The organism is Thermomonas sp. LB-4, assembly GCF_036409385.1.
GTDB lineage: Bacteria > Pseudomonadota > Gammaproteobacteria > Xanthomonadales > Xanthomonadaceae > Thermomonas.
Map to the genome: position 1 here is coordinate 56,408 of NZ_JAXOFT010000007.1, position 56,135 is coordinate 112,542.

Genomic DNA, 56,135 nt, shown 5'->3' on the forward strand with positions numbered 1-56,135 from the left:
CTCGCCATCGCGGGCGGTGATGACCGGGTTGACGAACACCAGTGGCCGGCTGCGGTCGTCGGTCACGTCAATCACCATGAACCGCTTGTGCACGTCGACCTGGCTGGCCGCGAGGCCGATGCCCGGGGCGTCGTACATGGTTTCGAACATGTCGTCGATCAGCGCCTGGAAGGCCGGCGTGGCCAGATCGGCGGGCTCGACGGTCGCGGCCTGGGTGCGCAGGCGCGGATCGGGGAATTCGAGGATCGGGAGCAGGGCCATGGCGAAAATCCGGAAACCGGCAGCCGGACGGGCTGCGACAGCGGCGATTGTATCGCGCCTGACCTGCACGGCCGCTTGCCAGCAGGCGCCTGTTGTGGGCTATATTGGTCGGGCTTCAGGGGGTTTTCGCCATACGGAGCGGGGAGATAGCGATCATGCTTGAACGGGTTTCCAACCTGGTGCGCACGGGTGCGCCGCGTCCGCGCGGTCTGCGCACCATGCTCGCGGCCGCGCTGTTGACGGTGGCCACCTACGCCGCGGCGGTCGAGTTGCGGGGTGACCATCCCGACAGCTACGTGGTGAAGCGTGGCGACACCCTCTGGGACATTTCCGCGCGATTCCTGAAAAAGCCGTGGCTGTGGCCGGAAATCTGGCAGGCCAACCCGCAGATCAAGAATCCGCACCTGATCTACCCGGGCGACGTCATCAGCCTGGCCTACCTCGACCGCGTGGCGGCCAGGGTGCAGGCCGGCGAGCGCACCGCCAGCCCGGTCAATGCGGTGCCGCTCGAGGAGATCGAGCCGTTCCTGCGCGATACCCGCATGGTTTCCAGCGTCGACAATCTGCCTTACGTCGTCGGGCTGGAAGAAAACCGCCTGCGCGCGGTGCGGGGCCATGTCGCCTATGTGAAGGGCCTGGAGGGCGTCGCGCCGGGCCAGCGCTACCTGGTGGTGCGCCCGGAGAAGCGCTACCGCATCGTCGAGCGCGCGGGTCTGTGTTGCGACCTGTTCCAGAGCCAGGACCTCGATGCCCGCGGCCGCCCCGGCCCGGACGACGGCACGCTGTGGAGCAACGCGGTGTTCCCCAGCAAGAACACCGAGTTCATGGGCTACGAGCTGGTCACCCAGACCACCGGCACGGTGACGCGCGGCGAGGTCGGCGGCATCCAGGCCAGCACCCTGCTGCTGGACAACGAAGGCCGTGACGTCCGCGTCGGCGATCGGCTGGTGCCGGTCGAGGCGCAGCCCTACGACCTGCAGTTCTTCCCGCATCCGCCCAGGCAGCAGGCCAAGTACGGTCGCCTGACCGTGATGTCGGTCGCGGACCGCTACACCACCGGCGGCACCCGCGACGTGATCGCGATTTCCGGCGGCGCCCGCGAAGGCATCGACAACGGCACCGTGTTCTCGCTGTGGCGGCGCGGCGACTCGGTCAGCGACCGGGTCAAGGACGGGCTGGATCGCGACGAGGACGTGACCCTGTTCGAGAACAAGGTGCGCCTGCCCGACGAGTTCGCCGGCCATGCAATGGTGTTCCGCACCTTCGACAACGTCAGCTATGCGCTGGTGATGAGCAGCATCAAGCCGGTCCGGGTGGGCTACGAACTGAAGCATCCGGACGCGCCCTACTGAGTTTCAGGATTTCCTGACGCAAGACCGCAACGGCGCCCGAGGGCGCCGTTGCCGCTTGCGGGGGATGCTGGCGGCATGCCCGTCAGTCCCGACCATGAGCCGCTGCTGCGGCTGTTGCACAGCGGCGCGTCCGCGTCCGCGCTGCGCCGCCTGCTGGATACCCATGGCGATGCCGCCGCTGCGGTTGCCGCGGGGCGCCGTGACTGGGCCAGCCATGGCGTCGATGCCACCGCCTGCGCAGCTGTGCTGCGCCCGGAGGCGGCTGCGCTGGCCGGCAGCCTGCGGTGGCTGGAAGCGCCGGCTCACCACCTGCTCGGCTGGGCCGATGCGGCCTATCCCCCGCTCTTGCGGCGAATCGCATCGCCGCCCGCGACGCTGTTCGTGGCCGGCGATGCGGACCTGCTGTGGCGGCCCGCGGTCGCCATTGTCGGCAGCCGCGCGGCCACGGCGGGAGGGCGCGCCAACGCCGGGCAGTTCGCCGCTGCACTGGCGCGGGCGGGGCTGTGCGTCACCAGCGGGCTGGCGGCGGGAATCGACGCCGCCGCCCATCGGGCCACGCTGGACGCTGGCGGCACGACCGTGGCGGTACTGGGAACGGGTCCCGACATCGCCTACCCCGCCTGCCACCGCGCGCTGATGGCGCAGATCGCGCAGTCCGGTGCCGTGGTCAGCGAGCACCCGCCGGGCACCCAGCCCTTACGGACGCACTTCCCCAGCCGCAACCGCATCCTGGTGGGATTGAGCCTGGGTATCGTGGTGGTCGAGGCGGCCACCCGCTCCGGTGCGCTGATCACCGCCAGGCTGGCCGGCGACGCCGGACGCGAGGTGTTCGCCCTGCCCGGGTCGATCCACAATCCGATGGCGCGCGGCTGCCATCGGCTGATCCGCGAGGGCGCCGCGCTGGTGGAAACCCCCGCCGAGGTTGCCGAGGCGCTGGCGCCGCTGGTGCGGGACCTGGTGCGCTCGCTGCGCGGCGAGTTGTCGGCCTGCCCGGCGCCTGCTTCCGGAGCGGCGGGAAGCGGTTTGCCGGACCTGCCGCACATCAACCGGTTGTGGGATGCACTAGGCCATGACCCAACCGGTATGGATGAACTGCTGGAACGCAGCGGATTGACGGCGGCGGCGGTGTCGTCCATGCTGCTGGCGCTGGAGCTGGAAGGACGGGTCGCGGCCGAACATGGCCGTTACAGTCGGATCGGGGTCTGAGACCAGCGATTCGCTTCCACGGTGCCCCCGGGCACGAGCCAAGGACAGATGGACATGAAAGAGAGCATCCTGGACGTCCTGCTGTACCTCTTCGAGCACTACTTCGCCAACGATGACGCGGCGCTGTCCGATGCGGCATTCACCGCGCGCGACGGCTCACTGATGAGCGAGCTCGCGGCCGCCGGGTTCTCCCCTGCCGAAATCCACAAGGCCTTCGACTGGCTGGACGCCCTGGCGCGGCAGCGGCCGGCGCCGGGCCAGGCCCGCGCCAGCGGCCCGGTGCGGGTGCTGCACGGCACGGAACTGGACAAGCTGGACGTCGAGGCGCGCGGGTTCCTGCTGTACCTGGAGCAGCACGGCGTGCTCGATGCCGGCCAGCGCGAGCTGGTGCTGGATCGCGCGATGGCGCTGGACCAGGACGAACTGGATCTGGACGACCTGAAATGGGTGGTGCTGATGGTGCTGTTCAACCAGCCCGGTTCGGAGGCGGCCTATGCCTGGATGGAAACCCAGATGTACCTGGACGAACCGGAGCCGGTGCACTGAGGATCGATCCACCCCCGCCGCGTGGCCTGCAGCGCCCCGGCGGCGACCGCCGCCGGGTTCGCGGCCACCCGGACCGGCAGCCGCCATGCTTGACAGCGCGGGTGCGTCCGTGATTCCACTATAAATAAGGCGCCCGGGGCATTTGCTCCGGGCGTCGGCATCTACGGCGAGCCCGCCGCCGCCTCTCCTATCGGAACCCGCGCCACCATGGCCAAGAACCTGCTCATCGTCGAATCGCCCGCCAAGGCCAAGACGATCAACAAATACCTCGGCAAGGACTTCACCGTCCTGGCCAGCTATGGCCACGTGCGCGACCTGGTGCCGAAGGAGGGTGCGGTCGACCCCGAGCACGGCTTCGCCATGCGCTACGAGACCATCGAGAAGAACGAGAAGCACGTCGATGCCATCGCCAAGGCGGCCAAGGCCGCCGACCACCTCTTTCTGGCCACCGACCCGGACCGCGAGGGCGAGGCGATCAGCTGGCACATCGCCGAGATCCTGAGAGAGCGCAACCTGCTCAAGGACAAGTCCCTGCAGCGGGTGGTGTTCACCGAGATCACCCCGCGCGCGATCAAGGAGGCGATGGCGCAGCCGCGCGCGATCGCCGCCGACCTGGTCGATGCGCAGCAGGCGCGGCGCGCGCTGGACTACCTGGTCGGCTTCAACCTGTCGCCGGTGCTGTGGCGCAAGATCAAGGCCGGGCTTTCGGCCGGCCGCGTGCAGTCGCCGGCGCTGCGGATGATCGTGGAGCGCGAGGAGGAGATCGAAGCCTTCATCGCCCGCGAGTACTGGAGCATCGAGGCCGAGTGCGCGCATCCGTCGCAGGCCTTCACCGCCAAGCTGGTGAAGCTGGACGGGAGGAAGTTCGAGCAGTTCACGGTGACCGACGGCGACACCGCCGAGGCCGCGCGCCTGCGCATTCAGCAGGCCGCCAGCGGCAGGCTGCACGTCACCGACGTGGCCAGCAAGGAGCGCAAGCGCCGCCCCGCGCCGCCGTTCACCACCTCCACCCTGCAGCAGGAGGCCGCGCGCAAGCTCGGCTTCACCACCCGCAAGACCATGCAGGTGGCGCAGAAGCTGTACGAAGGCATCGCGCTGGGCGACGAAGGCACGGTCGGCCTGATCAGCTACATGCGTACCGACTCGGTGAACCTCTCGCAGGACGCGCTGGCCGAGATCCGCGACGTGATCGCGCGCGATTTCGGCACCTCCTCGCTGCCGGACCAGCCCAACACCTACCAGACCAAGTCGAAGAACGCGCAGGAAGCGCACGAAGCGGTGCGCCCGACCTCCGCGCTGCGCACCCCGGCGCACGTCGCCCGTTTCCTGACCGACGACGAGCGCAAGTTGTACGAGCTGATCTGGAAGCGCGCGGTGGCCTGCCAGATGATCCCGGCCACGCTCAACACCGTCACCGTGGACCTGTCCGCCGGCAGCGAGCATGCCTTCCGCGCCAGCGGCACCACCGTGGTGGTGCCCGGCTTCCTTGCGGTCTACGAGGAAGGCAAGGACAGCAAGGGCAAGGAGGACGAGGACGAAGGCCGCAAGCTGCCGCTGATGAAGCTGGGCGATACCGTGCCGCTGGACCGCATCCACGCCGACCAGCATTTCACCCAGCCGCCGCCGCGCTTCACCGAAGCGGCGCTGGTGAAGGCGCTGGAGGAGTACGGCATCGGCCGGCCGTCGACCTATGCCGCCATCATCCAGACCTTGCTGGGCAAGCAGTATGCGGTGCTGGACGGGCGCGCGTTCAAGCCCACCGACATCGGCCGCGCGGTCGGCAAGTTCCTGTCCAGCCATTTCTCCAAGTACGTCGACTACGACTTCACCGCCAACCTCGAGGACGAGCTGGATGCGGTGAGCCGCGGCGAGGAAGACTGGATCCCGCTGATGGAGAAGTTCTGGGGCCCGTTCAAGGCGCTGGTGGACGACAAGAAGGCGACGCTGGACAAGGCCGACGCCGGCAGCGTGCGCGTGCTGGGCGACGACCCGGCCAGCGGCCGCCCGGTCAGCGCGCGGATCGGCCGCTTCGGCCCGCTGGTGCAGATCGGCACGGTGGAAGACGAGGAGAAGCCGCGCTTCGCCTCGCTCAAGCCCGGCCAGAGCATCTACAGCATCAGCCTGGATGAAGCACTCAAGCTGTTCGAGATGCCGCGCAAGCTGGGCGTCGACGGCAATGGCGAGGAAGTGAGCGTCGGCATCGGCCGCTTCGGCCCGTTCGCCAAGCGCGGCAGCACCTACGCCTCGCTGAAGAAGGAAGACGATCCCTACGCCATCGACCTGGCGCGGGCGATCTTCCTGATCGAGGAAAAGGAAGAGATCGCGCGCAACCGCGTGATCAAGGAATGGCCGGGGCATGACGTGCAGGTGCTCAACGGCCGCTTCGGCCCGTACATCAGCGACGGCAAGCTCAACGGCAAGATCCCGAAGGACCGCGAACCGTCCTCGCTGTCGCTGGAGGAAACGTTGAAGCTGCTGGAGGAAACCGGCAAGCCGGCGCGCAAGGGTTTCGGTGCCAAGAAGGCAGCGGTGAAAAAAGCTGTCGCGAAGAAGGCCGCCGTGAAGAAGGCGCCGGCGGAAAAGCCGGCCACGAAGGCGGTCGCGAAAAAGGCCGCGCCCAAGAAGGCGGCGGCCAGGAAGGCACCGGCGAAGAAGGCCGCGCGACCGTATTCGTCCGACCTCGAGCCGGCCAAGCCGCTGCTGACCGCCGCGAAGGTGGAGCCGGGCAGGAAACGCGTGGTGAAGAAGCCGTCGCGGGACGAGGCGCCGTTCTGAGCGTCCGTCGTCATTCGGCGTAGATGGTGATGGGGGAGGAGTCACGGCATGGCCCCCACGCGAGCTTCGCTACCGTCATTGCCGGCTTCCGTCCGGGCGGCGTCATTACCCGCTCTGCCAAAAGTGAGCGACCGCGGAACCCTCGGGCGCGCACCCCAGCACCATCCGCGGCACGAGCAAGGGTGTCGTTCTGCGCTGAAACCCGCGCCTGTCCTGCGTTTGCGAGCATAAAATAAGTTTCAATCGCAACAAAAATTTCCTCCCGAAACCCTCTTGTTGCGATGCACAAACTGTGCTCTAGTCGGGGTGCGCATCGGGTTCCACAGGGAGAGTCGGAACGCGGGCGTTCCCAATCTTCTGCACGGACACGACCATGCGGCGCAGCCCGACTCGGGGTCTGTACGACCCTGCCAGCGAACACGACAGTTGCGGCTTCGGCCTGATCGCACAGGTCGAAGGCGGAGGGTCACGCGCCATCGTCGATGCCGCGCTGGAAGCCCTGGCGCGGATGGCGCATCGCGGCGGCGTGGCGGCGGACGGCCTGTCCGGCGATGGCTGCGGCATGCTGCTGCACGGCATCGACGGATTCGTGCGCACGCTGGCGAACGAAGTCGGCATCGCGCTGCATGACGGCCTGATCGCCGCCGGCAACGTGTTCCTGCCGCAGGACGACGGGCAGGATGCACAATGCCGCGAACTGCTGGCGCGGGAACTCGGCAACGCCGGCGTGCGCGTGATGGGCTGGCGCGACGTGCCGGTCGATCCTGTGGTGTGCGGCGCGCTGGCGCGCGCATCGCAGCCGCGCATCGCGCAGGTCTACGTGGAAGCCGATGGCGACGATGTCGATGCCCTCGAGCGCACGCTGTTCCTCGCCCGCAAGCGCGCCGAACAAGCGCTGTGCGACGTGCCCGACTTCTACGTCGTCAGCCTGTCCGCGCGCCTGCTGGGCTACAAGGGGATGGTGCTGCCCAAGCACCTGCGGCAGCTGTTTCCCGACCTTGCGCATCCGCAGCTTGCCGCGCGTGCAGTGGTCTTCCACCAGCGTTTCTCCACCAACACCCAGCCGCGCTGGCCGCTGGCGCATCCGTTCCGCCGGCTCGCCCACAACGGCGAGATCAACAGCATCGAGGGCAACCGCCGCTGGGCGCAGTCGCGCAGGGATGTGTGGAAGTCCCCGCTGCTGGACGTGAGCGGTTTCGACGAGGTGGTGTCGATGCACGGCTCCGATTCGCAGTCGCTCGACAACGCGCTGGAATGGCTGCTGCTGGGCGGCATGGACCTGCCCAAGGCGATGCGCATCCTGATGCCGCCGGCCACCCAGTCGCTGGAATACAAGGACGCCGACCTGTCCGCGTTCTACGAGTATTACGCGATCAATTCCGAACCGTGGGACGGCCCCGCCGGCGTGGTCACCTGCGACGGCAAGCACGCCGCCTGCACGCTGGATCGCAACGGCCTGCGCCCCGCGCGCTGGACGCTGACCCTTGATGGCGTATTCGCCATCGCCTCGGAAGCCGGCGTGCTCGACATCGAGCCCGCGCGCGTGCAGGCCAAGGGCAAGCTCGGCCCCGGCGAGATGATCGCGGTGGATCTGGCCAACGGCCGGCTGCTGGACAACGACGCCATCGACGCGCTCAACCGCGCGCGCGCGCCGTACAAGCAGTGGCTGCGGCAGGGCATGACCTACCTGCACACCGAGCTGATCGACCCGGCGCTGTGCGACGAACCCTTCGATGACGCCACCGTGCTCGGCTTCCAGAAGCTGTTCCAGCTCACCCGCGAGGAGCAGGAGCGCGTGTTGCGCCCGCTGGCGGAAACCGAGCAGGAAGCCATCGGCTCGATGGGCGATGACATCCCGATGGCGGCGATCAGCCAGCGCGTTCGCCCCTTGTACGACTGCTTCCGGCAGGCGTTCGCACAGGTGACCAACCCGCCCATCGATCCGCTGCGCGAAGCCTGCGTGATGACGCTGTCGACCCAGATCGGGCGCGAGGGCAACCTGTTCCACGATGGCCAGGACAACGTCGACCACGTCCTGCTGAATTCGCCGGTGCTGTCGCAGCGCAAGCTGCACCAGCTGCTGGCGCTGCCGCGTTTCGCCACCGCGTACCGCTACATCGATCTGTATTTCGACGACGGTAGCTCGCTGGAGCGGGCGCTGGACCGCATCTGCGCGCAGGCGGAGGAAGCGGTGCGCGCGGGTGACGAGCTGCTGATCCTGTCCGACCGTCGCCCGCGCCGAGGCGCCGCCGCCGTGCATGCATTGCTCGCTACCGGCGCGGTGCACCAGCACCTGGTACGCGCCGGCCTGCGCTGCGACGCCAACCTGATCGTGGAAACTGGCACCGCGCGCGATCCGCACCACTTCGCCTGCCTGATCGGCTTCGGCGCGACGGCGGTGTATCCGTACCTCGCGTACCAAACCCTGCACGCGCTGGGCCGGCGCGGCGTGCTCGGGGGCAAGAGCGGCAGCGAGCCGCAGCAGATCGGCCGCAGCTACCGGCGTGGGGTGAAGAAGGGCCTGCTGAAGATCCTGTCGAAGATGGGCATCGGCAGCATCGCCAGCTATCGCGGCGCCGGCCTGTTCGAGATCGTCGGCCTGGCCGATGAGGTGGTGGCGCGCTGCTTCGACGGCACGCCCTCGCGCATCGGCGGCGCGAGCTTCGCGCGGCTGGAAGCCGATGCGCGCGCTTTGGCCGCGCACGGCTGGGACGACGACGCGCTGCCCGAGATGGGCGGCTTGCTGCATTACGTGCACGGTGGCGAATACCACCAGTACAACCCGGAGGTGGTGCAGTCGCTGCAGCACGCGGTGCTGACCGGCGACCGCGGCGACTGGAAAACCTACACCCATCACGTCGATACCCGTCCGCCGGCGGCGCTGCGCGACCTGCTGCAGTTGAAGCTGGCCGCTGCGCCGCTGCCGCTGTCGGAAGTGGAGTCGGTGGAGGCCATCGTGCGCCGCTTCGACAGCGCGGCGATGAGCCTGGGCGCGCTGTCGCCGGAAGCGCACGAAGCCTTGGCGATTGCGATGAACCGCCTCGGCGGCCGCAGCAATTCCGGCGAAGGCGGTGAAGACCCGGCGCGCCACGGCACCGAGCGGCGCAGCAAGATCAAGCAGGTCGCTTCGGGCCGCTTCGGCGTCACCCCCGAATACCTCATCAATGCGGAAGTGCTGCAGATCAAGCTGGCGCAGGGCGCCAAGCCCGGCGAGGGCGGGCAGCTGCCGGGCAGCAAGGTCAATCCGCTGATCGCGCGGCTGCGCCACGCCAAACCCGGCATCGGCCTGATCTCGCCGCCGCCGCACCACGACATCTATTCCATCGAAGACCTAGCGCAGCTGATCTTCGATCTGCGGCAGGTCAATCCGCAGGCGTTGATCTCGGTGAAGCTGGTGTCGCACGCGGGCGTGGGCACCATTGCCGCCGGCGTGGCCAAGACCGGCGCCGACCTCATCACGATTGCCGGCCACGACGGCGGCACTGGAGCCAGTCCGCTCGGTTCGGTGCGCTATGCCGGCGTGCCGTGGGAGTTGGGCCTGTCGGAAGCGCGGCAGGCCTTGCAGGCGAACGACCTGCGCGGGCGCGTGCTGCTGCAGACCGATGGTGGATTGAAGACCGGCCTCGACGTCATCAAGGCCGCCCTGCTGGGCGCGGACAGCTTCGGCTTCGGCACCGCGCCGATGATCGTGCTGGGCTGCAAATACCTGCGCATTTGCCACCTCAACAACTGCGCTACCGGCATGGCAACGCAGGACGAACGCCTGCGCCGCGACCACTTCAAGGGCCTGCCGGAGCGGGTGGAATGCTTCTTCCGCAACGTGGCCGAGGACGTGCGCGAATGGCTGGCGCTGCTGGGCCTGCGCACGCTGGACGAGGCGATTGGCCGCACCGACCTGCTGGAACAGCACCTGCGGGCGACCCGCGAGGATGTCGACGTGGACCTGTCGCGGCTGCTGGCGCGCGATCCGGCGCAGGCGGCCGGCTTCTGCGGCACGCCCGCATTGCAGGCGCCGCCGGACGGCCTGGCCGCGCAGCTGGACGAGGCGCTGGGCGAGGCCATCGATCGCGGCCTGGGCGGCGCGTTTGTCGGCAGCATCCGCAACACCGACCGCAGCATCGGCGCGCGCCTGTCCGGCCGCATCGCCCGCGTCCACGGCAACACCGGGATGAGCCACGCGCCGTTCGACGTGCGCCTGGCCGGCAGCGCCGGCCAAAGCTTCGGCGCGTTCAACGCCGGCGGCCTGCACCTGCACCTGAGTGGCGAAGCCAACGATTACGTGGGCAAGGGCATGGCGGGTGGCCGCATCGTGCTGCAGCCACCGGCCGGCAGCCTGTTCGCCTCGCAGGACACGCCAATCCTCGGCAACACCTGCCTGTACGGCGCCACCGGCGGCGAGCTGTTCGCGGCCGGCCGCGCCGGCGAGCGCTTCGCGGTGCGAAATTCCGGCGCCACCGCGGTCATCGAGGGCGCGGGCGACCACTGCTGCGAATACATGACCGGCGGCGCGGTGGTGGTGCTGGGCCGCACGGGGCTGAACTTCGGCGCCGGCTTCACCGGCGGGCTGGCCTACGTGCTCGACCTCGAGCGTGATTTCGTCGACCGCTACAACCACGAGTTGATCGACATCGCCCGCATCACCCCGGAAGGGCTGGACGGCTATCGCCAGCACCTCACTGACCTGATCGACGCGCACGCGCGGCTGACCGGCAGCGCCTGGAGCGCGCGCATCCGCGAGGAGTTCCGCGACTTCGTCGGCAAGTTCTGGCTGGTCAAGCCGAAGGCGGCGAGCCTGGAAGCGTTGGCGAACGAATTGCGGAGGGCGGCGTGATGAAAGGAGCGGCGAATACCCTGCTCTTGCTCGTCATTCCCGCCTTCGCGGGAATGACGGCACAGAGTTCCAGATGACGGAACAAGGTTCCACTTACTGCACATACCGCACTTGCCGAGGCAACCCATGAGCAAGAAGCACCTGTTCCAGTTCCTCGAATCGCCGCGCGAGATGCCGGCCAAGGTGCCGCTGGCCGAGCGCGTGGCCGGCAGCTTCGACGAGCTGTACGGCCGTTTCGGGCAAGCCGAAGCCTCGCACCAGGCCGGCCGCTGCCTGGACTGCGGCAACCCGTATTGCGAGTCGAAGTGCCCCGTCCACAACTACATTCCCAACTGGCTGCAGCTGGTGCAGGAAGGGCGCATCGTCGAAGCGGCGGCGCTCTGCCACGAAACCAATCCGCTGCCGGAGATGTGCGGACGGGTGTGTCCGCAGGATCGGCTGTGCGAGGGCGCGTGCACGCTCAACGACGGCTTCGGCGCGGTCACCATCGGCGCGGTCGAGAAGTACATCGTCGATACCGCGTTCGCGCAGGGCTGGCGGCCCGACCTGTCGAAGGTGAAGCCGACCGGCAAGCGAGTGGCGGTGGTCGGCGCGGGGCCGGCCGGTCTGGCCTGTGCGGATCGGCTGGCGCGCAGCGGCATTGAGGCCACCGTGTTCGACCGCTATGAACAGATCGGCGGGCTGCTGCAGTTCGGCATCCCCAGCTTCAAACTGGACAAGGCGGTGATCGCGACGCGGCGCGCGGTGCTGGAAGGCATGGGCATCCGCTTCCGGCTCGGCGTGGAGGTGGGCCGCGATCTCGCCATCGATGCGTTGCTGCGCGAGTACGACGCGGTGTTCCTCGGCCTCGGTGCGTATCGCTATACCGACGGCGGGTTGCCGGGGCAGGACTTGCAAGGCGTGCTGCCGGCGCTGCCCTTCCTGGTGCAGAACGGTCGCATCGTCACCGGCAGCGAACCGGCAGGACGACCCATTGCCGGCTGGGAGGATCAGCTCGTGCTGCCGGATCTGCGCGGCCAGCGCGTGGTGGTGCTCGGTGGTGGCGACACCGGCATGGACTGCGTGCGCTCGGCGATCCGGCTCGGCGCCGCCAGCGTGACCTGCGCTTACCGTCGCGACGAAGCCAACATGCCGGGCTCCGCGCGCGAGGTGGCGAACGCGCGCGAGGAAGGCGTGCAGTACCTGTTCAACCGCCAGCCGCTGGAGATCGTCGGCGACGGGAAGGTCGGCGGCGTGCGCATGGTGGAGACGCGGTTGGGCGCGCCCGACGGCAATGGCCGTCGCGCCGCGGAAGCGATTGCCGGCAGCGAATCGCTGCTGGAGGCCGACGTGGTCATCATCGCCTTCGGCTTCAGCCCGCGCGCGCCGCAATGGCTGCAGGCGCTGGGCGTGCAGGCGCAGGCCAACGGCCGGCTGCTGGTCGGCGGCAACGGCCGGCTGCCGTACCAGACCGCGCATGACGCGCTGTTCGCTGGTGGCGACTGCGTGCGCGGCGCCGACCTGGTGGTGACCGCCGTGCAGGAGGGCCGCGATGCCGCGGCCAGCATCGCGCGGATGCTGCGTGGCGTAAAGGCGATCCCGGTGGCGCTGACGGCCGCCTGAAGGCGGCGCGGCGCGGGGTTTCGCTGCGCCCTCCGGCGCGCCAAGATACCGGCATGCGATCTGCCGCCGCTCTTGTCGCCTGCCTGTTGCCACTGACCATCGATGGCGCGTGGGCGCAGTCGGCACCGAAACCGCCGGCCACCGTCACCGTCTATCGCTGTACCGATGCCCGCGGCAAGGTCAGCCTGCAGGACGCGCCCTGTGCGGAAGGACAAGCGCAGCAGGCGCGCCAGATGCTGCGTCCGGCCGATGCCCCAACGCCGCGTGCCGGATCCGTGCCCGCACCCCGCGCGCCGGTCTCATTGCCACCGCCGCGCACCGTCTACCTGGCGCCGCCGCGCCCGATGTACGAATGCGTCACGCCAGAGGGCCGGCGCTATACCAGCGACGACGGCCGCGGCAATCCGCGCTGGGTGCCGCTGTGGGCCCTGGGCTATCCGGCGGTGCGGCCGCATTCGGTGCTGGGCGGCAACATCGGCCATCCCGACAGGGTGCTGCATCCGCCGCACCGCGACGTGATCTGGCCGGTCGCCACCGGCGGCGGGACGTGGGTGCGCGACGACTGCGCGATGCTGCCGCCGCGCGAGGCCTGCGCGCGCCTGCGCGACCGCCGCAGCGAGCTGCGCACGCGCTTCTTCAACGCGCAGGAAAAGGAGCGCGATGTGCTGCGCGAAGAGGAGCGCGCGCTCAACGCCCGCCTCGACAACGACTGCGGTGGCCGCTGAGGTGCGCGCCGTCCTCGTCCTGGTCCTGCTGCTCAGCGCCCCGCGCGCGCTGCCCGCGCAGGACACCGTCTTCTACAAATGCACCGATGCCCAGGGCAACGTGTCGATGCAGAATCGCGCCCCCTGCGCACCCGGCATGAAGCAGGAAATCCGCCGGATCGGAGCGGTCAAGACCATGCCCGTGCCGGCGAGGAAGCCGCGGGTGGAAGCGCCGGCACCGCCGCCGCAGTACGGCGACTTCGTACTGGTCAGCGGTCCGTCGATGCAGCGCGCCCCCGCGCCCGAGGCCGCCGGCCTGCCCGCGCCGCCCCCGCTGTACCAGTGCCGGACCTGGGAAGGCGAAACCTATTTCGGCGAGAGTGCCGAGCCGCCGCCGCGCTGCGCCCCGCTGCAGGTGACCGGCCTCGACGGCCGCGCATCCGTCGGCATGGCCAGTGCGTGCGAGATGAAGCAGGACAGCTGCACCGCGGTGCCGGAGGCGCAGCTGTGCGCCAGCTGGTACCGGCGGCTGGACGAGGCCGAGTTCAAGCTGCGCTATGCGGATGACGGCAGCCGCCGCGCCCGCCAGGCCGCGTTCGACGCGGTCGCTGCGGAGATCAAGGCCAGCCGCTGCGCGACCAGCGTGCCGGCGGTGCCCTGACGGTCTTTTATCGGGCATCCTGCACAAGGCATCGCGCCCCTGCGGTGCGCTCCTACAGAATAGGGAGTCGAATACGGGTGGGCGCGGAACGAACGGATGGATAGCGGCGGTCTGGAACTGGCACTGGTGTTCCTGCTGGCAGCGGTGCTGGCGGTGCCGCTGTTCAAGCGCTTCGGGCTGGGCGCGATCCTCGCGTACCTGGCGACCGGGGTGCTGCTGGGGCCGCACGAGCTGGCGCTGGTGCGCGACCCGGACAAGGTGCTGGCGGCCAGCGAGATCGGCGTGGTGATGCTGCTGTTCGTGATCGGGCTGGAGCTGTCGCTGCCGCGGTTGAAGGTGATGCGCAAGCCGATCTTCCTGGTCGGCGGCCTGCAGGTGCTGTTGTGCGGGCTGGCGCTGGGCGCGCTGGCGATGCTGTCCGGGCTGGGCTGGAAGGCGGCGCTGGTGGTGGGCCTGGGGCTGGCGCTGTCGTCCACCGCGGTGGGGCTGCAGCTGCTGGCCGAGCGCAAGGAGTTGGCCACCGAGCACGGCCGGCTGGCATTCGCGATCCTGCTGTTCCAGGACCTGGCGGCGATCCCGCTGCTGGCCGCGATCCCGCTGCTGGGCAAGGCCAAGAGCGTGGGCCTCGAGGGCGGCGAGGTGCTGCGCGCCGTGCTGCTGATCGCGGCGCTGGTGGTCGGCGGCCGCTACCTGCTGCGCCACCTGTTCCGCGCCATCGCCCGCACCGACCTGCCGGAGGTGTTCACCGGCGCCGCGCTGCTGGTGGTGCTGGGCAGCGCCTGGCTGATGCAGGTCGCGGGGCTGAGTGCCGGGCTGGGCGCGTTCCTGGCCGGCGTGCTGCTGGCCGAATCGGAATACCGGCACGAACTGGAAGCGCAGATCCGCCCGTTCGAGGGCCTGCTGCTGGGCCTGTTCTTCATGGCCGTGGGCATGGGCATCGACGTGCAGCGGGTGGCCACGGAACCGCTGCTGATCGGAACCGGGGTGGCGGTGCTGCTGGCGGTGAAGGCGTTGCTGCTGTTTGCCCTGGGCCTGCGCCCTGGGCGGCTGGATCCGCGCAGTGCCTGCCTGCTGGCGGCGGTGCTGGCGCTGGGCGGCGAATTCGCCTTCGTGGTGTTCAGCGAGGCGGGGCGGGCCAGACTGCTGGATGCCGCCACCCACGACCGCCTGACCGCCATCGTCGGCCTGTCGATGGCGGCCACCCCGCTGTTGCTGATGCTGGCCTCGAAGCTGCTGCCCGACAAGCTGGCATCCGAAGCGCACGAATACGATGCGATCCCGCAGGACCGCCACCCGCAGGTGCTGATCGCCGGCTTCGGCCGCTTCGGCCAGATCATCGCCCGCCTGCTGCGCGCGCAGGGCATCGCCTTCATCGCGATCGACCCGGACATCGAACAGGTCAACCTGTCGCGGCAGATCGGCACCGACCAGATCTACTACGGCGACCCCACCCGGCTGGCGCTGCTGCGCTCGGCCGGCGCGGCGCGGATCCGCATCTTCGTGGTCGCCATCAACGGCGTCGAGGCCAGCCTGCGGATGGTGCGGCTGGTGCGCAAGCACTACCCGCAGGCGCGGGTGTTCGCGCGTGCGCGCGACCGCCGCCATGCCTGGCAGCTGGTGGACCTGGGCGCGGAAGCGCTGCGCGAGACGTTCTGCAGCAGCCTGGAAATCGGCCGCGAGGTGCTGGTGGCGCTGGGTATGGACCGCGAGCAGGCCGAACACCGCGCGCGCCGGTTCCGCGAATGGGACGAGTCGCTGCTGGAGCAGCAGCGGCTGCTGCAGGACGACGAGGACGCGCTGCTGCAGGCCACCCGCGACGCGCGGCGGGAGCTGGACGGGCTGTTCGAGGCCGATGCCGGTGGCGGCCGCGGTGATGCTCCGTCCGGACCTGCATAGGCTCTGATCCGATCGTGGCGATGCCTTCGCCGGCGACGGGTGCCAGCGGGCTGCGTCCGCTGCCAGCTTGGGTGTCTGCATGCGCGGTTGGTCGCGCCGCTGGTTCTTGCGGGCGCGACGGCGGGTGGCTTGTCGCGCCAACGCCTGCCAGCGACCCGGCTACTCGCGCAGGAAGCGCGCCATCGATACGCCCGAGGGCGGCGGCGCGACGGGCGGCACCAGCTCGGCGGCGATATCGACATAACCGCGCATGAGCGCCACGTCGCGCGGGGTGCGTCCGCCCGCATCGGTCTGGGCCGGGTCGGCGCCGGCGTGCAGCAGCGCGTGCACCGTACGGCGCAGGCCGTGTAGTGCGGCCAGGTGCAGGGGGCCGTAGCCACGTGCGTCGCGGGCATCCAGCCGCACGTCCTCGTCCAGCAGGCGCTCCAGCGCCGCCAGCAACACGTCCTCGTTGCTCGGCGTGCCGGGTTCCGCGCGCGCGCCCAGCAGCAACAGCAGCGGGGTGGTGCCGTTCTTCGCCGGCAGGTGCGGGTCGGCGCCGGCCAGCAGCAGGCCGTCCAGCAGTGCCAGCAGGCGGGTGCGGTCGCGCGCGGTGAAGCCGTACAGGGCCGCGCAGTGCAAGGGGGTCTGGCCCTGGGCGTCCACCGCGTGCAGGTCGGCGCCGGCGCGCAGCAGCCGCGCCACCAGTTCCGGCAGGCCCAGCGCGGCAGCCAGCATCAGCACCGTGACGTCGCCGGGCAGGCGCTGTTCCAGGCTGCAGCCGGCTTCCAGCAGGCGCTCGACGATGCCCGGCTGGCGCATGCTGACGGCGGCGGAGAGTGCGGTGGCGCCGGTGTTGGCGGTGCGGCCGGGATCGGCGCCGCGTGCCAGCAGGTCTTCCACCAGGCCGAGGTGCCCGCCGCCGGCCGCGCGCAGCAGGGCGGTGCAGCCCTGGCTGTCGGTGGTGTCGACCGGGAAGCCGAGGTCCAGCAGGCGGCGCACCGCGTCGCGGTCGCCGGTGATGGCGGCGGCCGGCACGTCGGTGGCGCGCAGCGGGCGATGCGGTAACGGCCAGCCGCGCCAGTCCAGCCAGTCGGCGAGGTCGCGGCGACCGCTGGCCAGGGCGATCCCGAGAGGCGTCTGCCCGTCGGCGGCACGCCGATCCGGCGCGGCACCGGCGGACAGCAGCGCGGTCAGCATCCGCGGCCGCCCCAGGCTGGCGGCATGGTGCAGCGCGCTCATGCCGCGGCCATCGCAGGCATCGGGATCGCCGCCATTGGCCAGCAGCTGTTGCAGCAGCGCCTGCCAATCCAGCCGCACCGCCAGCAGCAGCGGCGGGTCGCCGGCGGCGGAGGCGGCGAAGGGATCGGCGCCGCGCGCCAGCAGTTCCAGCGCGAACGCTTCGGCGCCCGCGACATCCGGCGCATCGAGGCAGCCGGCCAGATAGTCCGCCAGCCCGCCGGCGCCGGCCGGCGAGGCGCCGGCTGCCAGCAGGCGGCGGGCGACGGCGATGCCCGCTGCGCCGCGGGTCAGGGCGCAACGCAGGGGCGTGGCCGAGCCGTCGCCGCGGTACTCGGGGTGGGCGCCCTGGCGCAGCAGCCAGTCGACGCGGGCCGGGCTGCCGGCGATCTCGGTATCGGCCAGCAGGCGATCGAGGTCGTCGCTTTCCAGCCGCGCCGCCAGCTTCTGCAGGCGTGCCGCGTCGGCGTCTTCCAGCAACGCTTCCCGCAGCAGGAGCGACGGCGGCCGCTCCGGCAGGTCGTCCTCGTCGGGCCGCAGCGCAGCCGGACTGCGGCCCGGGTCGAGCAGCGCCGCCAGCGTCCAGCGCCCTGCGGTTTCCGCAAGATCCACCGCACTGCGGCCTTGCGCGTCCGTTGCGTGCGGATCCACGCCCAGTGACAGCAGCAGCTGCACCATGGCCGGCGTAGGCGCCTCCGCCGCGCAAGCCAGGTGCAGCGCGTTGGCACCGGAGGCGTCGCAGGCACCGGCATCGGCGGCTGCGGCCAGCAGGATGTCCAGCGCCGCCAGCGCGCCGCTGCGGGCGGCCTCCAGCAGGGGCGTTCGGCCTTCGCCATCGCGCGCATCGACCTCGGCGCCTGCCTCCAGCAGGGCCTGGCAAATGGCGGCGTGGCCGGCCGCGGCGGCCTCGTGCAGGGCGCTGCGGCCGCGCGCGTCGCGGGCATTGGGTTTGGCCTTGTGGCGCAGCAGCAGCAGGACGCCGGCGGGATCGTCCTCGTCGCTGCCGGCGGCGGCCAACAGCGCGGGCTGGCCGCCAGCGGGCTCCGGGCGCGCGCCGCGTTCCAGCAGGAACCGCGCCAGCCGCCAGTTGCCGCAGGCGCAGGCGCTGCCGAGCGGCGACAGGCCGGCGGCGTTGAGCGCATCGATGGCCGCCGCGGCGTCGCGCAGCAGCGCCGCCACGCCCGGGTCGGAGCTGCGGGCGGCGTGGTGCAGCGGGGTGTTGCCGTCGGCGTCGGCCAGGCGCGGGTCGGCGCCGTTGGCCAGCAGGGTCATCACCGCTTCCGGCCGGCCGTGCCAGCTGTCGCGGGTGGCGGCCAGCAGCGGCGTCATCCCGTCGTGCATCGCATTGACGTCGACGCCGCGTTCGATCAGCGCCCGCAGCAGGCGCAGGTCCGGCAGCACCGCGGCCAGCACCGGCAGGCTGCGGCGGTCGCGCGCATCGGGTTCCGGCGGCGCGTGCGGATCGGCGCCGGCGGCCAGCAGCGCCAGCGCGCGCTCGACCCGGCCCAGCCGCGCGGCGGCGTACAGCTGCCGGCTCAGGCCGGCGAGTTCGGCGGCCGAACTGACCTCATCCTCGGCGGGCAGCGGCGCGATGGCTGGCGCGCGCCCAAAGGCTTCTTCCGCCAGTCCGGCAGCATCGGCGCCGGCGTCCATTTCCACCACCGGCAGGCCGTGCAGGGCGACCGCAGGCGCCGCCGACTGCAGCGCGAAGTGCGCCAGCGGCAGCAGCAGCGCATAGGCAATGCCGGCAATCAGGCGGCTAGCGCCCGCCAGCAGCCCCGGCCAGCCCAGCAGCAGGCCGCCCGCCAGCAGCAGGAATACCGGCACTGCGCCAAGCAGCAGGCCGCGCCAGGCGGCCGGATCCTGCGCCTGCCGGGCGGCGAAGCGCGACTGCGCGCTGCCGCCGCTGCGCTCCAGCGTGTACCAGTCCGGCCAGCGCCACCACAGCGCCACCAGCAGCGCGCCGGCCAGTCCGGCCAACGCCAGCGCGTGGCCCAGCGAAGGCGCTTCGCGCAGCCGCAGCAGTGGCCAGGCCAGCAGCGCGCCGGCCAGCAGGAAGCCGCCGCCCCAGTGCAGCGCCAGCCGGCCGGCATCGGCGGCCAGCGCGCGTTGGTTGCGGCTGCCGCGGAGCAGCGCGATCCCCAGTGCAGCCGGCACCTGCGCCAGCCAAGCCAGCGCGGCGGCGGCACCGTCGCCGGCGTACCCGCTGCCGATGGCCGCCAGCAGTGCAACCACGAGCAGCGCGGCGCCAGCCACGGGCATGCGCTCAGGCATCGGTGCCCCAGTCGTCGCTCATCGGATCGGCCACGGTCGGCGGAAACTGCAGGTGGAAGCCACGGCTGGCCAGGTTGCTGCGCACCACGTCCGGGTTCTCGCGCGCCAGCCGGCGCTCCGGCGTCAGCGCCACTTCCAGCACGAACTGCAGGCTGCCCAGCTGCGCGCGCAGCGGCTCCGGCAGGCAGCCGAAATCGTCGCGCGTGGCGAGGTAGAGATAGGTGTCGGCCTTTTTCAGGCTCTTGTAGACGAAGGCAAGCATCGCGATCCGGGGGAATCGGGTTTGCGGAATCAATCACGGATTGTGCGGTAAAGCGCGCTGCGGCGGAACCGCTGTCGGGACATCCGGCACAGGCGCGGAAAAAACCGGCTGCTACGCTGCCGGATTCGTTCCGCCTCGGATCCTTCCATGCGCCTTGTCCCGCTTGCGTTCGCACTGCTGTCCCTCCTGCCCGCCGCGCGCGCCGCCGAGCGGGTCAGCCTGACCCAGGCGATGGCCGATCCCGACTGGATCGGCAACCCGGTGGAGCGCGCGTGGTGGGGCTGGGACGGCAAGTCCGCCTACTACCTGCAGAAGCGCGACGGCGCCGCCATTCGCGATACCTGGCGGGTGGGTGTGGATGGCGCCGCCGCGAGCCGCCTGGACGATGCCGCGCGCGCCGACCTCGACGCCGATGGCGCGGTGGTGGACGCGGCCCGCAACCGCAGCGCCTTCATCCGCAATGGCGATGTGTTCGTGCGCGACCTGCGCAGCGGCGCGCTGCAGCAGCTGACCCGCGACAACCAGGCCGCCTCGCGCCTGCAGTGGGGCAGCAGCGGCGCGCTGGTGTGGCGCGCGGGCGAGGCGTGGTATCGCTGGGACGGCCGCGGCGTGGCCCAGGCCGCGGTGGCAAAGGCCGAAGAGGCGCCGGGCACGCCGCCCAAGGCCGACGACCTGCGCGACCGCCAGCTGCGCCTGATCGCCACCCTCAAGGACGACCGCGCCCGCCGCGACGCCGCGCGCGTGCAGGCCGACGACTGGCGCAAGGCCGATCCCACCCGCGCGCCGGCGCCGGTCTATCTGGGCAAGGGCGTGGAGATCGCCGACACCGCGCTGTCCCCCGATGGCCGCTGGCTGCTGGCGGTCACCCGCGAGAAGGGCGCCGACGGCGGCCGCGCCGGCAAGATGCCGATGTACGTCACCGAGTCCGGCTACGAGGAGTTCGAGGACGTCCGCACCCGCGTCGGCCGCGGCGATCCGCTGCCGCACAGGCTGTGGCTGGCCGACCTTGCCACCGGCAAGCTGGCCGAGCTGGCCTTCGACGCGCTGCCCGGCATCGCCGTCGATCCGCTGGCGGAGATGCGCAAGGCCGCCGGCAAGCCGGCGCTGCAGGGCAACCGCACGCTGCAGGTGGGCGGCATCGAGTGGAGTGCCGATGGCCGCAATGCCGCGGTGATGCTGCGCGCCATCGACAACAAGGACCGCTGGATCGCCAGCGTCGCGCTCGACGGCGCGCGCCTGCAGCCGCGCCACCGGCTCACCGATCCGGCGTGGATCAACTGGGGCTTCAACGAATTCGGCTGGCTGCCGGATGGCCGCACGCTCTGGTACCTCAGCGAGGAAAGCGGGTTCTCGCATCTCTACACGCTGGACGGCACGCGCCGCCGCCAGCTCACCCAGGGCCGTTGGGAAGCTTCGCAGGTCAGCGTGTCGCGCGATGGCGCCACGTTCCGGTTCCTGTGCAACCGCAGCGCACCCGGCGACTACGAGGTCTGCAAGGTGCCCGCCGCCGGCGGCGAGGTGCGCGAGCTGACCGCGCTGGACGGCGTGGAGGATTTCACCCTCTCGCCCGACGGAACGAAGCTGCTGGTGCGGCATTCGCTGGCCTACCTGCCGCCGCAGCTGTCGGTGGTGGATGCCGGCGGTGGCGAAGCGCAGCGCCTCACCGACACCCGCAGCGCGGACTTCAAGGCGCGCAGCTGGATCCAGCCGCAGCTCGTGCAGGTGCCCAGCAAGCACGGCGCCGGCACCGTCTGGGGCAAGTTCTACGGCCCGGAGAAGCTGGAGGAGGGCAGGAAATATCCCATCGTGATGTTCGTGCACGGCGCCGGCTACCTGCAGAACGTGTCGGCGCGCTACCCCAACTACTTCCGCGAGCAGATGTTCCACAACCTGCTGGTGGACCAGGGCTACCTCGTGCTCGACCTCGACTACCGCGCCAGCGAAGGTTACGGGCGCGACTGGCGCACCGCGATCTACCGCTGGATGGGCAAGCCCGAGCTGGAAGATTACCTCGACGGCCTCGACTGGCTGGTGGAAACCAAGCAGGGCGACCGCGACCGCGCCGGCATCTACGGCGGCAGCTATGGCGGCTTCATGGCCTTCGCCGCGCTGTTCCAGAAGCCCGGCGTGTTCAAGGCCGGCGCCGCGCTGCGCCCGGTCAGCGACTGGTCGCAGTACAACCACGAATACACCAGCAACATCCTCAACACGCCAGAACTCGATCCCGAGGCGTACAAGCGGTCTTCGCCGCTCGAGTACGCCGAGGGCCTGCAGGACCATCTGCTGATCGCCCACGGCATGATCGACGACAACGTGTTCTACAAGGACTCGGTGATGCTGGCGCAGAAGCTCATCGAGCTGCGCAAGGACAAGTGGGAGCTCGCCAGCTATCCGCTGGAGCGGCACGGCTTCACCCATCCCGACGCGTGGTACGACGAATACCGGCGGATCTGGGAGCTGTTCGAGAAGACGTTGAAGCCGTAGGACGAAGGCGCATCGAGAACAAGAGCGTGCAGGAGGACAACGAAGATCGCGTTCGCCAAGGGCATTCCGTCGCCACCGATACCGGGGATTGGGCCTTTGAAACACATCATGCTCGCGGCATTGGGTGTGTTACCGATTTGGCGATGCTTACTTCTTCAGCTTTTCGACCAGATCGCCGGCCGGCATGAACACGAATGCCTTGCCGATGCGCTCGCTGCGCATCAGTTTCAGTTTGGCCAGCGCTAGCAGGTCGGAGCGGGCGGTCTGGTAGCTGATGTCCTGGATCTGCATGTGCCGGTCGATGCGGTAGGTCTTGTCCGGATGCCGCACCGCATCCAGCAGCAATTCCCGCTGCCGGTGATTGAGCTTTCCGCCGAGGCGCGAGCCGGGGCGCAGCATGCCTTCCGCGCGCTGGCGCTCGTCCGCCTTGCGCGCCAGCCAACCGTGCAGTCCGTCGATGGCGCCGAGGATCACATCAAGATGGTGATCGACGAAGTAGCCCAGGTCGGCCTCATCCGTTTCCGTGTACAGATAGGCGCGCAGGTACTGCGCTTTCGACCGCTTGAACACGCTGGAGACCGACAGGAACTCGGTCAGCCAATAGCCTGAGCGCAGCATCGACCAGTAGAACAAGGTGCGCGCGGTGCGTCCGTTGCCATCGCAGAAGGGATGGTCATAGCCGATCTGGAAATGCAGCGCGATGGCGCGGATCACCGGATGCAGGAAGCCGGCTTCATTGGTGCCGTTGGCGAAGTCGCACAGTGCCTGCATGCGCGCGGGAAGTTCGTCCGCGTGCGGCGGTACATGCAAGGTGCGCCCGGTTTCATCCTGCACCACGATGTTGTCATCGACGGTGCGCAAGCGGCCCGCCTGTGCGGGATCCTCCAGCGTGTCGGCGGTGAGCTGCCGGTGGATCTCGAAGACCGCTTCCGGCGTCAGCGGCTGGTCGCGCCAGCGCTTGAGTTCCTGCATCGCCAGGTAATTGTTGTGGATCATGCGTTCGCCATGATCCCGGGGTGCCCGGCCGCTGCGAAGCATTTCCTTGGCGACTGCCGTGGTGGTGCCCGCGCCCTCCAGTTGCGAGGAGGTCATCGCTTCTTCGATCTGCGAGCGGATCAGGAAGCGTTCCTTCGCGCGTTCGTCGGCGATGCTGTCCAGGCCGCGCAGGGAGCCGGAGCACTCGCGCGTGATCGTGTGCAGTTTTTCCGCGATGGAGTCCGTCAGTGCAACCCGGAACGGCTGCCCATCCTTGTCCTTGAGCGGCAGGTCGCGTGCGGCGGTGGTGCGCGCCATCTTGATCGCCAGCCACCACAGTTCGCTGCTCAGCCCGTCAGGCGGAGGCAGGTGGCGCAGATGATCCCAGTGTTCGTAGCGGCCGCGGACTTCCGGCCCGATGCGCAGGCGCAGTAGCTTGCCGAACTCGCTCGCATGGAGGTCGAGCAGTTGGCCGAAGGCGAGCGGCGAGACAGGGACTTTCATGGCACCTGTCAATTTACTACTAAATGAAAACAAATTAGTAGAAAGTTGACATGATGTCGGCAAGCAACTGATTTTATTGATCTATCTTTCCAGAATCGCCACCACGCCCATGCCGCCGGCGGTGCAGATCGAGATCAGGCAGCGGCCGCCGCCGCGCTGCTTCAGCTCCTTGGCGGCGGTGGCGACGATGCGCGCGCCGGTGGCGGCGAACGGGTGGCCGGCGGCCAGCGAGGAGCCATTCGGATTGATCCTGGCCGGGTCGATGCGGCCCAACGGCGCGTCGAGGCCCAGGCGGGTCTTGCAGTAGTCCTCGCTTTCCCACGCGCGTAGCGTGCACAGCACCTGCGCGGCGAAGGCTTCGTGGATTTCGTAGAAGTCGAAGTCCTGCAGCGAAAGCTTGTTGCGCTTGAGCATCTCGGCGACGGCCACGGTCGGCGCCATCAGCAGGCCTTCGCCGTGGACGAAATCGACCGCGGCGACCTGCGCGTCGCGCAGGTGGCAGAGCACTTCGTGGCCGTGCTGCGCGGCCCACTCGTCGCTGGCCAGCAGGCAGGCGGAGGCGCCGTCGGTCAGCGGGGTGGAGTTGCCGGCGGTCAGCGTGCCCTTGCCCGAGGTCTTGTCGAAGGCCGGCTTGAGCGTCGCCAGCTTCTCGATGCTGCTGTCCGGGCGCAGGATATTGTCGCGGTTGACCCCGCGGAAGCTCACCACCAGGTCGTCGAAGAAGCCGCGCGCGTAGGCGGCGGCCAGCTTGTGATGCGAGGCGACCGCCAATTCGTCCTGCGAATCGCGGGAGATGTTCCATTCCTTCGCCATGTCCTCGCAGTGCTGGCCCATCGACTTGCCGGTGCGCGGCTCGGCCACGCCGGGGAAGTCCGGCTTCAGTTCGGCGAAGCGGAAGCCCTTGAACGCCGCCAGCTTGTCCTTGAAGGTCTTGGCTGCCGCGGCCTTCAGCAGGCGCTGGCGCAGCGCCTTGCCGTAGACGATCGGCACGTCGGAGGTGGTGTCGGAGCCGCCGCCGATGCCGGCTTCGATCTGGCCGGTGGCGATCTTGCCGGCGATGTGGACGATCGTGTCCAGCGAGGTGCCGCAGGCGCGCTGCAGGGTGACGCCCGGCGTCAGCGGCGACAGGCCGGAGGACAGCGCGGCCTCGCGGCCGAGGTTCCAGTCGGAGGAGTGCTTGATCACCGCGCCCATCGCCACTTCGCCCAGCTGCTGCCCGTGCAGGCCGAATTTCTCGACCAGCGCGCCCAGCGTGCGCACCGACATGCCGAGGTTGCCGACGTCGGCATAGGCCGTGTTCTGGCGGCAGAACGGGATGCGGACGCCACCCAGGATGGCGACGGGACGACCGTGTTGCATGGGCTCACCTCGGGTCTGGCCCGCGACGCGGGCATAATGGGTCGAGTGTAGCGTTGCGCTTCCGAGTCGGGACTCCACATGTCGTTCATCGCGCCAGACCCTGCCGTGTTCCGCGGCGTCATCGCCATCGAGCTGCGCGACGGCGGCATGCCGGAGCGCGCCGCGCTGCCCGCGGATGTCGCCGGCGAAGTGGCCGCGCTGCTGGGCCGCGACCTCGCCAAGCTGACCCCGGACGTGGCCGACTGCGAGCTGGCGCTGATGGCGGCGCATTTCGACCCGGCCGAGGCGCTGCGCCCCGGCTGGCCGCTGCACCAGCGCGTCCTCGAGCTGCTGCAGCGCGCGCCGGGGCAGGCGCAGGGCGCCCGCGTGATCGGCTTCGGCGCCGACGCGCAGGGCGACGTGCCGCAGCCACTGCAGTGCGACCCGGCGCTGGGCGGCGGCGGGCTGCGGGTGATGCCGTTCGTGCTGCGCGGGCCGGGCCTGGCAGCGGCCGCGGAGCAGCTGGAATCCAAGCTGTTCGACTGCGGCATGGCCCAGGCCGACGCCGCGCTGGCGTTGCAGGATGGGTTGGGCGCGCGGATCGAGCACATCCGCTACCTGAGCCTGCACGACCTGCTGGCGATGATGGCGATGCAGTACCAGAACGTCGGCCTGGACGCGCTGTGGTCGCTGCTTGAGCACGCGCTGCTCGGGCCGATGCTGGCGGACAAGGACGCGGAGTTCCTGCTCGACGCCCCGCCGGAACCGCTGGCGCGCCATGGCGATGGCGAGGTGCGGATCGCGATGCTGTCGCCGCAGGCCTGGCGCGCGCGCAATGCGCCGCAGGAAACCGACAGCGGCAAGCTGGAGCGCGGCTTCATCCGCTTCCAGGCCCGCCAGCGGCAGTACGCGGCGGTGCTGGAAGTGCACGGCGTGCCGGTGCAGTTCGTCCACTGCGGCGACGGCAACAGCGACTGCCTGCGCTGAGGCGGGCGCGCCTGCGGCCGAGCTCGCAGGCGCGCCGCCAGTGGGCGGCGGCGCCGGGCTGGCCGGACCTCCGATGGCCCGCCGACGAGCGCCGGCGGGCCATCGCGCATCCCGGGACCGACGCCGGGATGAAGCCCTTCCTACGGCGTGGGCTGGATGATGCCGCAGGCCACCCGCGCGCCGGCATTGCCGGCCGGTTGGCTGCTGTAGTCATCGGCGTTGGCATGGACGATGAGGGCGCGCCCGGCGATGTCGTTGGCCCCGGCACCGCCCAGGCTGACCCCCGCGAAGTGTGCGTCCACCCGCGCCACGCCCTGCGCATCGGCCACCAGGTTGTCGCCGTCGCCGGCGTGGTGCGCGCCATGCCCGGCGCGGCCGTGTGGCGTCGCCGCCGGATTGAAGTGGCCGCCGGCGCTGCTGGCATCGGCCGCGCTGCAGTCGCCCTTTTCGTGGATGTGGAACCCGTGGCTGCTGTTGGCCTGGAGCCCGCCGATCTCGCCGGTGATGTGCACGCCGTTGCCCATCGGCACCAGCGTGAGCCGACCGCTGACCAGGCTGCCCGAGGCCGAGGCGAGGTTGGCGGTGGCCTGCTTGGCGGTGCTCGCAGTGTGCGCAGGCGCGGCGGAGCCGGCGGACGCTGCGGGCGCCGCGGTGGGTGGCGACGTGCTGGCGCAGGCGGCCAGCGCTGCGGCGAGGACGGTGACGAGGGTGGCTCGGGGCAAAGATTGCATGGCGATCTCCGGTTGCGGATGGGGATACTTTGTCGCTGAACGGCTTCAGGCGGGATGAAGAAACGGCGGCTTTGGCAGCGGTCGGGTGAGGAAAGCGAGGACGGTGCCGGCGGCGGCCGGAACCGGCAGGCCGTCAGCGCCGCCTGCGCGACGGCCCCAGCTTGCGGGTGACCGTGTTGCGGGACAGCCCCAGCAGCGCGGCGGCTTCGCTGCGGTGGCCGTTGCAGCGCGCAAGCGCGGTGTCCAGCAGGATGCGGTCGAGCAGGTCGCGGGCCTGCGCGTGCAGCGCCGGCGCGCCCGCATCGAGCTGCGCGCGCGCCCAGTCGGCCAGCTGCAGGGTCCAGTCCGCAGGTGGCGCCGCGGGCGCGGCGGCGGCGGGGAGCGCCAGCGCCAGGTCGGCCGGGCCGATGGTTTCGCCCGGGGCCAGTGCGGCCAGCCGCCAGCATACGTTTTCCAGCTCGCGCACGTTGCCCGGCCAGGCGTGCGCGCGCAGCCGTTCCAGCGCAGGCGCGGACAGCTTCTTCGGCGGCAGCTGCAGCTTGCGCGCGGCATGCGCGAGGAAGCGCACGGCCAGCTGCGGGATGTCCTCGCGGCGCTGGCGCAGCGGTGGCAGCTGCAGCCGCACCACGTCGAGGCGGTGCAACAGGTCGGCGCGGAAACGGCCCTGTTCCACCAGCGCTTCCAGCGGCTGGTGGGTGGCGGCGATGACGCGCACGTCCACCCGGATCAGCTCGCGTCCGCCGACGCGGAAGAACTCGCCCTCGGCCAGCACCCGTAGCAGCCGGGTCTGCAGCGCGGCCGGCATGTCGCCGATCTCGTCGAGGAACAACGTGCCGCCGTCGGCCTGCTCGAAGCGCCCGATGTGGCGCTTGTGCGCGCCGGTGAACGCGCCGGCTTCGTGGCCGAACAGCTCCGATTCCAGCAGCTCGGCGGGAATGGCGGCGGTGTTCAGCGCCACGAACGGACGCGCCACGCGCGGCGATTCGCGGTGGAGCGCGCGCGCCACCAGTTCCTTGCCGGTGCCGGTCTCGCCGGTGACCAGCACCGACAGCGGCACCTGCGCCAGCCGGCCGATGGCGCGGAACAGCGCGCGCATGGCGGGTGCCTGGCCGACCAGCGCCTGCGCCGGCTCGGGCACCGTCGCTGCCGGCAGCGCGGCGCGTTCGACTGTCTGCTCGGGCAGCGCGCGGCGCACCAGCGCCACCGCCTCGTCCATGTCGAAGGGCTTGGACAGGAATTCCTGCGCGCCGCCGCGGAACGCGCCGGCGGTGCTGGCCACGTCGGTGTGCGCGGACATCACGATCACCGGCAGGTGCGGGCGGCTGGCCTTGAGCTTGTCGAGCAGGGTCAGCCCGCTGTCGCCGGGCATGCGCACGTCGGTCAGCAGCAGGTCCGGCACGCGGCCACTGGCCAGCGCATCCAGCACTTCGGCGGCATCGGCGAAGGCGGTGACTCGGAACCCCGCCTCGCCCAGCGCCGCAGCCAGCACGAAGCGGACCGAGCGGTCGTCGTCGACGACCCAGACCTGCGCCGCATCAGCCATCGGCCTGCTCCGGTTCGGCCGCCAGCGGCAGCAGCAGGGTGAACACGGTATGGCCGGGGCGCGAACGCCAGGTCAGCGCGCCGCGGTGTTCGCGTGCCACCTGCTGGGCCAGTGCCAGCCCCAGCCCGGTGCCATCGGCGCGGCCGCTGACCAGCGGCAGCAGCAGGTGTTCGGCGAGTTCCGGCGGCACGCCGCGGCCGTCATCGGCGACCTCCAGCCGCAGCGCCAGCGGCAGCAGCGCCTCGCCCAGGCGCGCACCGTGTTCGACGCGGGTGCGCAGGGTGACCGTGCCGGCGCCGGCCTCGATGGCGTTGCGCACCAGGTTCCAGATCGCCTGCGAGAGGCGGTCGGCGTCGCCGGGGAACTCGGGCAGCGAAGGATCGTAGTCGCGCTGCAGCTGCACGGCCCAGCCGGCATCGCTTTCGGCCAGCCGCAGCACGCGCTCCAGCACCGCGTGGATGTTGACGTCCGCAAAGGCCTGCGGCGGCGCCGGGTTGAGCAGGCCATCCACCAGCGCGGCCAGCCGCTGCACTTCGCTTTCGATGATGCCGGTGAGCTCGCGCGCGTCGGTGTCCACGCGCCGCGCCAGCAGTTGCGCTGCGCCCTTGATGCCCAGCAGCGGATTGCGCAGTTCGTGGGCAAGCCCTTTCAGCGAGGCGGCCAGGGCCGAGGGAAGCAGTTGCGCGGGGTCGTCGCCGGGGAACTCGTCGACCGGATGCGCCTCCAGCCACAGGCAGTCCTCGGCAGGCGTCAGCCACAGGTCGGCGAACCGCAGGGTGTCGCTGCCGGGCAGCGCCAGCCCCACCCGGCGCAGGCGCGTCGGTGCGTCCTGCGGCCGGGCCAGGCGTGCCGCCAGCTGGTTGCCTTCGCGCTCCAGCGCGGCGGCATGCAGGCCGGTCATCCGTCGCCGGCTTACCCCCAGCCAGCGCGCGATGGCGGCGTTGGCGAACGCCACCGCGCCCCGCGCATCCAGCCGGAGCAGGGGCGTGGACAGGGTGTCGAGGAGGTCGGCGGCCGCGGCGTCGGGGTGCATTGCACTAATTTAGTGCAATTCAGCACGTTCCGGCGCCCGGCTTCACATGGCCGCCAACCGCTGCCCGGCAGGATCCGCGCAGGTCCGATTCGAGGCACTGCGATGTCCCCCTTCCGACATGCCACCCCACTGCTGCTGGCCGCGCTGGCGGCCTGCAGCGCGCAATCGCCGGCGATGGACGCGGCCAACGAGGCGATGGGGCGCACCCCGCCCGCCGCCCCGCAGCCCGCGCCCGCCGCCGCACCGGGCCCTGCGCCCACCGCCGCCGCCGCCGCCGCGGTACCGCCGCCGGCTTCCGCGCCGCCGGCCGCGCCGGTACTGGGGCCGCAACCGGTGCGCGCCTGGGGCACCGGCCCGTCCCCCGAGGCGGCGGCTGCGGACGCGCCTGCGCCCGTCGCCGCAAGCGGCCAGGCCGCCAACGACGCCACCACCACCACCGGCAGGGACGGCGTGCTGCGGGCGCAGGTACTGCTGCTGCGCGCGCACTACTCCAGCGGCGAGATCGACGGCGTGGCCGGCAAGAACCTGGCCCGCGCGGTGCGCGGCTTCCAGACGGCGAAGGGGCTCAAGGCGAGCGGCACGCTGGACGCCGCGACATGGGCGGCGCTCAACCAGGATGCGGCGCCCGTGCTGGTGGAGTACACGCTGACCGCCGGGGACGTGGCTGGACCGTACGCACCCACGCCGGAGACGCCCGAAGACAAGGCGAAACTGAAGCGGCTGGGCTACCAGGACATCGGCGAGATGCTGGGCGAGCGTTTCAACAGCAAGCCGGCGCTGATCAAGGCGTTGAACCCGGACGCCCGCATGGAAGCAGGCAGCGTGCTGGTGGTGCCGTACACGCAGCCGGCAAGGCAGCTGCCGAAGGCGGCCACGCTGGTGGTCGACAAGTCGGACGGCGTGCTGCAGCTGCTGGACAGCGAGGACAAGGTGTACGCGCAGTTCCCGGCTTCGACCGGCTCGACGCGCTTCCCGCTGCCGATCGGGCAATGGAAGATCACCACCGTCGTGCACGACCCCGACTACCGCTACGACCCGGACCTGCTGGTCGACCAGCCCAAGGATGCCAAGCCCGCGATGCTGCCGCCGGGCCCCAATGGGCCGGTGGGGCTGGTGTGGATGGGCATCGACAAGCCGCATTACGGCATCCACGGCACCCCGGAACCGGGCGATATCCGCCGCGACCAGTCCAGCGGCTGCGTGCGGCTGACCAACTTCGCCGCGCAGGCGGTGGCGGACGCGGTGGCGGTCGGCACGCCGGTGCGCTTCCAGGAATGACCACGATGCGTGCCGCGCGCCGGACCCGCCGCAACCTGCGCGCCCTGCTGTTCCTGACGTTTGCGCTGGCCGCCGTCGGCATCGCCTGCCGGCGCGACGACGACGCAGCCGCGCCGCGCATCGAACCGGGCGCGGACAGCGGGGCGGTGAGCGCGGCCACGGCCGACGAATCGCCACGGACCGCGACGCTGCCGCTGCCGACCAACGGCGAACAGGCCACACCGTCCACCGACCGGCTGTTGCTGCCGGTGCAGGGCGTCACCGCCGGGCAACTGCGCGACACCTTCAACGACGCGCGCAGCAGCGGCCGCGTGCACGACGCCATCGACATCATGGCGCCTGCCGGCACGCCGGTGCTGGCGGTGGCCGACGGCAGCGTCGAGAAGCTGTTCGAGAGCGAGCGCGGCGGCACCACCCTGTACCAGTTCAATCCCGAGCGCACCCGCGCCTACTACTACGCCCACCTGCAGGGCTACGCACCGGGCATCGCCGAACAACAGCCGCTGCGGCGCGGCCAGGTGATCGGCTACGTGGGCAGCACCGGCAACGCCAGCGCGGACGCCCCGCACCTGCACTTCGCCGTGTTCCAGCTGGGCCCGGAGCAGCACTGGTGGGAGGGCACCGCGCTCAATCCGTATCCGCTGCTGCGCGGGACCCGCTGACCCGCGGATCAGGGCGTGGCCACCGCGTCGAGGCCGGTCCGCTGCGCCGCCAGCGCCTGCAGGATGCGCAGGTCGTCGGCGTCGAAGGTGGCCAGCGGATCGTCGCCGTCGTCGCGGCCACGGTAATGGCGATGGAAGGCGCGGACCGCGGCGGCGCGGTCGTCCAGCGGATAGCCGATCGCCGCCATCGCCAGCCACGGGTCGAAGCCGGCGGGCGGGTCGCGCAGGTCCCCGCGCGGCCACAACCCGTAACCGGCCTCGGCCAGCCGTTGCCACGGGAACAGCGCGCCCGGGTCACGCTTGCGGGTGGGCGCCAGGTCGGCGTGGGCGATGACCTGGGTCTTCGGGATGGACAGGCGACTGGTCAGGTCGTCGAGCAGGCGCAGCAGCGCGGCGATCTGCGCATCGGTGTACGGCTCGCTGCCGTCGTTGTCGATCTCGATGCCGATCGACGCCGAGTTGAGGTCGGTGATGGTGCCCCAGCGGCCGCCACCGGCGTGCCAGGCGCGCTCGCCATCGGCCACCAGCTGATAGAGGCGGCCGTCCTCGCCCACCAGGTAATGCGCGCTGACCGGGCCGCCGCTGTTGGCGGTGCGCAGCGTGTCCAGGCTTTCGCGCGCGGAGCCCTGTTCGGTGGCGTGCAGGACGATGACGACCGCGCGGCGCGCATCCAGATTGGGTGACGGCACCCAGTCCGCCAGCGGGTTGCGGGTGGGCGCGACATGCGCGCAGGAGGCGGCCAGCACGCAGGCCAGAAGCGGAAGCAGGGGTCGGCGCATGCGGCGATCTTAGCCCGTGCGCCTGGCCGTGTGGCCTGATAGCCTGATCGCTTCGCCAGCGATCCCCGCACCATGCCACGGCCGTCGCCCCTCTCCGCGGACGCCTTGCGTCCGCCTCCGTTCCAGCCGCAGCAGCAGCGTCGCCTGCAGCAACTCCTGTGGGTGCTGCTGGCGGTGTTCGGCCTGCTGGTGCTGATGAACCTGTCCTCCGGCCGCATGCGCAGTGCCGGGCTGGAAGGCCTAGTCATGCTGGCGCTGGCGCTGGCGCTGCACTGGAACCGGCGCGAACAGGCGGCGCGCGCGGTCGGCCTGACCGTGTCCACGCTGATGGTCGGCCTGTTCGCCCTGATGCTCAACAACCAGGGCCTGTACGACGAGGCGCCGATGGCGTTCCCGGCGCTGTTGCTGTTCACCGGCCTGTTCGGTTTCCGCCGCATGTTCTGGGCGCTGGTGGCCAGCATGCTGGTAGTGGTGGCGCTGCTGTTCCACCTGCACCAGCTGGATGTGTTCCACAGCGCGCCGGTGGTGCCGATGGACTGGCGGCGGCCGTTCGTGATCGGGCTGATCGTGCTGGTCACCGGGCTGTTCGCCTGGCTGCTCACCAGCGACCTCGCCCAGGCCATGCGCCAGCTGGAATCGGAGAAGCGCGCGCTGGAGGAATCGCATGCGCGCATCGAGGTCCTGGCCCAGCGCGACAGCCTCACCGGCCTGCCCAACCGCGCGCTGGCGCGCGACCGGCTGGGCACCCTGCTGCGGCAGGCGCACCGCAACGGCTGCATGGTCGCCGTGATGTTCCTCGACCTCGACAACTTCAAGACCATCAACGACTCGCTGGGCCACGCCGCGGGCGACGACCTGCTCTGCCAGGTCGCGGCCAAGCTGCGCGCCTGCGTGCGCGAGACCGACACGGTGGCGCGCGTGTCCGGCGACGAGTTCCTGATCCTGCTGGGGGACCTGCAGGACGAGGACGCCATCGTGGCGGTGGTCGCCAAGGTCACCCACCTGCTGGGCCGCGCGTTCGTGCTCGATGGCATCGAAGTGCTGGTGACCGCCTCGCTCGGCATCGCGGTGGCCCCGCGCGACGGCGCGGAAGGCGACGTGCTGCTGAAGAACGCGGACATGGCGATGTACCAGGCCAAGGATTCCGGCCGCAACACGTTCTGCTTCTTCGACGCGAGCATGAATGAGAGCGTGGTCGAACACCTGCACATCGCCTCCGGCCTGCGCGCGGCGCTGAGCCAGGGCGAACTGCAGTTGCACTACCAGCCGCAGTTCGACCTGCGCAGCGGGCGCATCCTCGGCGCCGAGGCGCTGCTGCGCTGGAAGCATCCGGAGCTGGGCATGATCCCGCCCGGCAAGTTCATCCCGGTGGCCGAGCGCAGCGGGCTGATCAACGAGGTCGGCGCGTGGGTATTGCAGCAGGCCTGCCGCGAGGCGCAGGCGTGGCGCGGGCAGGGACTGGGCGCGCTGAACGTGGCGGTGAACGTGTCGCCGCTGCAGTTCCGCCGCGACGACATCGAGCGCGAGGTGGCGAAGGCGCTGGCCGCCAGCGGCCTGTCGGCGGACGCGCTGGAGCTGGAGCTGACCGAATCGCTGCTGGTCGCCGACGCGCGCAACATCGGCGACGTGCTGCAGCGGCTCAGCGCGCAGGGCGTGCGGATCTCCATCGACGACTTCGGCACCGGCTATTCCAACCTCGGCTACCTGCGCCGCTTCGCCGTGCACCGGCTCAAGATCGACCAGTCGTTCGTGCGCCGGATGCGCGCCAACGCGCACGACGAGGGGCTGGTGCGCGCGATCATCGAGATGGCGCATTGCCTCGACCTGCAGACGGTTGCGGAAGGCGTCGAGGACGTCGAAACCCTGGACCGCCTGCACGCCTTCGGCTGCGAGATCGGCCAGGGCTTCCACTGGTCGCCGGCGCTGCCGGCGGAGGCGTTCGTCGCCTTCGTGCGCGAGCGCCAGGTCGAGGTCGGCTGACCGCGACCCGGCGCCCGCCGCGGTTCACGACTGGTAGGCGGTTTCGCCGTGGGTGGCGATGTCCAGGCCCTCGCGCTCGGCGTCCTCGCTCACGCGCAGCCCGCCGAACGCCAGCCTGGCGATCAGGAACCCGACCACCGACACCAGTCCGATCCAGGCCAGCGTGATCGCCACGCCCAGCGCCTGCACGCCGACCTGCGCGGCGATGCTGTAGCCATCCGCCACCGCCTTGGTGCCGCCCAGCGAATCGGCGGAGAACACGCCGGTCAGGAGCGCGCCCACGATGCCGCCGAGGCCGTGCACGCCGAACACGTCGAGGCTGTCGTCGGCGTCGAGCAGCTTCTTCAGGCCGTTGACGCCCCACACGCAGACGATGCCGGCGATGAAGCCGAGCGCGATCGCGCCGAACGGACCGACGGTGCCGCAGGCCGGAGTGATCGCCACCAGCCCCGCCACCATGCCCGACGCCACGCCCAGCGCCGACGACTTGCCTTTGACGATGCGCTCGGTCAGCGACCAGCCCAGCACCGCCGCCGCCGTGGCCAGCAGCGTGTTGAGGAAGGCCAGCGCCGCGCCCGCGTTCGCCTCCAGGTTGGAGCCGGCGTTGAAGCCGAACCAGCCCACCCACAGCAGCGACGCGCCGACGAAGGTCAGCGTCACGTTGTGCGGCTTGAGCGCGGTCTGGCCGTAGCCCAGCCGCTTGCCGACGAACCATGCGCCCACGAGGCCGGCCACGCCGGCGTTGATGTGCACCACGGTGCCGCCGGCGAAGTCCAGCGCGCCCTTCTCGAACAGGAAGCCGCCGGTCGCCCAGACCATGTGCGCCATCGGCAGGTAGCCGAAGGTGAACCAGATCGCCGAGAACAGCAGGATCGCGCCGAACTTCGCGCGCTCGGCGAACGCGCCCACGATCAGCGCGCCGGTGATGCCGGCGAAGGTGGCCTGGAAGCCGGCGAACACGTATTCGGGCAGGGCCACGCCCGGGCTGAAGGTGGCGGCCAGCGAGGCCGGGGTGACGCCCGTGAGGAACAGCTTGCCGAAGTCGCCGATCCACGCGCCCTCGCCCGAGAACGCCAGGCTGTAGCCGTAGCAGACCCACAGCACCACCAGCAGCGAGAACACCACGGCGACCTGGATCAAGACCGACAGCACGTTCTTGGCGCGCACCATGCCGCCGTAGAACAGCGCCAGGCCGGGCACCACCATCATCAGCACCAGCAGGGTCGAAACGAGCATCCAGGCCACGTCGCCCTTTTCGACGACGGGCGCGGCGGCGTCCTGCGCGAGCGCCGGCGCGGCGGACAGGGCGAGGGCCAGCATTGCGTACAGCCGGGCCGTCCACCCGGAAACGGAAGCGGTTTTCATGTGGGTCTCCGTGGGGTGGTCAGAGGGCGTCGGCGTCGAGTTCGCCGGTGCGGATGCGCACGACGCGGTCGAGGGCGATGACGAAGATCTTGCCGTCGCCGACCTTGCCGGTGCCGGCGGAGGCGACGATGGCGTCGATGGCGGCGTCGAACAGCGCGTCCGTCACCGCGACTTCGATCTTCAGCTTGGGCAGGAAATCGACGACGTATTCGGCGCCGCGGTACAGCTCGGTGTGGCCCTTCTGGCGGCCGAAGCCCTTGACCTCGGAGACGGTGAGGCCGGACACGCCGGCTTCGCCCAGCGCTTCGCGCACGTCGTCGAGCTTGAACGGGCGGATGATGGCGGTGATCAGTTTCATCTTGGTTCCCTGGTGTGTGCCGTCAGAACGCCCTGGAGAGCGACAGCACGAAGGCGTCGTCCAGGCCGTTGAGGTCGGTGTCGTTGTAGGACGCGGCGACGCTGAAACCGCTGCCGAAGCTTCGGGTCACGCCGAGCTTCCAGTAGCCGTAGTCGAGGTCGCGATTGCGCTTGACCCACTGCCTGCCGACGCCGGCGTCGAGCGTCCAGCCGGGCGTGAATTCCCAGTTGGCGGTCACGTCGAGATCGCCGCTGCCCTTCGAGCCGGGCACGCCGAACAGGTCGGTGGTCGAGTGGTAGTACTTCGCGCCGAGGATCTTCCAGGTTACGCCGGCGTAGAGTTCGAGCGTGTTCGGGCTGTTGAAGCCTGCCGGATAGTCGCCGGGATACCAGTAGTAGTTGGCGCCGATGTCGTAGCCGACGCCGCTGTCGCCGAACGCGCCGGAATAGCCGAGGAAGCCGTCGAGCTCGACCTGGCTGGACACGCCCGGATCGGCGTCGGACAGCCAGCCGATGCTGCTGCCCCAGGCGCCCGCATAGGCCCCGCTGTCGGCCGTCCAGGTGACGCCGCCCTGCAGGGCGGGCTTGCGGCCGGTCTGGCTGACGCCGCGGAAGAGATAGTCGCTGGTGACGGCCACGCTGCCGCTGGTGCTGCCGGCGTGCGCGGTGGCGGCGGATCCCGCCAGTGCGAGCGCCATCGCGGCGCCGCGGATGCAACGGATGAAACGGTGCTGAGACGACATGACGCAGGCTCCTCATAAGCGGCAGCCCTCCCCGGTCATTGGTTTCGTGCTCGTGCAGCGCAGGGACGATGCGTGTCCTGCCTGCCGCGATCGGTGATCGCGTGCGTTCCCCCGTGGTCACGTGTCGCGCGGCGCCGCCGCGCATGGCCCCGCTTCGCACCCTCCGCCAGCCGCATAGGCGCGGGAGGGACGCACCCGTCGGTGCGCCCTCCCGGCCCGTCCGATCCTCGCCGGGGAGGGGAGCGAAGCGAGGATCAGCCTGCTTCGCTCCGACGCGTCTGGCGCGTCAGATCGTGTAATACATCTGGTATTCCAACGGGTGGGTCGCCGCGCGGAACGCGGTCACTTCCTTCATCTTCAAGCCGATGTAGGCATCGATGAAGTCGTCGGTGAACACGCCGCCGGCCTTGAGGAATTCGCGGTCCTTGTCCAGCGCGTCCAGCGCTTGGTCCAGCGAATGGCAGACGGTGGGGAAGTTCTTTTCCTCTTCCGGCGGCAGGTCGTACAGGTCCTTGTCGGACGGCGCGCCCGGGTCGATCTGGTTCTTGATGCCGTCCAGGCCGGCCATCAGCAGCGCGGCGAAGATCAGGTAGCCGCTGTTCATCGGGTCGGGGAAGCGGATCTCGACGCGGCGCGCCTTCGGGTTGGCCACGTACGGGATGCGGCAGGAGGCGGAGCGGTTGGAGGCCGAGTAGGCCAGCATCACCGGCGCTTCGTAGCCCGGCACCAGCCGCTTGTAGCTGTTGGTGGTGCTGTTGGCGAAGGCGTTGATCGCGCGCGCGTGCTTGAAGATGCCGCCGATGTACCACAGCGCCGTCTGCGACAGGCCGCCATAGCCGTCGCCGCTGAACAGGTTGACGCCGCCCTTGGCCAGCGACATGTGCACGTGCATGCCGCTGCCGTTGTCGCCGACGATCGGCTTGGGCATGAAGGTGACGGTCTTGCCGCTGCGGTGGGCCACGTTCTTGATGACGTACTTCATCGTCAGCAGGTCGTCGCCCTTCTTCACCAGCGTGTTGAAGCGGGTGCCGATCTCGCACTGGCCGGCGTTGGCCACCTCGTGGTGGTGTACCTCGGTCTCGATGCCGACCTGCTCCAGCGTCTTGCACATCTCCGCGCGCAGGTCGTGCAGCGAATCCAGCGGCGCCACCGGGAAGTAGCCGCCCTTGACCATCGGCCGGTAGCCGCTGTTGCCGCCGGCGTATTCCCGCGCGGAGTTCCAGTGCGCTTCCTCGGAATCGACCTGGAAGAAGGTATGGCCCATCTCGTTGGCGAAGCGCACCGAATCGAAGATGAAGAATTCGGGCTCGGGGCCGAAGAAGCCCTGCTCGGCGATGCCGCTGGCCTTCAGGTAGGCCTCGGCGCGGTGGGCCACGCCGCGCGGGTCGCGCGAATAGGCCTGCATGGTGGCGGGGTCGAGGATGTCGCAGGTCAGCACCAGCGTCGGATCCGCGGTGAACGGATCGATGAACGCGGTGGACGGGTCCGGCAGCAGCACCATGTCGGAGTTCTGGATGCCGCGCCAGCCGGCGATGGAGCTGCCGTCGAACATCCTGCCGTCCTCGAACAGGCTGGCGTCGACGATCGACTTGGGGAAGGTCACGTGGTGCTGCACGCCGCGCATGTCGGCGAAGCGCAGGTCGACGAATTCGACCTTGTGGTCCTTGATGAGCTTTTCGACGTGTTCGAGGGACATGGCTGGCTCCGGGATGGGAAGGGGGCACCAGGGTGCCGACCTCAGGTATCAAGCACGCGGCGTGCCAGATCGTGGGGAGCCACAACCCATTGATTCCATTTGCGATGCTTTCTTGCAGAGGCGCATATCGCACAAGTTTCGTGCAAGCTTGATCTCTTGTGCGCCATTTTTGGGCAAACAATCTATCGGGTATGCTGCGCGACTGCCCGTGCGGCCTGCGCACGCTCCCCCCCGGCATCGCTCCCCCCATGCACGAACTGCTTGCCGCCCTGCTGCTGGGCATCATCGAAGGCATCACCGAATTCCTGCCGATCTCCAGCACCGGCCACCTGCTGATCGCGCAGCACTGGCTGGGGCCACGCAGCGACCTGTTCAACATCGCCATCCAGGCGGGCGCGATCCTGGCGGTGGTGCTGATCTACTGGAAGCGGCTGTGGGGCATGCTGGTCGCGTTCGCCGGCCGCGACGCCCCGGCCGATTACGACCCGCTGGGCGTGTCCACCACGCCGGCGGAGTCGCGGGACTACGCCTTCAAGCTGGCGGGCGCGTTCCTGGTCACGGCGGTGCTGGGACTGGCGCTGAAGAAGGCCGACCACATCGGCGCGCTGTTCGGGCAGCAGTGGACCCCGTTCCACCTGCCGGCCACCGTGCAGCCCATCGCCTGGGCGCTGATCATCGGCGCGCTGTGGATGTTGCTGGCGGAGCAGTGGGCGGCGCGGCGCGCGGCGCGCGAGGGCGAGCGCACCGCGATCGCCTGGCGTACCGCCGTGCTGGTGGGGGTGGCGCAGGTGCTGGCGGGGATGTTCCCCGGCACCTCGCGCAGCGCCGCCACCATCTTCGTGGCGCTGCTGGCCGGCACCACCAGCCGCGCGGCCGCCACCGAATTCGCCTTCTTGGTGGGCATCCCGACCATGTTCGCCGCCACCGGCTACGAGATGCTGTCGGTGTGGAGCGACGGCGGCTTCGCCAATGTCGACTGGAATGCGCTGGGGGTGGCGTTCGTCGCCTCGGCAGTGACCGCGTTCGTGGCGGTGAAGTGGCTGCTGCGCTATATCCAGGGCCACCGCTTCACCTCCTTCGCCGTCTATCGTTTCGTGCTGGGCGTGGCGCTGCTGCTGTGGTTGCCGGCAGGGCAGTAACGGGCGCGGCCGAAGGAGGGGTGGACATGCACAGACTGCCGACGATCGTCTTGGGCGTGGCGCTGCTGGCTGGTTGCCAGCCCGCGGTGGCGCCGGCCGCGGTGCCCGCGCCGGCGACGGAGGTGCAGGCGGTTGCCGCGCCGCGCGCGACGCCGCCACCGGAATTGCAGCAGGCGGCGCCGGCGCCTGCCGGCGCGTTGCGCGCGGTGCTGGCCCTTGCCCGCCACCGCTGGCGCCTGTCCAGCGCGGTCGACGCCGCCGGCCGCCGCATCGATGCGCTGTTCGTGCGCCCCCAGCTGCCGCTGCAGCTGGACTTCAACGCCTCGCTGGTCAGCGTGGGCAATGCCTGCAACGTGATGAGCGCGCGCCATGCGCCGGCCGCGGACAGACTGGTGGTGGAGCCGTTCAATTTCGCGCCGACGCGCTGCGCCGACCCGGCGCTGGCCCGGCTGGATGGGGAGGTGGCGAAGCGGCTGCAGGGGCGGCTGGCGATGCGTTTTGACACCGGCGACATGCCGCGGCTGGTGCTGGTCAACGCCGCCGGCGACGTGTTCACCTTCGATGGCGTCGAAGATGCGCGGGTGGCGCCCCCGGGCGACTGAGTCGCGGTTGCGGAAGCCGGGCCCATGCAACAAAAAACCCGCCGTGGGGCGGGTTTTCCGTGGAGGGCCGGATCCCCGCCTGCGCGGGGATGATGTTCCGGTGCAGGCATTCGCGTGGGCGCGAATGCGCCGTCACATCACTTGATCTTGCCTTCCTTGTACATCACGTGCTTGCGAACGACGGGGTCGTACTTGCTGACCTCCATCTTGTTCGGGGTGTTCTTCTTGTTCTTGTCGGTCGTGTAGAAATGACCGGTGCCGGCCGAGGAAATCAGACGGATCTTGTCGCGCTTGGTCGCCATGGTTCAGTCCTCCTCAGACCTTCTCGCCCTGCTTGCGCAGGTCGGCCAGGACGGCATCGATGCCGTTCTTGTCGATGGTGCGCAGCGCGGCATTGGAAATGCGGAGCTTGACCCAGCGGTTTTCCGAAGCGACCCAGAAGCGGCGCTCGTGGAGGTTGGGCATGAAGCGACGACGGGTCTTGCGGTTCGAATGCGAGACGTTGTTGCCGGTCGTCGTACGCTTGCCGGTGACTTGGCAGACTTTGGACACTGTGCACCTCGATGGTGTGTGGTTGTCGCCCGTAGCCCGGGTGACGGCGGCCCCGCCGTGAAACCCACGACGGGAAGCGCTGCAGGACGCAGCGAGCCGCGCATTATGCGGGTTTTTCCCTTTGCCTGCAAATACTTGGCGCCCGCGAGGCCGGCCCCGCGCCTATCAGGGCGCGGCGGCCTGCACCGAGGCCACCCACGCGCGGATCTGCGACTCCAGCACCGGCAGCGGCACCGAGCCCTGCGACAGGATGGCGTCGTGGAAGGCGCGCACGTCGAACTTCGGCCCCAGCGCGGCTTCCGCCTCGCGGCGCAGGCGCATGATGGTCAGTTCGCCCAGCTTGTAGCTCAGCGCCTGCCCCGGCCAGCTGATGTAGCGGTCGACCTCGGTGGTCACCTCGTGCTCGGACAGCGCGGTGTTGTCGCGCAGGTAGGCAAGCGCCTGTTCGCGGGTCCAGCCCTTGTGGTGGACGCCGGTGTCGATGACCAGCCGGCAGGCGCGCCACATCGCGTAGGTGAGCCGGCCGAAGTCGTCGTAGGGCGTCTCGTAGATGTCCATCTCCTTGCCCAGCCACTCGCTGTACAGGCCCCAGCCTTCGCCGTAGGCGCTGATGTACTCCCGGCGGAAGCCCGGCACCTCGCCCTGCTCCTGCGCCAGCGAACCCTGCAGCGCATGGCCGGGGGCGGATTCGTGCAGGGTCAGCGCCGGCAGGTTGTACAGCGGGCGGCTGGGCAGGTTGTAGGTGTTCACCCAGTAGGTGCCGGCGCCGCCGCGCCCGGCGGTCCAGAACGGCGCGATCGATGGCGGCACCGGCACGATGGTGAAGCGGCCGCGCGGCAGGGTGCCGATGATCTTGCCGATCTGCCCGTCCACCCGCTTGCTGATCCAGGCCGCGTGGTTGAGCAGCTCCTGCGGGCTCGATGCATAGAACTGCGGGTCGGTGCGCAGGAAGGTGAGGAAATCGTTGAAACGGGTTGCCTTCGACCGCCCTTCGAAGCCCAGCCCGTCGATGATCGCCTCCATCTCCGCGCGGATGCCGGCCACTTCCCGCAGGCCGATGGCGTGGATCTGGTCCGGGGTCAGGTCCAGGGTGGTGTATTTGCGGATCTGCTCGCGGTACCAGGCTTCGCCGTCCGGCATCGCCTCGGCCGCCAGCGTGGTGCGCGCCTTCGGCATGTATTCGCCGCGGAAGAACACCAGCAGTTTGGCGAACGCGGGGATCACCGCATCGCGTATCGCGGCGCGGCCCTCGGTGCGCAGCGCTTCCTGCTCAGCGGCGGGGATGCTGGCCGGCATCGTCTTGTAGGGCGCCCACAGCGACGAGGCTTCCGGATCCTTCAGCTCCGCGGTCATCGCGATCGACACGTCGCGGCCCGGCAGCACCGCGCGCGGCACCGAAAAGCCGCGCGCCAGCCCGGTACGCATGTTGGCGACCTGCTGGTCGAAGTAGCGCGGCACGTCGCGCAGGCGCGCCGCATAGGCGCGATAGTCGTCGGCGCTGCGCAGGTTGGCGCGGGCCATGAAGTCAAGGTTGGACCAGAACGAGCTGTCGGAATTGAACGGCATCTCGTGGTCGCGCAGGCGGATCTCGGCCGCCTTGTGTTCGATCTGCGGGCGGTAGATCGCGTAGTTCACCTGCTCGGCGGGCGACAGTGCGGCGACATCGATGCCATCGAGCTGGCGCAGCACGCCGTCGAGGTAGGCCAGCTGTTTTTCCAGCGCTTCCGGGCTCACGTCGGGCAGGCTGTGCGAGGGCGCGTGGCTGGCTTCGTCGCTGTCCTCCGTCCACGCCCCGGCCTGCTGCATCCGCCATTTCCACTCCGTTTCGTAGATGGCGCGGAAGGCGGCGTCGGCGGCGTTGGCCGGCTGCGCGACCGGCGGCGCGGCGGACGTGGTCTGGGCGTGGGCGAACGTGGACGACAGGCACAGGGCCAGCAGGCTGGCGCGGACGATGGACTTCACGGGGCGGGAACCGGCGGTGGTCAGGTGCCGGGATCGTAGCATCGGCTCTTGCCCGCCATTCCGGCCTGCGCGGGAATGACGGCTGCGGTTCAATGGCCCGCGCGGTCGCGCTTCCAGCCGCGATGGCAGATGTCCAGGTAGAGGCTGTAGCAGGCGGTGAAGCTGGGGAACAGGTTCTGCAGGATGCCGACCGCGTCGTTCTTGCCGAACACGAAGTAGGCCAGGGTCATCAGGCTGCCGGCGATGCTCATGTACCAGAACAGCCGCGGGATCACCGGCTTGCCGTGGCGCTTGCTGGCGATGAACTGCACCAGCCAGCGGCCGCCGAACATCAGCGCGCCCACCAGCCCGATCAGCTTCCATGGGCTCATGTGGATGCCGGTCCACGCCAGCGCGGCCAGCGGCGTGTCCATGAAGCCGTGCGGCGGCGCGGCGATCACCGCGGCAGCTCTTCCACGGCGGTGCGGCGGCTGCGCTGGATCAGCCAGGACACGCCGAACAGGTCCTTGATGCCGACCAGCGCGCGGCCCAGGTTGTTGTACTTGGACACGCCGGCGGTGCGATGGCGGTGGTTGACCGGCACGCTGACGGTCTGCCAGCCGGCGCGCTGCATCAGCGCGGGCAGGTAGCGGTGCATGTGGTCGAAGTAGGGCAGGTCCAGGAACGCATCGCGCGCGAACAGCTTGATGCCGCAGCCGGTGTCGGGGGTGGCGTCGCGCAGCAGCCGCGCGCGGATCGCATTGGCGAACTTCGAGGCCCAGCGCTTGCTGCCGCTGTCCTGGCGGTTGACCCGCCAGCCGGCGAACAGCTTCACCTCCGGCGCGGAGGCGTCGCGCTTGGCCAGCAGGTGGGGGATGTCGGCCGGGTCGTTCTGGCCGTCGCCGTCGAGGGTGGCGATCCACGGCGCGCGCGCGGCCTTCACGCCGTTGCGTACGGCGGTGCTCTGGCCGGCGTTGGCGAGGTGGCGGACCACGCGCAGCTCCGGCGTGGTGGCCTGCAGGTCGCGCAGGCGCGCCAGGGTGGCATCGCGCGAGGTGTCGTCGACGTAGACGATCTCGAAATCGATGCGGCCGCGCAGCGCGGCCAGGATCTCGGCGACCAGCGGTGCGACGTTGTCCTCCTCGTTGTGCACGGGAACGACGACGGAGAGTTGCGGCGATCCGCTCATGCGGGAGGCGGCCTCAGGTGCGGTTGCGCAGCCGCTCGAGCACGCCGTCCAGCGCGTCGAGGTTGGCGTAGTGGATCACCAGCTTGCCCCTGTTGCCGCGGCCGTTGAGCACGTTGACCTTGCTGCCCAGCGTCTCCGACAGCTCGCGCTCCAGCGCGGCGATGTCGGCCTGCGGCGGCTTCGCCTTGGGCGCGGACTTCTTCGCCTCCACCGGCACCTTGCCGGCGGCGATCTGCTGCACGCGGTGTTCGACCTGGCGCACCGACCAGCCTTCCTCGGCGGCCTGTTTCGCCAGCGCAATGGCCATCGGCTCGGCCAGCGGCAGCAGCGCGCGGGCATGGCCCATTTCGATCGCCCCGGTCTGCACCAGCACCCGCACCGCTTCCGGCAGCTCCAGCAGGCGCAGCAGGTTGGACACCGCGGCGCGCGAGCGGCCCACGGCTTCCGCGGCGGCGGCATGGGTCAGGTCGAATTCGTCGATCAGCCGCTGCAGCGCCTGCGCTTCCTCCAGCGGATTGAGGTCCTCGCGCTGGATGTTCTCGATCAGCGCCATCGCCACCACGGTGCGGTCGTCGACCTCGCGCACCACCACCGGCACCTCGGCCAGGCCCGCGCGCTGCGACGCGCGCCAGCGGCGCTCGCCGGCGATGATCTCGTAGGTGCGGCCGCCCTTGCCGTCGGCGCCCAGGCGCTCGCGCACCACGATCGGCTGGATCACGCCCTGCGCGCGGATCGATGCGGCCAGTTCCTCCAGCTTGGCGTCGTCCATGGTCCGGCGCGGCTGGTACTTGCCCGACACCATCGCGTCCACCGGCAGCGTGCGCAGCACGTCGCCGGGCATCGCCTGCAGCGCCGGCACTTCGGCGGCGGCCTTGGGGCCGAGCAGCGCTTCCAGTCCGCGGCCCAGGCCGCGCTTCTTGGCACCGCCCTTCGCGGCTTCCTTGCCAGCAGTCATGCGGCGGTCTCCTTCAGTTTCTGGCTGCGCTCGCGCTGGCGGCGCAGGACTTCGCCGGCCAGGCCAAGGTATGCCACGCTGCCGCGGCTGGCCTTGTCGTAGCCGAGGATGCTCTGGCCATGGCTGGGCGCCTCGGCGAGGCGCACGTTGCGCGGCACGATGGTGCGGAACACGAGGTCGCCGAAGTGGTTGGTCAGCTCGGCCGACACCGCGTTGGCGAGGTTGTTGCGCACGTCGAACATGGTGCGCAGCACGCCTTCGATCTCGAGCTGCGGGTTGAACCGGCCCTTCAGGCCCTCGATGGTGTCGATCAGTGCGGACAGCCCTTCCAGCGCGTAGTACTCGCACTGCATCGGCACCAGCACGGAGTCCGCCGCGGTCAGCGCATTGAGGGTGAGCACCGACAGCGACGGCGGGCAGTCGATCAGCACGAAGTCATAGCCGCTGCGCAGGGTTTCCAGCGCCGCCTTCAGCCGGCCCTCGCGGTTGGACGCGTCCATCAGCCGGAGTTCGGCGGCGGTCAGGTCGATGTTGCCGGGCAGGAGGTCAAAGCCGTCGGCGCAGCGCACCACCGCGTCGGCCGGCAGCGCTTCGCCCAGCAGCACGTCGGTCACCGAGGCGCCGAGTTCGCGCTTGTCGATGCCGCTGCCCATGGTGGCGTTGCCCTGCGGATCCAGGTCCACCAGCAGCACGCGCTTGGGCGTCCGCGCCAGCGCGGCGGCAAGGTTGACGGCGGTGGTGGTCTTGCCGACCCCGCCCTTCTGGTTGGCGATGGCGATGATGCGGGCCATGCGGCGTGTGTTTCCTGCGGCTGGGCCTGCGCCGGGGCAGGCAGGCGACAGAGGATTATGCCCTATGCCCGGGTACGGACGATTTCCAGCAGGTGGCGCTCGGCGGCCAGCCCCGGCACGCGCAGCGGGTGGATGGCCGCCACGCCCCAGCCCGGCTGCAGCGCGGCGATCTCGTCTTCGGGCACCACGCCCTTCATCGCCAGCAGCCGGCCGTCCGCGCCGAGCAGGTGGCCGCCGAGGTCCAGGATCAGCGGCAGGGTGGCCAGCGCGCGCGCGGTGACCGCATCGAAGGTGACGCCGGGCTGGAATGCTTCGATTCGCGATTCCGCCACCTGCACGTTGGCCAGCTTGAGCTGGCGCGCCGCCTCGCGCAGGAAGCGCGCCTTCTTGCCGTTGCTTTCCACCAGCGTGACCCGGAGGCCCGGCGTGGCGATGGCCAGCGGGATCCCGGGCAGGCCCGGACCGGTGCCGAGGTCCGCCAGCGTGGCGAGCCCGCGCACGAACGGCTGCATCGCCAGCGAATCCAGCAGGTGCTTGGACAGCATCTCGCGCGGCTCGCGGATCGCGGTGAGGTTGTAGGTCGCGTTCCAGCGCGCCAGCAGCGCCAGATAATCCAGCAGCGGCGGCGCCAGCGCGGTATCGAGCGAGAGTTGCGCAAGCCCGGCTTCAAGCTCGGGGCGCAGGGCGTTGGTGTCCACGGTCATGTGCACAGTATGCCGCGGCGCATGCCGCCTTCACGCCGCGTGGGCATCGCTGAACCACCGGACAGTCGCGCGAACGCGGTCATCACACGCGGTGGGGAAGACTGCAGCCGTCCCCCGCCCTCGTGCGCGGGGTCACGGCAAGCCAGCCCATCCGGGCCCCAAACAGTTCATCAGGAGGCAGGCAAATGAATCTCATCATCTGGTTGATCATCGGCGGCATCATCGGCTGGCTGGCCAGCCTCGTCATGAAGACCGACGGGCAGCAGGGCATCATCCTCAACGTGGTCGTCGGCATCGTCGGTTCGTGGATCGGCGGTTGGCTGATTGCCCCGCTGATCGGCGGGGCCGGCGCGATGGCCTACGTCTCCGCCTTCCTCGGCGCGATCGTCCTGCTCGCCATCGTCAACCTGTTCCGTCGCGGCCGCGTGCGCTGAAACGCGGCTTGACACGGATGTCGGGACAGGGATGTTCCGCGAAGGCCCGGCAATCCCGGGCCTTCGCCTTTTCAGGCGCGGCGTCGTCGCCGCTCAATCCAGCACGACGAATGCCGGGGCATGGTCGCTGGGGCGTTCCCACTGGCGCGGCGTGCGGTCGATGCCCGATGCCACCGCCGCGCCCCGCAGCTGTTCCGAGACCAGGGTCAGGTCGATGCGCAGGCCGAGGTTGCGCCGGAACGCCGCCTGCCGGTAGTCCCACCAGCTGAAGACCCCGCCCTCGTCGTTGTGCAGGCGGAAGCCGTCATGCAGCCCCAGCGCCAGCAGCCGCTGCAGCGCCTCGCGCTCGGCGGTGGAGGTCAGGATGTGGTCGTCGTTCCAGACCGCCGGGTCATGCACGTCGCGCGCGTCCGGCGCGATGTTGAAATCGCCCAGGACCACCAGTTTCGGATACCGGCGCAGCTCGTCGGCCAGCCAGGCGTGCGCCGCCTCCAGCCAGCGCAGTTTGTAGGCGTACTTCTCGGTGCCCACGTCCTGGCCGTTGACCACGTAGAGATTGACGATGCGCACTCCCGCCACGGTGGCCGCGATGGCCCGCGCCTGCGGATCGTCGAAACCGGGAATGGCGATCTGCACGTCCTCGATGGCGCAGTCGCGCGCCAGGATCGCCACCCCGTTGTAGGTCTTCTGGCCGTGGAACACGCTGCGGTAACCGGCTTCCAGCAGCGCGTCGTCCGGAAAGCGGTGGTCCTCCAGCTTGGTTTCCTGCAGGCCCACCACGTCCGGCGCGAAGTCGGCAAGCCACTGCTGCAGCTGCGGCAGGCGGACGTTGAGGGAATTGACGTTCCAGCTGGCGATTTTCATGGGTGCGGCATCCCTTGTTGCTGGTTGGGCTTCATGTCGGACAGTGCCGGGAGTCGCGTGCCCGCGAGCAGGAAGACCCAGGTGACGAGGACGAAGGGCAGGGTCAATGCGGGCAGGCCCAGCAGCGCCAGTGTCGCGGACAGGGCGGCGTGCACGAAGGGGGTGATGGCGGCGGCCAGCAGGGCCCATGCCAACGTCCGGCGGTTGCAGGGATGGAAGACGCAGGCCAGCGCCACGGCCACCAGGGCGCTGTTGAAGCCGAACAGGCCGGCGCGGATGCTGGGCTCGGCGGCACCCATGCCCCAGGCCACCAGGGCGCCCGTCAGCGATCCCGCCAGCGCGATGAGACAGGCCGCGGGTGACCGAACCAGCAGGGCCGCGGCAAACAGCAGGGCGCTGAGCCAATGGCTCTGGAAAAAAATCTGCGCGAGGCCGTTGAGGGTGCCATGCAGCAGGCTGTCCACGGTGACGATGCCCTCCACCGTGGCGGCCTTGGGCAGGCTGGCGGTGGGCATCAGGGAAGTGGTTTCGAGCCGGCCGAATCCCGCGCTGGCGAGGAAGACGCAAAAGGTGATCAGCACGAACGGTGCGGTCAGTGCAGGCAGCTTCCAGCGTTCCAGCAACGTCATGCAGCCCAGCAGCAGGATGCTGGAGCAGGCCGCCGCCAGCACCACGCAGAGCCAGGTCAGCACGGTGGGCTTGAGGAAAAACAGCAGCGCCAATGCCGTCAATGCGCCGTTGAAGCCGAACATGCCCGTCTGCAGCAGCGAGCGGTCGGCCCCCAGCAGTCCTGCAAACGCGCTGCCGATCAGGCTGCCCAGCAAGGCAGCCAGTGCGTACAGGGGCGAGACGACGGCCAGCCCGGCCAGGAACAGCAGGCCGCTGACGGGGCTGTCCTGGAACAGCACCTGGCCAACGCCGCGCAGGCCGGCATCGGCCAGCGCGCGCAGGGAGCGTGGCGCGTTCCTCATCGCACGATCAAATCGATCAGCCACTTCGCCTTCGAATACGGCGGCTTGAGCAGGTCGCCGCCGGTGCGGCGGGCCTGCCACAGCACCGGCAGCAGCTTGCTCATCGCGTCGAAGCCGGCGCGGCTGTGGTAGGCGCCCATGCCGCTGGCGCCGACGCCGCCGAACGGCAGGTCGGGGATGGCGAAATGGAACAGGGTGTCGTTGACCGACACGCCGCCGGCGACGGTCTCGTGCAGGATCCTGTCGATGGTCGCGCGGTCGTGGCTGAAGGGATACAGCGCCAGCGGGCGGTCGTGCGCGTTGATGTAGGCGATCGCCTCGTCCAGCGTGCGGTAACTCTTGACCGGCAGCAGTGGGCCGAAGATTTCGTCCTGCATCACCTTCGCATCATCGCCCGGCTCCAGCAGCACGGTCGGCGGCAGCAGGCGCTGCGCCGGATCGGCCTTGCCGCCGAGGGTGACGACGTCGATGCCGCGCTGGCGGGCGTCGTCCACGTAGCCCTGCAGCCGCGCGTACTGGCCGTCGTTGACGATGCGGGTGTAGTCGTCGAGGTTGCCGAAGTCCGCGCCGTAGCGTGCCGCCACTTCGCGGCGCAACGCCTCGACGAAGGCATCGCGCTGGCCGGCCGGCACCAGCACGTAGTCGGGCGCGATGCAGGTCTGGCCGCAGTTGAACCACTTGCCGGTGGCGATGCGCGCGGCGGCCCTGTCGATGGGATAGTCGTCGCACAGCAGTGCCGGCGACTTGCCGCCCAACTCCAGCGTCAGCGGGGTCAGGTGGGGCGCGGCGGCGGCCATCACCTTGCGGCCCACCGCAGTGGAGCCGGTGAACACGAGGTGGTCGAACGGCAGGCCGGCGAAGGCCGCGCCGACCTCCGCGCCGCCGGTGGCGACCGCCACGCGGTTCGCCGGGAACACCTCCGCCAGCAGGTCGCGCAGGAACGCGCTGGTGCGCGGTGTGTGCTCGGACGGCTTCAGGAAAACATGGTTGCCCGCGGCGATGGCGGTTGCCAGCGGGATCAGCGCCAGGTTGACCGGGTAGTTCCACGGCGCGATCACCCCGACCACGCCCAGCGGCACCGGCCGCACCTGCGCGCGCGCAGGCAGGAAGCGCCAGCCCACGCCGACCCGGCGCGGCTTCATCCAGCCGCGCAGGTGTCGGATGAGGTGGTCGATCTCGTTGAGCGCGGTCATGCCGTCGGCGATGCGGCTTTCGTCCAGCGAACGGTGGCCGAAGTCGGCGGCAATGGTGCGCGCCATTTCGTCCAGCCGCCGCTTCAACGCCGCGCGCAGGCGCTGCAGGTCGTCGCGGCGCTGCGCATAGTCCGGCTTGCGGGCCTGCCAGGCCGCGCGCAGGCGGTCCAGGGTGGGCTGCAGGTCGTGGAGCGGGGTATCGGCGCTGTCCATACGGGGCAGTGTAGTCCCGCCGGCGCTAGAATCCAGCCATGAATATCCGACCCTATCGCGGCATCAGCCCCACCCTCGGCGCGCGTACCTACATCGACCCTGTGGCCAGCGTGATCGGCGACGTGGTGCTGGGCGACGATGTCTCGGTGTGGCCGTTCACGGTGATCCGCGGCGACGTCAACTTCGTCCGCATCGGCGACCGCACCAACCTCCAGGACGGCACCGTGATCCACGTCAGCCACGACGGCCCGCACGCCAAGCTGGGCGGCTTCGCCACCCGCATCGGCAGCGACGTCACTATCGGCCACAAGGCGATCATCCACGCCTGCACCATCGAGGACGCGGTGCTGGTGGGCATGGGCGCCATCGTGCTGGACGGCGCGGTGGTGAGGAAGCACGCCTTCATCGGCGCCGGCGCGCTGGTGGCGCCGGGCAAGGTGGTGGGCGAAGGCGAGCTGTGGCTGGGCAACCCGGCGAAGAGGGCGCGGATGCTCAGCGACGCCGAGGTCGAGGCGCTGTACTACAGCGCCGGCCATTACGTGCGGTTGAAGGACGAGTACCTGGCGGGCGGCGCGGAAGCTTAGTCCGCCGTCACCAGCGCATCGCCCTGGCCGTTGAGCGCCGCGTACACGGGATCGGTTTCCGGGCGCACGCCGTGCCAGAGCCGGAAGCTTTCCGCCGCCTGTTCCACCAGCATGCCCAGCCCGTCCACCGCGTGCATGCAGCCGGCGGCGCGGGCCCAGGCCAGGAAGGGCACGGCGGCTTCGCCGTAGCTGAGGTCGACCGCCGCGCTGCGCAGGCCGGCCAGCGCCATCGGCAGCGGAGGCAGGCCGACGCCGCGGGCGGCCGAGGTGGCGTTGACGAGCAGGTCGAATTCGCCCAGCGCCGGCAGTGCATCCCAGCCGCGCGCGTGCACGCGGCCCGGGTCACCCATCGCATCGGCCAGCGCGTCGGCGCGTTCGGGGCTGCGGTTGGCGACCACCAGTTCGCGGATGCCGGCGTCCAGCAGTGTCGGTGCCACCCCGCGCGCGGCGCCGCCTGCGCCCAGCAGCAGTACGCGCCGTTCGCGCAGGTCAAGGCCGTGGCGCTCGGTGAGGTCGCGCACCAGACCGAGGCCGTCGGTGTTGTCGCCGCGCCAGCCGTCGCCGTCGCGAAGCAGGGTGTTGACCGCGCCGGCCCGCCGCGCGCGCGCGCTGGCGTCGGTGCACAGGGCGAAGGCGGTTTCCTTCAACGGCAGGGTGACGTTGGCGCCCTGCACGCCGCTGGCGGCGAGGATGGCGGCGAAGTCATCGCGGCCGGCTTCGATCGCGACGTACGCCATCGCGATGCCGCACTGCTGCGCGAACGCCGCGTGGATGCGCGGCGACTGCGAGTGCGAGATGGGTGATCCGAAGACGGCGTAGCGTTTCATGCGGTTCTCCTCGCCGGCGCACGGCATGCGTGCGCCGCTACTGTAGCGCCGGGCATCGCCCGGCGTGCCGTGTCGCCCTCCGGACGTACGATGCCCGCGTTACGGCTTCAGCCACCGTGCCGCATCCAGTGCGTAATAGGTGAGGATGCCGTCGGCACCGGCGCGCTTGAACGCGGTCAGCGCTTCCATCGCCACCATCTTCTCGTCGATCCAGCCGTTGGCGGCGGCGGCCTTGATCATCGCGTACTCGCCGCTGACCTGGTACGCGTAAGTCGGGCGGCGGAACTGCTGCTTCACCCGGTACAGCACATCGAGATAGGGCAGGCCCGGCTTGACCATCACCATGTCGGCGCCTTCGGCGAGGTCCAGGCCGACTTCGTGCAGGGCCTCGTCCGAGTTCGCCGGGTCCATCTGGTAGGTGTACTTGTTGCCCTTGCCGAGGTTGCCGGCGCTGCCCACCGCGCTGCGGAACGGGCCGTAGAAGGCGCTGGCGTACTTGGCGCTGTAGGCCATGATGCGGGTGTGGATGAAGCCGCTCGCTTCCAGCGCGGCGCGGATCACGCCGATGCGGCCGTCCATCATGTCGCTGGGCGAGAGGATGTCCACGCCCGCCGCGGCGTGCGCCAGCGACTGCTTCACCAGCGCTTCGATGGTTTCGTCGTTGAGGATGTAGCCGGTGTCGTCGATCAGCCCGTCCTGGCCGTGGGTGGTGTACGGGTCGAGGGCCTGGTCGCTCATCACGCCGAGTTCGGGGAAGCGCGATTTCAGCGCACGGATCGCGCGCGGGACGAGGCCGTCCTCGTCCCAGGCGATGCGGCCGTCGGCGGTCTTGGCCTCCGGGTTCGGCACGCCGAACAGGTCGAGCACCGGCACGCCCAGTTCCAGCGCCTGCTCGCCGACCTTCAGCAGTTCGTCGATGGACAACCTCTCCACGCCCGGCATCGAACCGACCGGCGCACGGCCTTTCTCCTCGTGCACGAAGACCGGGTAGATCAGGTCGTTGGCGGTGAGTAGGTGCTCGCGCATCAGCCGGCGCGAGAACTCGTCGCGGCGCATGCGCCGCGGGCGGACGGGAAAGCGTTGGGCGGGCGTGTTCATGCGGGCATTTTACGCCCGCCGCCGGCGATCAGAGGATGCCGCCGCCCAGCATCAGCCGCAGCGAACCGATGCCGATCGCAAGGATGCACAGGAGCAGGCCGATGATGCCCGACACCCGGCCCTTGCCGCTGGCGATGGCGATGATGGCGAGGATGGCGCCAACCGCCGCGAACGGGATCATGAACCAGTTGCCCCAGCCCAGCAGCGGCACCAGCGCCAGCAGCATCCACAGCAGCGAGAGGATGCCCCAGATCAGGCTGACCAGTCCCATGCGCGTTCCCCCGGATTGATGAGACCCACGATATGCAGGATGTCGCCCGCCAATGCAAGCGCGGCGTCGGCTAGGCGTGGCTGCCGTCGATTTCCACCAGCAGCTCGCGCCGGCAGACGTGGCCGTGCAGCACGACCCGCGGAACAAAGGGGAGGCGCGCCTCCATCAGCGCGTCGACCCGCGCCAGCGCGTCGGCATCGCGCACGTACACCTTCAGCCGCGACGCCGGGCCCGGCTGCGCCGGCAGCGAGGGCCGCTGCGCGCGCGCGGTGGCGATCAGGCTGCGCAGGTTCACCAGCACCTCGTCCAGCTGCGCTTCCAGCGAGTCGCCGTGCTGCGAGGCGTGGCCGACCACCGCGGCGGTGCCGGACAGCAGCAGCGGCATCGCGCTGGAAGCCGGCAGCAGCGCGCGGGCGAAGCCCGGCGGCTGCGGGCCGTACTGCCGCGGGTAGCGCCAGGCCTGCAGCTGGCGCGGGTTTTCCAGCGGGGTGCCGGCCTGCTGCGCCGACAGCCAGTACAGCTGGAAGCGGCCGGTGCGGCGCGGATGGCCGATGGCGGTGGCAGCGGGCAGCTCCCCGGGCGCCAGCTCGCGGCCGATGCCGCGGGCGCGGCCCACGCAGAAGCGCCGATAGCGCTCGTCGTCGCCGTCGCCGTCGGTGATGGCGTCGAGATAGTTCCAGATCCGCAGCGGGTGCGGATGGTCGCTGCGCGGCAGCCACTGCTGCAAGCGCCGGTAGGCGCCCTCCGCCGCCGTCTCGATGTCGCCGTCGTCGGCCAGCTCCAGCGCGCCGAACTGCAGCCCGCCGCCGCGGCTCCAGGCGATATCACCGTCGCGGCCGTGGGTTACCGGGCCATCCACCCGCCAGCATTCCAGCGGCGCGCCGCCGCGCATCGGCGCCAGCGCCACGCGCAGATGGCGCGGGTCGTGGTGGCGGGGCGCTTGCGCAGCGTCGAAGGTGAACGCGGCCAGCAGCCCCGGCTCGGCCAGCACGGCCTCCAGCGACGCGTCGACGAGATCGATGCGCAGCGGATTGGCGGGTGGGCAGGCGACGGTGGGCAGCGAGGACATCAGGGCGCGAATGATAGCGCGCCGGCGCGCGCGGCCGGTCACGCCCCCGACCATTGGCACGGGCGCCGCGCCGGCGCGCGCGTTAGCATCGCCGGCGGTGCGCACGGGCGCGAGGACTCTCGGGGATGCAATGGCACGACATTCGAATGCGGTCTGGCTGGCGGGGGCGCTGCTGATGGCTGGCGCCGGCACGGCAATGGCACAGGCAGTCACCACGGCCGACTACGAGCGCGCGGTGCGGATGCTGGGCGACCGCACTGCGCCGCTGCTGGACCAGGCGCTGAGCAACGCCAGCTGGCTGGACGACGACACCCTGGTGTACCGGCTGGCCGACGGCGGCAAGGTGCAGGTGCTGCGCTTCGATCCGGCCACCGGCAAGTCCATGCCGGCGTTCGATGCGAAGGCGCTGGCCGCGGCGATGAACGCGGCGGCCAATGGCAAGGGCAAGCCGGTCGATCCCGACAAGCTGCCGCCGCTGCAGGTCGAGCGCGAGCCCGACGGCAGCCTGGTGCTGCGCAGCCGCGGCAGCGCGTTCCGCTGCGCCGCAGGCAGTTGCAAGGTGGAAGCGAAGACCGCGTCCAAGTCCGGCAGCGAGCCCGGCGCGGCCTCTCCAGACGGCAAGCGCGAGGCCTTCATCCGCGATTGGAACCTGTGGCTGCGCGATGTCGCCAGCGGCCAGGAAACCCAGCTCACCTTCGACGGCAAGCCCGACTATGGCTATGCCACCGACAACGCCGGCTGGAAGCACACCGACAACGCCATCGTGGTGTGGTCGCCGGACGGCAGCAAGATCGCCACCTTCCAGCAGGACCAGCGCAAGACCAGCACCATGACCATGGTGGGCACCAACGTCGGTGCACCGCGGGTCGAGCAGTGGAAGTACCCGTTCGCCGGCGACAAGGACGTGACGCTGATCGAGCGCGTGATCGTCGATCTGTCCGGCGCCAAGCCGAGGACCGTGCGACTGCAGATGCCGGCCGACCAGCACCGCTCCACCTGCAGCGACGACATCGCCTGCGACGACGGCTGGGAGGACGTGCAGTGGGCGAAGGACGGCAAGACCCTTGCCTTCGTCAGCACCGACCGCGGCCACAAGTCGGCCACCCTGCGCGTGGCCGATGCCGCCACCGGCAAGGTCCGCGACGTGTTCACCGAAACCGTGGCGACGCAGTACCAGAGCGCGCCCACGCTGAGCTCGGTCAACTGGCGCTACCTGCCGGAGAGCAACGAGTTCCTGTGGTTCTCGCAGAAGTCCGACTGGGGCCACCTGTACCTGCATGACCTCGCCACCGGCAAGCTGAAGCGCCAGCTCACCAGCGGCGACTGGAACGTCACCAGGATCCTGCGGCTGGATCCGGCCGCCCGCCAGCTGTGGGTGACCGGCGTCGGCCGCGAGGCCGGCCGCGACCCGTATTTCTCGCACCTCTACCGCCTGTCGATGGACGGCGGCGATCCCCGGCTGCTGACCCCGGAAAACGCCAACCACGCGGTCACCCTGTCCGAGGACGGCAAGTACTTCGTCGACGTGTATTCGACGATTGCCGAAGCCCCGGTGGCGCTGGTGCGCGATGCCGACGGCAAGCAGGTGGCGGCGCTGGCGAAGACCGACCTGACCCGCCTCAAGGCGGCCGGCTGGGTGGCGCCGGAGTCGTTCACGGTCAAGGCCCGCGACGGCAAGACGGATCTGTACGGCCAGATGTTCAAGCCGTCGAACTTCGATCCGAACAAGAAGTACCCGATCGTCACCTACATCTACCCGGGTCCGCAGGTGGGTTCGGTGCGCAGCCGCAGCTTCCAGCCAGCGCACGGCGACCACCAGGCGCTGGCGGAGCTGGGCTTCGTGGTGATCGCGGTGGACGGCATGGGCACGCCGCTGCGCAGCAAGTCCTTCCAGGACGCGTGGTACGGCAACATGGTCGACAACACCCTGCCGGACCAGGTGGCCGCACTGAAGCAGCTGGCCGCGCAGCATCCGTGGATCGATGCCAGCCGCACCGGCATCTGGGGCCATTCCGGCGGCGGCAACGCCACCGTGGCGGCGATGTTCGGCTACCCCGACGTGTACAAGGTCGGCATCGCCGAATCCGGCAACCACGACAACCTCACCTACGAGGACGACTGGGCCGAGCGCTACCACGGCCTGCTGGAAAAGAACGCCGACGGCACCACCAACTACACCGGCCAGGACAACGCGCCGAAGGCGAAGAACCTCAAGGGGAAACTCTTCCTGCTGCACGGCCTGATGGACGACAACGTGCCGCCGCAGTCCACGTTGCAGGTGGTCGATGCGCTGATGAAGGCCAACAAGGACTTCGACCTGCTGCTGCTGCCGCACGCCCGCCACGGCTTCGGCGCGGACAGCTATTACGTGATGCGCCGCCGTTGGGACTACTTCGTGAAGAACCTGCTCGGCGTCGAACCGCCGAGGGAGTACGACCTCAAGCCGATGATGTAACCGAGGCACGGCATGCGCCACGACGCGGGATCTCGTGGAGGAACCAAGGCCAGCGCGATGGTGTTCGCGCTGGCTTTTCTTTTGGCCCATGCGGCGGCGTTGCGCCTGGTTCCCGATGCGGCGGCGGCGTGCTTCGCTTTCCTGATCGCCGTGCCGCACGCCGCCGATGCCGCGACGTCCTTGCAGGCCGCCGTTGCCGCGCTGGACGCGGCCAAGCGGGCGGGTCGCAACCGCGTGGGC

48 protein-coding genes (2 of these 48 running past the window's edge) are annotated in these 56,135 nt (G+C 70.2%); 20 read left to right on the forward strand and 28 right to left on the reverse strand.

Going from position 1 to position 56,135, the window contains the following annotated elements; translation table 11 throughout:
• Positions 1-261 carry the 5' portion of a peptide deformylase gene (gene def, locus SPK54_RS07165; protein WP_330947236.1) on the reverse strand. 249 nt of this gene lie to the left of the window's left edge, so 261 of the gene's 510 nt are visible here — the first part of the coding sequence; its start codon is at positions 259-261; its stop codon lies off the left edge, out of view.
• Between the two features lie 218 nt (positions 262-479).
• Here def and SPK54_RS07170 point away from each other — a divergent pair, with 218 nt between their 5' ends.
• The 9 genes from SPK54_RS07170 to SPK54_RS07210 all read left to right on the forward strand — a co-directional run bounded on the left by SPK54_RS07170 (position 480) and on the right by SPK54_RS07210 (position 15,834).
• Complete coding sequence (locus SPK54_RS07170) at positions 480-1,613, forward strand: LysM peptidoglycan-binding domain-containing protein (RefSeq protein WP_330947289.1); 1,134 nt, start codon at positions 480-482, stop codon at positions 1,611-1,613.
• 75 nt (positions 1,614-1,688) lie between these two features.
• Positions 1,689-2,819 carry a DNA-processing protein DprA gene (gene dprA, locus SPK54_RS07175; RefSeq protein WP_330947237.1) on the forward strand — a complete coding sequence of 377 codons (1,131 nt, stop codon included), beginning with the start codon at positions 1,689-1,691 and terminating at the stop codon, positions 2,817-2,819.
• A gap of 54 nt (positions 2,820-2,873) precedes the next feature.
• Complete coding sequence (locus SPK54_RS07180; protein ID WP_330947238.1) at positions 2,874-3,365, forward strand: DUF494 family protein; 492 nt, start codon at positions 2,874-2,876, stop codon at positions 3,363-3,365.
• Positions 3,366-3,572: 207 nt separating this feature from the next.
• Positions 3,573-6,140: a DNA topoisomerase I gene (locus SPK54_RS07185; RefSeq protein ID WP_330947239.1), complete on the forward strand. Its 2,568-nt coding sequence runs from the start codon at positions 3,573-3,575 to the stop codon at positions 6,138-6,140.
• A 373-nt stretch (positions 6,141-6,513) separates the two neighbouring features.
• Positions 6,514-10,971: a glutamate synthase large subunit gene (gene gltB, locus SPK54_RS07190; RefSeq protein WP_330947240.1), complete on the forward strand. Its 4,458-nt coding sequence runs from the start codon at positions 6,514-6,516 to the stop codon at positions 10,969-10,971.
• A 126-nt stretch (positions 10,972-11,097) separates the two neighbouring features.
• Positions 11,098-12,573, forward strand: a complete 1,476-nt coding sequence (locus SPK54_RS07195) for an FAD-dependent oxidoreductase (RefSeq protein WP_330947241.1) — start codon at positions 11,098-11,100, stop codon at positions 12,571-12,573.
• Between the two features lie 53 nt (positions 12,574-12,626).
• Positions 12,627-13,298, forward strand: coding sequence for a DUF4124 domain-containing protein (locus tag SPK54_RS07200; protein WP_330947242.1), 672 nt, complete (start codon positions 12,627-12,629; stop codon positions 13,296-13,298).
• Position 13,299: 1 nt separating this feature from the next.
• Positions 13,300-13,938: a DUF4124 domain-containing protein gene (locus tag SPK54_RS07205; RefSeq protein WP_330947243.1), complete on the forward strand. Its 639-nt coding sequence runs from the start codon at positions 13,300-13,302 to the stop codon at positions 13,936-13,938.
• A gap of 96 nt (positions 13,939-14,034) precedes the next feature.
• Positions 14,035-15,834 carry a monovalent cation:proton antiporter-2 (CPA2) family protein gene (locus SPK54_RS07210; RefSeq protein ID WP_330947244.1) on the forward strand — a complete coding sequence of 600 codons (1,800 nt, stop codon included), beginning with the start codon at positions 14,035-14,037 and terminating at the stop codon, positions 15,832-15,834.
• Between the two features lie 159 nt (positions 15,835-15,993).
• Here SPK54_RS07210 and SPK54_RS07215 read toward each other — a convergent pair whose 3' ends face one another.
• Together SPK54_RS07215 and SPK54_RS07220 are read right to left on the reverse strand one after the other, a co-directional pair.
• On the reverse strand, positions 15,994-19,314 hold the full coding sequence (locus SPK54_RS07215; RefSeq protein WP_330947245.1) for an ankyrin repeat domain-containing protein: 3,321 nt from the start codon (positions 19,312-19,314) through the stop codon (positions 15,994-15,996).
• Between the two features lie 4 nt (positions 19,315-19,318).
• Entirely contained in the window at positions 19,319-19,588 is a 270-nt protein-coding gene (locus tag SPK54_RS07220) for a YcgL domain-containing protein (protein ID WP_330947246.1), read from the reverse strand.
• A 147-nt stretch (positions 19,589-19,735) separates the two neighbouring features.
• Here SPK54_RS07220 and SPK54_RS07225 point away from each other — a divergent pair, with 147 nt between their 5' ends.
• Positions 19,736-22,072: a prolyl oligopeptidase family serine peptidase gene (locus SPK54_RS07225; protein ID WP_330947247.1), complete on the forward strand. Its 2,337-nt coding sequence runs from the start codon at positions 19,736-19,738 to the stop codon at positions 22,070-22,072.
• A gap of 147 nt (positions 22,073-22,219) precedes the next feature.
• Here the strand turns inward: SPK54_RS07225 and SPK54_RS07230 are convergent, their stop codons facing one another.
• Together SPK54_RS07230 and SPK54_RS07235 are read right to left on the reverse strand one after the other, a co-directional pair.
• Positions 22,220-23,551: a Fic family protein gene (locus SPK54_RS07230; RefSeq protein WP_330947248.1), complete on the reverse strand. Its 1,332-nt coding sequence runs from the start codon at positions 23,549-23,551 to the stop codon at positions 22,220-22,222.
• 81 nt (positions 23,552-23,632) lie between these two features.
• On the reverse strand, positions 23,633-24,910 hold the full coding sequence (locus SPK54_RS07235; protein ID WP_330947249.1) for an acetyl-CoA C-acetyltransferase: 1,278 nt from the start codon (positions 24,908-24,910) through the stop codon (positions 23,633-23,635).
• 78 nt (positions 24,911-24,988) lie between these two features.
• Between SPK54_RS07235 and SPK54_RS07240 the strand changes: the two genes are divergently transcribed.
• Entirely contained in the window at positions 24,989-25,876 is an 888-nt protein-coding gene (locus tag SPK54_RS07240; RefSeq protein WP_330947250.1) for a hypothetical protein, read from the forward strand.
• A gap of 140 nt (positions 25,877-26,016) precedes the next feature.
• Here the strand turns inward: SPK54_RS07240 and SPK54_RS07245 are convergent, their stop codons facing one another.
• From SPK54_RS07245 to SPK54_RS07255, 3 genes are all read right to left on the reverse strand, one after another.
• Positions 26,017-26,607 carry a superoxide dismutase family protein gene (locus SPK54_RS07245; protein ID WP_330947251.1) on the reverse strand — a complete coding sequence of 197 codons (591 nt, stop codon included), beginning with the start codon at positions 26,605-26,607 and terminating at the stop codon, positions 26,017-26,019.
• Between the two features lie 133 nt (positions 26,608-26,740).
• Positions 26,741-28,150 (reverse strand): nitrogen regulation protein NR(I), encoded by a 1,410-nt coding sequence (gene ntrC / locus SPK54_RS07250; RefSeq protein ID WP_330947252.1) that lies wholly within the window; start codon positions 28,148-28,150, stop codon positions 26,741-26,743.
• Positions 28,143-29,183, reverse strand: coding sequence for an ATP-binding protein (locus SPK54_RS07255; RefSeq protein ID WP_330947253.1), 1,041 nt, complete (start codon positions 29,181-29,183; stop codon positions 28,143-28,145). Before SPK54_RS07255 ends, ntrC begins: the two co-directional genes overlap by 8 nt.
• Positions 29,184-29,285: 102 nt before the next feature.
• On the opposite strand from SPK54_RS07255, the gene SPK54_RS07260 reads away from it, so the two are divergent.
• Complete coding sequence (locus tag SPK54_RS07260) at positions 29,286-30,461, forward strand: L,D-transpeptidase (RefSeq protein WP_330947254.1); 1,176 nt, start codon at positions 29,286-29,288, stop codon at positions 30,459-30,461.
• A 5-nt stretch (positions 30,462-30,466) separates the two neighbouring features.
• Positions 30,467-31,123, forward strand: coding sequence for a M23 family metallopeptidase (locus SPK54_RS07265; protein ID WP_330947255.1), 657 nt, complete (start codon positions 30,467-30,469; stop codon positions 31,121-31,123).
• 8 nt (positions 31,124-31,131) lie between these two features.
• Here the strand turns inward: SPK54_RS07265 and SPK54_RS07270 are convergent, their stop codons facing one another.
• Positions 31,132-31,902 (reverse strand): N-acetylmuramoyl-L-alanine amidase, encoded by a 771-nt coding sequence (locus SPK54_RS07270; RefSeq protein ID WP_330947256.1) that lies wholly within the window; start codon positions 31,900-31,902, stop codon positions 31,132-31,134.
• Between the two features lie 105 nt (positions 31,903-32,007).
• On the opposite strand from SPK54_RS07270, the gene SPK54_RS07275 reads away from it, so the two are divergent.
• Positions 32,008-33,882: an EAL domain-containing protein gene (locus SPK54_RS07275; RefSeq protein ID WP_330947257.1), complete on the forward strand. Its 1,875-nt coding sequence runs from the start codon at positions 32,008-32,010 to the stop codon at positions 33,880-33,882.
• A 24-nt stretch (positions 33,883-33,906) separates the two neighbouring features.
• On the opposite strand, the gene SPK54_RS07280 is transcribed toward SPK54_RS07275, so the two are convergent.
• The 4 genes from SPK54_RS07280 to glnA form a co-directional block, all read right to left on the reverse strand.
• Complete coding sequence (locus tag SPK54_RS07280) at positions 33,907-35,247, reverse strand: ammonium transporter (protein WP_330947258.1); 1,341 nt, start codon at positions 35,245-35,247, stop codon at positions 33,907-33,909.
• Positions 35,248-35,266: 19 nt separating this feature from the next.
• Positions 35,267-35,605 (reverse strand): P-II family nitrogen regulator, encoded by a 339-nt coding sequence (locus SPK54_RS07285; RefSeq protein WP_330947259.1) that lies wholly within the window; start codon positions 35,603-35,605, stop codon positions 35,267-35,269.
• Between the two features lie 22 nt (positions 35,606-35,627).
• Complete coding sequence (locus SPK54_RS07290) at positions 35,628-36,347, reverse strand: TorF family putative porin (RefSeq protein WP_330947260.1); 720 nt, start codon at positions 36,345-36,347, stop codon at positions 35,628-35,630.
• 286 nt (positions 36,348-36,633) lie between these two features.
• Positions 36,634-38,043 carry a type I glutamate--ammonia ligase gene (gene glnA / locus SPK54_RS07295; RefSeq protein WP_330947261.1) on the reverse strand — a complete coding sequence of 470 codons (1,410 nt, stop codon included), beginning with the start codon at positions 38,041-38,043 and terminating at the stop codon, positions 36,634-36,636.
• A 248-nt stretch (positions 38,044-38,291) separates the two neighbouring features.
• On the opposite strand from glnA, the gene SPK54_RS07300 reads away from it, so the two are divergent.
• Together SPK54_RS07300 and SPK54_RS07305 are read left to right on the forward strand one after the other, a co-directional pair.
• Positions 38,292-39,182, forward strand: coding sequence for an undecaprenyl-diphosphate phosphatase (locus SPK54_RS07300; protein ID WP_330947262.1), 891 nt, complete (start codon positions 38,292-38,294; stop codon positions 39,180-39,182).
• A 26-nt stretch (positions 39,183-39,208) separates the two neighbouring features.
• Positions 39,209-39,784 carry a hypothetical protein gene (locus SPK54_RS07305; RefSeq protein WP_330947263.1) on the forward strand — a complete coding sequence of 192 codons (576 nt, stop codon included), beginning with the start codon at positions 39,209-39,211 and terminating at the stop codon, positions 39,782-39,784.
• A 137-nt stretch (positions 39,785-39,921) separates the two neighbouring features.
• Here the strand turns inward: SPK54_RS07305 and rpmG are convergent, their stop codons facing one another.
• The 8 genes from rpmG to rsmG all read right to left on the reverse strand — a co-directional run bounded on the left by rpmG (position 39,922) and on the right by rsmG (position 45,916).
• Positions 39,922-40,086: a 50S ribosomal protein L33 gene (gene rpmG, locus SPK54_RS07310; RefSeq protein ID WP_028840080.1), complete on the reverse strand. Its 165-nt coding sequence runs from the start codon at positions 40,084-40,086 to the stop codon at positions 39,922-39,924.
• Positions 40,087-40,099: 13 nt separating this feature from the next.
• Positions 40,100-40,336 (reverse strand): 50S ribosomal protein L28, encoded by a 237-nt coding sequence (rpmB, locus tag SPK54_RS07315; protein ID WP_330947264.1) that lies wholly within the window; start codon positions 40,334-40,336, stop codon positions 40,100-40,102.
• A 165-nt stretch (positions 40,337-40,501) separates the two neighbouring features.
• Positions 40,502-42,169 (reverse strand): DUF885 family protein, encoded by a 1,668-nt coding sequence (locus tag SPK54_RS07320; RefSeq protein ID WP_330947290.1) that lies wholly within the window; start codon positions 42,167-42,169, stop codon positions 40,502-40,504.
• Positions 42,170-42,387: 218 nt separating this feature from the next.
• Positions 42,388-42,711, reverse strand: a complete 324-nt coding sequence (locus tag SPK54_RS07325) for a lipid-A-disaccharide synthase N-terminal domain-containing protein (RefSeq protein ID WP_330947291.1) — start codon at positions 42,709-42,711, stop codon at positions 42,388-42,390.
• Between the two features lie 23 nt (positions 42,712-42,734).
• A complete protein-coding gene (locus SPK54_RS07330; protein WP_330947265.1) occupies positions 42,735-43,466 on the reverse strand; it encodes a glycosyltransferase family 2 protein in 732 nt (243 codons plus the stop codon).
• Between the two features lie 13 nt (positions 43,467-43,479).
• On the reverse strand, positions 43,480-44,421 hold the full coding sequence (locus SPK54_RS07335) for a ParB/RepB/Spo0J family partition protein (RefSeq protein WP_330947266.1): 942 nt from the start codon (positions 44,419-44,421) through the stop codon (positions 43,480-43,482).
• On the reverse strand, positions 44,418-45,212 hold the full coding sequence (locus SPK54_RS07340; protein WP_330947267.1) for a ParA family protein: 795 nt from the start codon (positions 45,210-45,212) through the stop codon (positions 44,418-44,420). Before SPK54_RS07340 ends, SPK54_RS07335 begins: the two co-directional genes overlap by 4 nt.
• A gap of 62 nt (positions 45,213-45,274) precedes the next feature.
• Entirely contained in the window at positions 45,275-45,916 is a 642-nt protein-coding gene (gene rsmG / locus SPK54_RS07345) for a 16S rRNA (guanine(527)-N(7))-methyltransferase RsmG (protein WP_330947268.1), read from the reverse strand.
• A gap of 185 nt (positions 45,917-46,101) precedes the next feature.
• Between rsmG and SPK54_RS07350 the strand changes: the two genes are divergently transcribed.
• A complete protein-coding gene (locus SPK54_RS07350; RefSeq protein WP_330947269.1) occupies positions 46,102-46,350 on the forward strand; it encodes a GlsB/YeaQ/YmgE family stress response membrane protein in 249 nt (82 codons plus the stop codon).
• Positions 46,351-46,443: 93 nt separating this feature from the next.
• On the opposite strand, the gene xth is transcribed toward SPK54_RS07350, so the two are convergent.
• Genes xth through SPK54_RS07365 form a run of 3 tightly spaced genes read right to left on the reverse strand, consistent with a single transcriptional unit; the run spans position 46,444 to position 49,591 of the window.
• On the reverse strand, positions 46,444-47,214 hold the full coding sequence (gene xth / locus SPK54_RS07355; RefSeq protein WP_330947270.1) for an exodeoxyribonuclease III: 771 nt from the start codon (positions 47,212-47,214) through the stop codon (positions 46,444-46,446).
• The gene (locus SPK54_RS07360) at positions 47,211-48,185 is read right to left on the reverse strand and encodes an urea transporter (RefSeq protein ID WP_330947271.1); all 975 of its coding nucleotides are present in this window, start codon (positions 48,183-48,185) and stop codon (positions 47,211-47,213) included. The genes xth and SPK54_RS07360 overlap by 4 nt, the downstream gene beginning before the upstream one ends.
• Positions 48,182-49,591 (reverse strand): coniferyl aldehyde dehydrogenase, encoded by a 1,410-nt coding sequence (locus SPK54_RS07365; protein WP_330947272.1) that lies wholly within the window; start codon positions 49,589-49,591, stop codon positions 48,182-48,184. Before SPK54_RS07365 ends, SPK54_RS07360 begins: the two co-directional genes overlap by 4 nt.
• A gap of 38 nt (positions 49,592-49,629) precedes the next feature.
• On the opposite strand from SPK54_RS07365, the gene SPK54_RS07370 reads away from it, so the two are divergent.
• Positions 49,630-50,175 carry a gamma carbonic anhydrase family protein gene (locus SPK54_RS07370; RefSeq protein WP_330947273.1) on the forward strand — a complete coding sequence of 182 codons (546 nt, stop codon included), beginning with the start codon at positions 49,630-49,632 and terminating at the stop codon, positions 50,173-50,175.
• Here the strand turns inward: SPK54_RS07370 and aroE are convergent.
• The 4 genes from aroE to SPK54_RS07390 all read right to left on the reverse strand — a co-directional run bounded on the left by aroE (position 50,172) and on the right by SPK54_RS07390 (position 53,440).
• Positions 50,172-51,002 (reverse strand): shikimate dehydrogenase, encoded by an 831-nt coding sequence (gene aroE, locus SPK54_RS07375; protein ID WP_330947274.1) that lies wholly within the window; start codon positions 51,000-51,002, stop codon positions 50,172-50,174. The genes SPK54_RS07370 and aroE overlap by 4 nt on opposite strands.
• A gap of 99 nt (positions 51,003-51,101) precedes the next feature.
• Positions 51,102-52,100: a porphobilinogen synthase gene (hemB, locus tag SPK54_RS07380; protein WP_330947275.1), complete on the reverse strand. Its 999-nt coding sequence runs from the start codon at positions 52,098-52,100 to the stop codon at positions 51,102-51,104.
• Positions 52,101-52,128: 28 nt separating this feature from the next.
• Positions 52,129-52,371 carry a hypothetical protein gene (locus SPK54_RS07385; protein ID WP_190282138.1) on the reverse strand — a complete coding sequence of 81 codons (243 nt, stop codon included), beginning with the start codon at positions 52,369-52,371 and terminating at the stop codon, positions 52,129-52,131.
• A 70-nt stretch (positions 52,372-52,441) separates the two neighbouring features.
• The gene (locus SPK54_RS07390) at positions 52,442-53,440 is read right to left on the reverse strand and encodes a pteridine-dependent deoxygenase (protein ID WP_330947276.1); all 999 of its coding nucleotides are present in this window, start codon (positions 53,438-53,440) and stop codon (positions 52,442-52,444) included.
• A 130-nt stretch (positions 53,441-53,570) separates the two neighbouring features.
• Here SPK54_RS07390 and SPK54_RS07395 point away from each other — a divergent pair, with 130 nt between their 5' ends.
• Together SPK54_RS07395 and SPK54_RS07400 are read left to right on the forward strand one after the other, a co-directional pair.
• Positions 53,571-55,895 carry a DPP IV N-terminal domain-containing protein gene (locus SPK54_RS07395; protein ID WP_330947277.1) on the forward strand — a complete coding sequence of 775 codons (2,325 nt, stop codon included), beginning with the start codon at positions 53,571-53,573 and terminating at the stop codon, positions 55,893-55,895.
• A 57-nt stretch (positions 55,896-55,952) separates the two neighbouring features.
• On the forward strand, positions 55,953-56,135 hold the 5' portion of the coding sequence (locus SPK54_RS07400; RefSeq protein WP_330947278.1) for a hypothetical protein. The gene runs 54 nt beyond the window's last position; 183 of the gene's 237 nt are visible here — the first part of the coding sequence; its start codon is at positions 55,953-55,955; its stop codon lies off the right edge, out of view.

What these genes read in the sequence shown, in the direction of transcription:
- SPK54_RS07350 (WP_330947269.1), top strand. Translation starts at nt 46,102, where the DNA reads ATGAATCTCATCATCTGGTTGATCATCGGCGGCATCATCGGCTGGCTG.
- SPK54_RS07270 (WP_330947256.1), bottom strand. Translation starts at nt 31,902, where the DNA reads ATGCGCCGACCCCTGCTTCCGCTTCTGGCCTGCGTGCTGGCCGCCTCC.
- SPK54_RS07335 (WP_330947266.1), bottom strand. Translation starts at nt 44,421, where the DNA reads ATGACTGCTGGCAAGGAAGCCGCGAAGGGCGGTGCCAAGAAGCGCGGC.
- SPK54_RS07290 (WP_330947260.1), bottom strand. Translation starts at nt 36,347, where the DNA reads ATGTCGTCTCAGCACCGTTTCATCCGTTGCATCCGCGGCGCCGCGATG.
- SPK54_RS07195 (WP_330947241.1), top strand. Translation starts at nt 11,098, where the DNA reads ATGAGCAAGAAGCACCTGTTCCAGTTCCTCGAATCGCCGCGCGAGATG.
- xth (WP_330947270.1), bottom strand. Translation starts at nt 47,214, where the DNA reads ATGAAAATCGCCAGCTGGAACGTCAATTCCCTCAACGTCCGCCTGCCG.
- SPK54_RS07265 (WP_330947255.1), top strand. Translation starts at nt 30,467, where the DNA reads ATGCGTGCCGCGCGCCGGACCCGCCGCAACCTGCGCGCCCTGCTGTTC.
- rpmG (WP_028840080.1), bottom strand. Translation starts at nt 40,086, where the DNA reads ATGGCGACCAAGCGCGACAAGATCCGTCTGATTTCCTCGGCCGGCACC.
- SPK54_RS07215 (WP_330947245.1), bottom strand. Translation starts at nt 19,314, where the DNA reads ATGCCCGTGGCTGGCGCCGCGCTGCTCGTGGTTGCACTGCTGGCGGCC.
- dprA (WP_330947237.1), top strand. Translation starts at nt 1,689, where the DNA reads ATGCCCGTCAGTCCCGACCATGAGCCGCTGCTGCGGCTGTTGCACAGC.
- SPK54_RS07220 (WP_330947246.1), bottom strand. Translation starts at nt 19,588, where the DNA reads ATGCTTGCCTTCGTCTACAAGAGCCTGAAAAAGGCCGACACCTATCTC.
- SPK54_RS07260 (WP_330947254.1), top strand. Translation starts at nt 29,286, where the DNA reads ATGTCCCCCTTCCGACATGCCACCCCACTGCTGCTGGCCGCGCTGGCG.
- SPK54_RS07360 (WP_330947271.1), bottom strand. Translation starts at nt 48,185, where the DNA reads ATGAGGAACGCGCCACGCTCCCTGCGCGCGCTGGCCGATGCCGGCCTG.
- SPK54_RS07180 (WP_330947238.1), top strand. Translation starts at nt 2,874, where the DNA reads ATGAAAGAGAGCATCCTGGACGTCCTGCTGTACCTCTTCGAGCACTAC.
- SPK54_RS07365 (WP_330947272.1), bottom strand. Translation starts at nt 49,591, where the DNA reads ATGGACAGCGCCGATACCCCGCTCCACGACCTGCAGCCCACCCTGGAC.
- SPK54_RS07240 (WP_330947250.1), top strand. Translation starts at nt 24,989, where the DNA reads ATGTCGTTCATCGCGCCAGACCCTGCCGTGTTCCGCGGCGTCATCGCC.
- aroE (WP_330947274.1), bottom strand. Translation starts at nt 51,002, where the DNA reads ATGAAACGCTACGCCGTCTTCGGATCACCCATCTCGCACTCGCAGTCG.
- SPK54_RS07390 (WP_330947276.1), bottom strand. Translation starts at nt 53,440, where the DNA reads ATGTCCTCGCTGCCCACCGTCGCCTGCCCACCCGCCAATCCGCTGCGC.
- SPK54_RS07300 (WP_330947262.1), top strand. Translation starts at nt 38,292, where the DNA reads ATGCACGAACTGCTTGCCGCCCTGCTGCTGGGCATCATCGAAGGCATC.
- SPK54_RS07245 (WP_330947251.1), bottom strand. Translation starts at nt 26,607, where the DNA reads ATGCAATCTTTGCCCCGAGCCACCCTCGTCACCGTCCTCGCCGCAGCG.
- glnA (WP_330947261.1), bottom strand. Translation starts at nt 38,043, where the DNA reads ATGTCCCTCGAACACGTCGAAAAGCTCATCAAGGACCACAAGGTCGAA.
- ntrC (WP_330947252.1), bottom strand. Translation starts at nt 28,150, where the DNA reads ATGGCTGATGCGGCGCAGGTCTGGGTCGTCGACGACGACCGCTCGGTC.
- SPK54_RS07185 (WP_330947239.1), top strand. Translation starts at nt 3,573, where the DNA reads ATGGCCAAGAACCTGCTCATCGTCGAATCGCCCGCCAAGGCCAAGACG.
- SPK54_RS07200 (WP_330947242.1), top strand. Translation starts at nt 12,627, where the DNA reads ATGCGATCTGCCGCCGCTCTTGTCGCCTGCCTGTTGCCACTGACCATC.
- SPK54_RS07225 (WP_330947247.1), top strand. Translation starts at nt 19,736, where the DNA reads ATGCGCCTTGTCCCGCTTGCGTTCGCACTGCTGTCCCTCCTGCCCGCC.
- SPK54_RS07305 (WP_330947263.1), top strand. Translation starts at nt 39,209, where the DNA reads ATGCACAGACTGCCGACGATCGTCTTGGGCGTGGCGCTGCTGGCTGGT.
- gltB (WP_330947240.1), top strand. Translation starts at nt 6,514, where the DNA reads ATGCGGCGCAGCCCGACTCGGGGTCTGTACGACCCTGCCAGCGAACAC.
- SPK54_RS07170 (WP_330947289.1), top strand. Translation starts at nt 480, where the DNA reads ATGCTCGCGGCCGCGCTGTTGACGGTGGCCACCTACGCCGCGGCGGTC.
- SPK54_RS07325 (WP_330947291.1), bottom strand. Translation starts at nt 42,711, where the DNA reads ATGGACACGCCGCTGGCCGCGCTGGCGTGGACCGGCATCCACATGAGC.
- rsmG (WP_330947268.1), bottom strand. Translation starts at nt 45,916, where the DNA reads ATGACCGTGGACACCAACGCCCTGCGCCCCGAGCTTGAAGCCGGGCTT.
- SPK54_RS07230 (WP_330947248.1), bottom strand. Translation starts at nt 23,551, where the DNA reads ATGAAAGTCCCTGTCTCGCCGCTCGCCTTCGGCCAACTGCTCGACCTC.
- SPK54_RS07370 (WP_330947273.1), top strand. Translation starts at nt 49,630, where the DNA reads ATGAATATCCGACCCTATCGCGGCATCAGCCCCACCCTCGGCGCGCGT.
- SPK54_RS07395 (WP_330947277.1), top strand. Translation starts at nt 53,571, where the DNA reads ATGGCACGACATTCGAATGCGGTCTGGCTGGCGGGGGCGCTGCTGATG.
- SPK54_RS07340 (WP_330947267.1), bottom strand. Translation starts at nt 45,212, where the DNA reads ATGGCCCGCATCATCGCCATCGCCAACCAGAAGGGCGGGGTCGGCAAG.
- SPK54_RS07285 (WP_330947259.1), bottom strand. Translation starts at nt 35,605, where the DNA reads ATGAAACTGATCACCGCCATCATCCGCCCGTTCAAGCTCGACGACGTG.
- SPK54_RS07280 (WP_330947258.1), bottom strand. Translation starts at nt 35,247, where the DNA reads ATGAAAACCGCTTCCGTTTCCGGGTGGACGGCCCGGCTGTACGCAATG.
- hemB (WP_330947275.1), bottom strand. Translation starts at nt 52,100, where the DNA reads ATGAACACGCCCGCCCAACGCTTTCCCGTCCGCCCGCGGCGCATGCGC.
- SPK54_RS07210 (WP_330947244.1), top strand. Translation starts at nt 14,035, where the DNA reads ATGGATAGCGGCGGTCTGGAACTGGCACTGGTGTTCCTGCTGGCAGCG.
- SPK54_RS07385 (WP_190282138.1), bottom strand. Translation starts at nt 52,371, where the DNA reads ATGGGACTGGTCAGCCTGATCTGGGGCATCCTCTCGCTGCTGTGGATG.
- SPK54_RS07330 (WP_330947265.1), bottom strand. Translation starts at nt 43,466, where the DNA reads ATGAGCGGATCGCCGCAACTCTCCGTCGTCGTTCCCGTGCACAACGAG.
- SPK54_RS07235 (WP_330947249.1), bottom strand. Translation starts at nt 24,910, where the DNA reads ATGCAACACGGTCGTCCCGTCGCCATCCTGGGTGGCGTCCGCATCCCG.
- SPK54_RS07255 (WP_330947253.1), bottom strand. Translation starts at nt 29,183, where the DNA reads ATGCACCCCGACGCCGCGGCCGCCGACCTCCTCGACACCCTGTCCACG.